The following is a 55,168-nucleotide window of genomic DNA, read 5'->3' as shown; positions in this document are numbered from 1 at the left end:
AGGCCTCATGGGTGACTTGGAGCCCGGAGTGATTCTCGCGATGGCGGCGGGAGCACCCGACGGTCTGGTGATCGTCGATCGTGAGGGGCTGATCCGGTACTGGAACCGGGGAGCGGAGCGGATCTTCGGCTTCACCGCGGCCGAGGTCGCCGGTCGCGATCTCGATGTGATCATCCCCGAGAAGCACCGGCAGCGTCACTGGGACGGCTTCGTGGCCGCGATGGCGGCCGGCACCAGTAAGTACGGGGACGACGATCTTCTGGCGGTTCCCGCGCTGAGGGCGGACGGCTCGACCGTCTCCATCGAGTTCAGCGTGGTGCCGCTGACCGACTCCGAGGGCGACGCGAGTCACGTCGGGGCGGTCATCCGGGATGTCACCGCGCGGCGGGCCCAGGAGAAGGAGCTGCGCCGGCGGCTGCTGGAGGCCACGTCGGACCGGACGGCGTCCTGAACGGGCTGCCGACGGGGCGGACGGGCGGCGCCGGGTGGGCGTCGTCCCAGCGGTACGGTGGGGTCCGTGCGTCACACACAGCCATCCGCCAGAAAGGTTGCGGCGAAGCGTGAAAGTCGCTAAGCCGATCCTGGCCGCGAGCCGCGAGCCGCGAGCCGCGAGCCGCGAGCCGCGAGCCGCGAGCCGCGAGCCGCGAGCCGCGAGCCGCGAGCCGCGAGCCGCGAGCCGCGCTTATCCTCGCGGCCCCGGAGCCCCGGGTAGCCGCACGTGGTGACCGTGAGCACTAGCGCCGGCCCGCCGCTCCGGGTCCCCGTGGGCCACGACGCGCGGCGGTGGAGCACCTTCCACGGGGAGAAGACGCTCGTCGTGGCCGCCCGTACGGTCACCTCGACCGTCCGCGTGCTGGAGACACTTCCGGCGCTCCTGCGTGACGACAGCCGGGTCACCGTCGTCTTCGCCTACGACCCGACCTCCGCCTTCAACAACGGCGTCCTCGACCTGCTCCACGAGGCCGGGTGCCGGGTCATGCCCTGGGCTCAACTGACCGGCGCCGGCCCGGATCTCATCCTCTCCGCCAGCGAGAACGTCGACGTACCGGACGACAGTTGCCCCGTCCTTGTGCTGCCGCACGGCGTGGGTTTCCAGAAACTCGTCCCGGACTCCCGCACGCCCGCGACCCGCCTCTCCGGCGTGGTACCGGACGCGTTGCTGGAAGCCGGCCGTGCCTGGCTGGCCGTCTCGCATCCGGAGCAGGAGGAGCAGCTGCTCGCCACCCACCCGAAGGCCGCGGGCCGGACCCTGCTCGTGGGAGATCCCGTCTACGACACGTTGAGCGCGAGCCTGCCTCAGGCCGACGTCCACAGACGCGCGTTGGGGGTCGCCGACGGTCAACGCCTGGTCGTGCTCAGCTCCACCTGGGGTCCCACGTCGCTGATCGGCCGGGATCCGGAGCTGCCGGCCCGGCTGCTGGGGGCCCTGCCGTACGACGAGTACCGGGTGGCCGCGATCATGCACCCCAACGTGTGGTCCGGGCACGGCTCCTGGCAGATCCACACAGTGCAGACCGCCGCGCTGCGGGCGGGCCTGCTGCTGATCCCACCGGTTCATGCCTGGCAGCCCACACTCGTGGCAGCGGATGTTGTTATCGGAGACCATGGCTCCGTGACGCTGTACGGCTCCGCGCTGGGCAAGCCGGTGCTGCTCGCCACATACGGGGACGACGCGGTGCCCGGGACGGCGATCGCCCGCCTCGGACGGGCGGCGCCCCGTCTCGACGCCCGGAACGACATGCGCGGGCAGATCGAGGCCGCTGTCCGGGACCACACCCCCGGACGCTACGCCGAGGTCTCCGCCCATGCCTTCGCCGAACCGGGCCAGGCGCTCGCGCGGCTGCGCACCGCCGTATACCGCCTCATGAACCTGCCGGAGCCCGGCACGGACCCGGCGCCCCCACTGGCACTCCCCCGGCCCGTCGCCCCGGCGGCCGACGTCACCTCCTGGGCGGTGGCCACCACCGCCTCCTCGGACGCCGGGCAGTGGACGGTCACCGTACGCCGCCACCCCGCGGCCGTCTCCGACGGCGGCGGCGCGGACCCCGACGCCTTTCTGCATCTCGCGTGCGACGAGGAGGAACGGGACCGGCGGCTGACCGAGAGCGCGTCGGCACTGATCCGTCGTACTCCCGCCCCGACGGCGGTCGCCGCGCTCCGCTGGATCGGCCGCACGCTGGAGCGGCTGCCCGGCAGCCGCCTCGCCGCCACGGCCGTGGGCGCGGGCGGGGGCGGCTGCCTGGTGGGGTTGCGCGACGGAAGGGTCGTGGAGGCGACGGTCACCGGACCCGCCGACGACCCGGGGCTGCCGGCCGCGGTGGTCTATACGTGCCTGCTCGCGGGGGCACCGCTGGACGACGTCATCGTGACGCTCCGGATCGGTGGGGTACGGGAGGAGGACGTCGCCCTCCGGCTGCGGCGACCCCTGCCGGCCCCATCGGTGGCCGGGCCGCCGGCCGAACCGCCCCGCTGACGCGGAGCCCCCCGCCGCCTTCCGTCACGTGCCGCCGCCGTCACCGCCGTCGTCCAACCGGTCAAGACGCTGCCGCAGCATCTCCGTATCCGGGCTACCGCCCGCCTCGCAGATCTCGAAGGCCCTGGTCAGCTGCGCCCGAAGGACGTCCGGGCTGCCGCCCGTCCGTTCGGTGAGGTCGGCGAGCCGTACCAGCGCCCGCGCCTCGTAGTGGCTCGCGCCCTCCGCTCGCAGTGTCCCGGCCGCCTCGCTCAGCACCCGGATCGCCTCGTCGGATTCGCCCAGGTGCTCGTGAACGGCGCCGAGGGCGACCGACGCCCGGGCCGCCATCCGCCGGTCGGCCCCTCCCGGCAGGCCCAGCAGATCCCGACGCGCTCTGCGCAGACTGTTCAGGGCCCTTTCGTGATCGCCCGCCGCGTCCTGGGCGCACCCCAGGAAGTATGTGGCGATCGCCGCCCCACGCGGCTCCCCGGCCTCGATGTTGAGCTCGATCGACAACCGGTACGCCGCTACCGCACGCGAAGGATCGAAGCGGTCCCAGTACCGTCCGGAGAACTCCTGGACCGACGCGCGCACCACGGTGTGCCCCGAGACCTCGGCGCACGCCACGGCCGTTTCCAGCTCCGTGCGCGCCCGGTCGTATTCACCGAGGTCCATCAGCGGACGCGACAGCAGGCTCCGCAGCCGTGCCTCGGCCGCGGGCACCACCGTCGCCGCGGCCGAGGCCGCTCCCAGTTCGAGGGACTCCTTCCAGTCGCTCAGATACCTGTGGTGCAGGAAGAGCACCGTGAACGACTCGGAAAGCGGCCAGACCAGGTGATGGAGACCGAGCCGGGCGGCTTCGCGCAGGACGGCGAGGATGGTGGCGCGCTCGGCGTCCAGCCAGTCCAGCGGAGCGGGGCCGCCCCCGGCCGCGAACGGGTCCGGCGCGTCCCGTCCGAGCCCGGCCAGGTCCTCGGCCAGGCCGGAGATCCTGAGCCGGTCCTCTCTGACGGCCCGGTCGGCGAAGGCGGTGAGGACGAGGTAGTGCGTGATCACCCGCTCCACCAGCGCCCGTCGCGCGTTCTCGGGCTCCTCCGCGGCCGCGCGTTCCCGGGCGTGCAGCCGTACGAGATCGTGGAACTGGAAGCGGCCGTCCGTCGTACGGTCGAGGAGACTCGCCTCTTCGAGCTCGTCCAGCGACGACTCGGCCGTCGTCGTGTCGACGCCCGCGGCGGCCGCGGCGGTGGCCACGTCGAACGCGCGCCCCGGGAACCAGCCCAGGAGCCGGTACAGCCGGGCCGCGTCGTCCGGAAGGTCCCGGTAGGCGAGCCCCAGTACAGCGGACATCGAATGGTCTCCCCGTCCCCGTAAAGACATCCCCGTCAGCCGGCGCGATTCGTCGGCCAGTTCGTCGGCCAGCCGGCTCATGGTGAGCCGCCCTCGGCTCGTCACCAGGCGAGCGGCCACCAGATGCAGCGCCTTCGGCAGACCCCCGCACATCTCGACGAGCCGCGCGGCGGCGCCGGGTTCCGCCTCGACGGCACCCGGGGCGCAGCGATCGGCCAGCAGCTCCAGACCGGCGGCCCTGTCCAGCGGAGCCAGGGAGATCAGACGTGCGCCGTCCATGGCCAGCTCGTCGAGCCTGCCGTTGCCGGTGACGAGCAGAGCGCTGCCCGGCCCCTTGGGCACCAGCGAACTGACCTGCGCGGGCTGGTTCACGTCCTCAAGAACGATCAGGATGCGCCGCTCGGCGGAGTACGACCGGAAGAGCTCGACCCGTTCCCCGAACGAGGCCGGGATATGCGTGTCGAGCATCCCGAGCGATCTCAGACAGTGCCGCAGCGCCGCCGACACGTCACCGCCCATCAGGTCCCGCTGATCCCGCAGGGTCGCGAAGTCGACATGGAGCAGTCCGTCGGGGAATCTGCGCCGGTTCCGCGCGGCCCAGCTGCGGGCCAGGGCCCTCTTGCCGACACCGGGCATCCCGGTGAGCCCCGCGTATCCGATCCGGGACCCGCCCGCGCCGCCCTCGCCCAAGTACCCGTCGAGCAGGGCGAGATCCGCTTCGTGATTGATGTACGTGACCGTCAGGGGCGGCACTTGATCGGGCGTGGTGCCGGGTCCCGACGGTGGGGCCTCCCGGACGTTGAACGTGATGCCGCCGTGGAACTGTCCGGCCAGGACGGTCTGCCCGTGCAGCACACCGCCGGTGACGCCGGCGTTCAGGGTGGCGGCCGGGGGGCCGTCCGCTCCCGGGGTCAGCTCCCGCAACAGGAGCCGCAGTTCCGCCGCCGCCGCGGGATCGTCCTGGAGGATCCGGAGCAGCCGGCTGAGCAACTCCGCCGCGACGCCGGTCTCGGTGTCCCCGTCGTCCGCCCGGCGGGCCGCCGTCAGTTCCTCCCGGGAGGTTTCGAGTTCCTCATCGGCGGAGCTCTCGTCGCCACCGCGGGCGAAGAATCGGGCGAGCCGTCCCTTCGCCTGGGTCCACGCGTCGGAGACCATGAGACCGACCAGCGCCGTCGCACCCGACCCCGCCAGCGCCGCCAACTCGCTTTCCACAGAACCCCCTGACGCGCTTACGCGCGATGTCGTCGACCCGCTGAGGCCACCGTAGAGAGATCACAGACGCTTGGGTAGCCCGACCCGCGGGAGTGTCGCGGGAGCCGCAGCCGGCCCGGGGCGCTCCCCGGTCGCTCCGGCGAGGACGCCGGACACCGGCGCGCGTCGGACGGTCTGCCCATGACGGGAAGTCAGCGCACGCGGGGCGGCGAGGGTTTGCCGCCGGCCAGGAGGGGCGAGCGGGCCAGCTCCACACAGCCCGCCGCGATCACGGCGACCCCGATGAGTTCGGGCAGCAGCCACCAGCCGGAGCGCAGGCTCTCGCCGAAGAGCGTCACCCCGTACGTGATGCTGATCAGCGCGTCGCCGAGGGTGAGCATCGGCTGGGACGCGACCAGCGCGCCCGCCTGGAGCGCGTTCTGGAGCAGGAACAGTGCCCCCACCCCGGCGACCGCCGTGCCGTAGAGCTGCCACGCGGTCACCAGCGCGAGGACGCCTCCGCCGCCGTCAAGCCGGGACACGGCGTCCTTCATCAGCGCGGCGGTCAGCGCGTATCCGCAGGCGGCGGCGAGGCCGAGAGCCGCGGCGCGCGCGTTCCCGCGCAGCCGCCGTGACCAGATGATCAGTACGGCCTCGAAGACCCCGGTGACGATCAGGGCGGGGACCCAGGCGTACCCGGGGACGCTCTCGCTGCCACCGCCGGGCGCGGCGGCGGCCATGCCCAGGGCGAGACCGCCGGTCACCGCCGCCACCCCCAGCCAGGCCGGCCGGGTCAGCCGGACGCGGAAGACGCGGCTCGCGATCAGCAGGGTGACGGGCAGTTCGATGACGAAGATCGGCTGGACCACCGCGATGGGTCCTGTGGCGAGCGCCACCGCCTGGCACACGGCGGCCACCAGCACCAGCCCGATCCCCGCCAGCCATACCTTCTTCCGCAGCAGGTGCTTGATCAGCGAGAGACGCATCGCCTCGGCGTCGGGCACGGTGGACGCGGCGCGGCGCTGGAGCACCGAGGCGGAGCCGTTGCTGATCGCGGTCAGTACGGCGAACAGGACACTGATCACCGGTCCATCATGCGGCTGACGGGTTCCGGAACGGCTCTCATCAGGGCGCGCGCGGTCCGGGGCGGGGCCGAACGGGGGACGCCGGTGCCGGCCGCCCTCGATAGAATCGTGGCGCTGACGCTCCGTGCGCCGGAGGCGACCTGGAGACGGCGCCGAGACCACACCGAGGAAGACACGGAGACCCGTGGCACGCAGACACCGCCCCCCTCCCCCCTCGCCCCTCCCTCAGCGGGACGGGATCGATCCGGTGCGGCTCCGGCTGCCCGTGGACGAGGAGAGCGCGTGGGCGACCGTGCGGGATCATCTGGTGGCGCGGTTCGGTGACGCCATCGGGGCCGGGCGGGTCGACGCGATGGTGCGGGAGGGGCGGTTCGTCGGGGTGGACGGGCCGGTGGCGGCGGCGGAGCCGTATGCCGCCGGGCGGTATCTCTGGTTCCACCGGGACTTCGCCGCCGAGGAGCCGGTGCCGTTCGGGATCGGGATCGTGTACCGCGACGAGCGGATCGTCGTCGCCGACAAGCCGCACTTCCTGGCCACCACCCCGCGCGGACGGCATGTCACCGACACCGCGCTGGCCAGGCTCCGCCGGGATCTCGGGCTGCCCGCGTTGCAGCCCGCGCACCGGCTGGACCGGCTCACGGCCGGGCTCACGCTCTTCGTCGTACGGGCCGGGGACCGGGGCGCGTACCAGACGCTGTTCCGGGACCGGCTGGTGCGCAAGGAGTACGAGGCGGTCGCGCCGTACGATCCCGCCGTGGCGCTGCCGGTCACGGTGCGCGGCCGGATCGAGAAGGAGCGCGGGGTGCTGGCGGCGCGGGAGGTCCCCGGCGAGCCGAATGCCGAGAGCCGGATCGAGAGGGTGGAGCGGCGGGGCGGGCTCGGCCGGTACCGGCTGTCGCCGGCCACCGGCCGGACCCATCAGCTGCGGGTCCATATGAACCGTCTGGGGCTGCCGATCCTGAACGACCCGGTGTATCCGGTGGTCCGGGCCGAGGAACCCGACGACTACGGGTCGCCGCTGCAACTCCTCGCGAAGGTGCTGGAGTTCACCGATCCGGTGACGGGCGAGCCGCACCGGTTCGAGAGCCGGCTCGCCCTGTCCATGTGGCCGCGGTCTCAGTGACCGCGCTGAATCCACTCCGCCAGCATCGGCGCCTCCGCGCCGATGGTGGTCGTATCGCCGTGCCCCGTACGGACCACCGTCTCCGGCGGCAGACCGAGCAGCCGGTCCCGGATCGAGTCGATGATCGTCGGGAAGTGCGAGAAGGACCGGCCGGTGGCGCCTGGGCCGCCCTGGAAGAGGGTGTCGCCGGTGAAGACCGAGGACAGCTCGGGGGCGTACAGGCAGACCGCGCCCGGGGCGTGCCCGGGGGTGTGGAGCACGGTCAGGGTGGTGCCCGCGACGGTGAGTGCGGCGCCGTCGGTCAGTTCGCCGTCCGGGAGCCGCTCGGGGTGCGTCTGCTTCCAGAGGGGCAGATCGTCGGGGTGCAGCAGTACGGGCGCGCCGGTGGCGGCGGCGAGGGCCGGTGCCGCGTCGATGTGGTCGTTGTGCGCGTGGGTGCAGACGATGGCGCGCAGCGTACGGCCGCCGAGCGCGTTCTCGATGGCGGCGGCGTCATGGGCGGCGTCGATGACGATCGCCTCGGAGTCGTCGCCGACGATCCAGACGTTGTTGTCGACGTCCCAGGTACCGCCGTCGAGCGAGAAGGTGCCCGAGGTGACGAGATGGTCGATGCGGACGGTCATCAGAACACCACCACGGAACGCAGGACGTCGCCTTCGTGCATCCGGGCGAAGGCCTTCTCGACATCGCCGAGTCCGATGGTCTCGGTGACGAACGCGCCGAGGTCGATGCGGCCCTGCTGGTGCAGGTCGACGAGCATGGGGAAGTCGCGGGACGGCAGACAGTCGCCGTACCAGGAGGACTTGAGGGAGCCGCCGCGGCCGAAGACGTCGAGGAGGGGCAGTTCGAGCGTCATCTCGGGCGTGGGGACGCCGACCAGGACGACCGTCCCGGCCAGATCGCGGGCGTAGAAGGCCTGCTTGTACGTCTCCGGGCGGCCGACCGCCTCGATGACGACATCCGCGCCGAACCCGCCGGTCAGCTCGCGGATCGCCGCGACGGGGTCGGTGGAGCGGGAGTTGACGGTGTGGGTGGCGCCCATCGCCTTCGCCGTCTCCAGCTTGCGGTCGTCGATGTCGACGGCGATGATCCGGGCCGCGCCCGCGAGGCGCGCGCCGACGACCGCCGCGTCACCGACTCCGCCGCAGCCGATGACCGCGACCGAGTCGCCCCGGCCGACCTGGCCGGTGTTGATGGCGGCGCCGATGCCCGCCATCACGCCGCAGCCGAGGAGTCCGGCGACGGCGGGTGAGACGCTCGGGTCGACCTTGGTGCACTGGCCGGACGCGACCAGCGTCTTCTCGGCGAAGGCGCCGATGCCGAGCGCCGGGGAGAGTTCCGTGCCGTCCGTCAGCGTCATTTTCCGGGCCGCGTTGTGGGTGTCGAAGCAGTACTGCGGCCGTCCGCGCAGACAGGCCCGGCAGTTGCCGCACACCGCACGCCAGTTGAGGATCACGAAGTCGCCGGGCGCGACATCGGTGACGCCCTCGCCGACCGACTCGACCACGCCCGCGGCCTCATGGCCGAGGAGGAAGGGGAAGTCGTCGTTGATGCCGCCCTGCTTGTAGTGCAGATCCGTATGGCAGACGCCGCACGCCCGCACCTTCACCACGGCCTCACCAGGACCGGGGTCCGGTACGACGATCGTCTCGACCCGCACCGGCTCGTTCCTGCCGGGGGCGACGACCCCCTGCACCTGCTGCGCCATTGCCAGGACCTGCCTTTCCTCACACCGTCACACGCTCGGACGCTCACACACCGAGCGTTCGTCATCCCCCACTATCCCGTGCCGAATCGCCCTACCGTACCCAAGCGCGCGCGGGGGAGGGCACGCGCCGTCAAGGAGCCAGTACGTCCAGCTCCTCCAGGGCGCCGACGGCGATTTCCCTGGTGAGTTCCTCGGCGCGCACGGCGTCGCCCTCCCGTACCGCTTCGGCGACCTGGACATGGAGGGTCACGGCGGCCGGGTCGGGGTCGTCGAACATCACCTGGTGGCGCGTACGGCCGGTGAGGATCTCGGCGACCACATCGCCGAGCCGGGCGAACATCTCGTTGCCCGACGCGTTCAGCACCACCCGGTGGAAGGCGATGTCATGGACGAGGTACTCCCCCAGCCGCCGCCCCCGGGAGGTGGCGACCATGCCGAGGGCCTGCTCGGTGAGAGCGGCGCACTGCTCGGGCGTGGCGTGCCGGGCGGCGAGGCCCGCGGCGACCGGTTCGACCGCGGAGCGCAGCACGGTCAGCGAGCGCAGCTGACGGGGCCGGTCGGAGCCGGCGAGGCGCCAGCGGATGACGCGCGGATCGTAGACGTTCCACTCCTCGGTGGGGCGTACGGTCACGCCCACCCGGCGCCGGGACTCCACCAGACGCATGGATTCGAGGACGCGGACCACCTCGCGGACGACGGTGCGCGAGACGTCGAAGCGCTGGGCCACCTCGTCCGTGCGCACCACGCTGCCCTGGGGGTACTCGCCCGCGGTGATGGCGAGGCCGAGAGTGTCCAGCACATGGGTATGCAAGCCCCGGCCTTCACCTTCAGTGGTCATGGGACAACCCTACGGGCCGGGCCCCTCGAAGATTAAGTACGACGTTTACATCACAGCCTCTTGAATAAGTCGTACCTAATAGGTTTCAGTAGCGCGACGGCCCGATGCCAGGGACGGACTGAAGGCGATGTCGAGGAAGACAGCGAGGCATGCGATGAGCACCCCCCACGTCGTCGTGGTGATGGGCGTGGCAGGAACCGGCAAGACCACGGTCGGCCCCCTGCTCGCCGCCGCACTGGGCGTCCCGTACGCCGAGGGCGACGACTTCCATCCGCCCGGGAACATCGCGAAGATGTCCGCCGGCACCCCGCTCGACGACGCGGACCGCCTGCCCTGGCTCGACGCCATCGGGGCCTGGGCGCACGGCAGGGCCGGGCTCGGCGGTGTGGTGAGCAGTTCCGCTCTCAAGCGCGCCTACCGGGACCGGCTGCGGTCGGCCGCGCCGGACGCCGTCTTCCTCCACCTCACCGGCGACCGGCCGTTGATCGAAACCCGGATGTCGGAGCGCAAGGGGCACTTCATGCCCACCGCGCTGCTGGACTCGCAGTTCGCGGCCCTGGAGAACCTGGGAGCGGACGAAGCGGGCGTGGCCGTCGACGTGTCCGGCACCCCCGAAGAAATCACCGACCGGGCCGTCGCCGCGCTGCGCCGGCTCGAAAGCTGAAGGAAGTTTCCGTGACTCCCGTGACCGGTCTCAGTGTCGAGACGCTGGCAGCGGACGCAGCCGAACCGATCACCTCGGCGGGCAACGCGCAGCTGGGCATAGCGGTTCTCGCCGGTATCGCCGTCATCGTCCTGCTCATCACCGTCTTCAAGCTCCATGCCTTTCTGGCCCTGACCCTCGGCTCGCTGGCGCTCGGCGCCTTCGCGGGTGCCCCGCTGGACAAGGTCATCACCAGCTTCACCGCCGGACTCGGCTCCACGGTCGCGGGGGTGGGCGTACTGATCGCGCTCGGCGCGATACTCGGCAAGCTGCTCGCCGACTCGGGCGGCGCCGACCAGATCGTCGACACCATCCTCGCCAGGGCGAGCGGGCGCGCCATGCCGTGGGCGATGGTCCTGATCGCCTCGGTGATCGGCCTGCCGCTCTTCTTCGAGGTCGGCATCGTGCTGCTGATCCCGGTCGTCCTGCTGGTCGCCAAGCGCGGCAACTACTCCCTGATGCGGATCGGCGTCCCGGCGCTGGCCGGGCTCTCCGTGATGCACGGTCTGATCCCGCCGCACCCCGGGCCGCTGGTCGCGATCGACGCGATCGGCGCCAACCTCGGTGTGACGCTGGCGCTCGGTGTGGTCGTCGCGATCCCGACCGTGATCATCGCGGGCCCGCTGTTCTCCCGGTACGCGGCGCGCTGGGTGGACATCCCGGCCCCCGACAAGATGGTGCCGCAGCGCACCTCGGACGAGCTGGAGACCCGGCCGAGCTTCGCCGCGACCGTCTCCACCGTGCTGCTGCCGGTCGTGCTGATGCTGGGCAAGGCGCTGGTGGACATCGTCGTGGACGATCCCGGGAACAGCGTCCAGCGTGTGGCGGATGTCGTCGGCTCCCCGCTGATCGCACTGCTCGCCGCCGTACTCGTCGGCATCTTCACGCTGGGCCGCGCGGCCGGGTTCACCAAGGACCGGATCTCCTCGACCGTCGAGAAGTCACTCGCCCCGATCGCGGGCGTGCTGATGATCGTCGGCGCGGGCGGTGGCTTCAAGCAGACGCTGATCGACTCGGGCGTGGGCCAGATGGTCCTGGACATCTCCAAGGACTGGTCGATCCCCGCGCTGCTGCTGGCCTGGCTGATCGCGGTGGCGATCAGGCTGGCGACCGGCTCGGCGACCGTGGCGACGATCTCGGCGGCCGGACTGGTGGCGCCGCTCGCGGCGGACATGTCGACGACGCACGCGGCGCTGCTGGTGCTGGCGATCGGCGCGGGCTCGCTCTTCTTCAGCCATGTCAACGACGCCGGGTTCTGGCTGGTGAAGGAGTACTTCGGGATGAGCGTCGGCCAGACGCTGAAGACCTGGTCGGTGATGGAGACCATCATCTCCGTGGTCGGGCTCGGCTTCGTCCTGCTGCTCTCGCTGGTGTTGTAGCGGCGTCACCGCCGAGGTGTCCTCATCGCCTCGGCCCCCGCGTCCGGGCGGGGCGGGTCACTCCCCTTTCCACCGGGGGTGCTCCCGCTCCGCCCACGCGCGGTCCACCGACCCGGTGCGCATCCCGCGCCGCGCCTGCGGATCGCCGTACGCCATCCCGATGTGCCCGGCGAGCACGACACCGATGGCCAGGGCGAGCCAGTCGTGGACGAACGTGGCGCTGGTACGCCACAGGACCGGCGTGAGACCGGTGAACCACATGAGCAGGCCTGTGCCGAGCATCACCGGCACGGCGCCCGCGATCCACCCCGCGTAGAGCTTCTGCCCCGCGTTGAACTTGCCCGCCGGCCGCGCCCCGGGACGGGCGTCGCGCCGCCGTACCGCGCGCAGCCACTCCCGGTCGTACGGCAGGAACCGGTTGAGCCGGCGCAGATCGGCGCGCAGCGCCCGGGAGGCGAGGCCGAGCAGGACGGGTACGGGAAGCAGCAGCCCCGACCACTCGTGGAGCGTGACGACGAGAGCGCGGCGGCCGACGAGTTCGGCGAGCTGGGGTACGTAGAGACAGGCCGCGGTCGCCACGCACAGCAGCATCAGCGCGCCCGTGACGCGGTGCACCCAGCGCTCCGCGCGGCTGAAGCGCCGTATCCGCCCGGCCGCGCCGGGAGCCGGGGGCCCGGACGGCGGGCGCTCAGACGGTGGGGGTGTCGCCCCGGCCGTTGGACCGGCCGACCCAGGCGTCGACGTCATAGCCGCGCTCCTCCCAGTAGCCGGGCCTGACGTCGGAGGTGACGGAGATCCCGGAGAGCCACTTCGCCGACTTGTAGAAGTACATCGGCGCCACATAGAGCCGGACCGGGCCGCCGTGGGCGTGCTCGATCGGGGCGTCCCGCATCCTCAGCGCCACCATCACATCGGCGCGGCGGGCCTGCTGGAGGGTGAGGCTCTCGCTGTACGCGCCGTCGAAGCAGGTGAAGCGGACCGCTTTCGCATCGGGCCGTACCCCGGCCGCGTCGAGGAGCTGTGAGAGCCGTACGCCCTCGAAGGCGGTGTGCGGGACGCGCCAGCCGGTCACGCACTGCACATCGTGGACGACCCGGGTCTGCGGCAGCGCGCGCAGCGCGTCGAGGGTGTAGGTGGCGGGCCGGTCGACCAGGCCACCGACCGTGAGCCGGTAGGTGTCCGGGCCCTTGCGGGGTACGGAGCCGGTGACCGAGTAGTAGCGGAAGCCGCCGCCGTTGGGCAGCAGTCCGGTCAGACCGGTCGGGTCCTTGTCCGCGGCCGAGCCGAGGAAGGCTTCGAGACCGCGCTGGAGATACGGCGCCGTGACGAGTCCCGCGGCGCCGAGGCCGAGCATGGAGAGCACCAGGCGCCGTCCTACCGGCGTGCCCTCGGGCTCTCGTGGTTGAGGGGTCACGCATCGAGGAGAACACCCGCGGCCCCGTGAAGCCAGGGACCGCGGGTATTCGTCATACTTTCGTCAGGAGCGCGCTCAAGCGCCTGAACGGGCGGGTGCGGGAGCGTGCCGGGGTCCGTCGCGCGGCGGGGCTGTCACACCGCGGCCTTCGTCTCCGACTCGGCCGCCTTCTCCAGCTGGAACGCCTCGTTGCCGAGCCCGATACGCGCGTGCACCTCCGGCTTGACGGAGCGCAGCACCAGCCCGTACACCAGCCCGCCGGTCAGCGCGAGGGCGATGATCCCCGGCAGCACCCAGCTGAGCGCGGAGCCGGGCCCGGACCCGACGAGGATGCCGAAGTCCTTGACGGTGTAGACGGCGATGGTCAGCAGCGCGATGCCCGCGAGCCCCGAGGCCACCAGCCGCGGTGCCTGATGGCGCGCCGCTCCCCGCCGTACGAAGAAGACGATGACGGCGAGGGAGGCCGTGGCCATCAGCACGATGACCCCGAGCGCGCCGATGTTGCCCATCCAGGTGAAGAGATGGAGCACCGGGGCCGTCGGGTCGCCGGCCGGCTGGTCGTCGGTGAGGGCGAAGGCCAGGATGACGGCGATCGAGACCGCGGACTGCAGCACGGAGCCCGAGGCGGGCGCGCCGCTGGACTTGTTGGTGCGGCCGAAGGCGGCGGGCAGCAGGCCCTCGCGGCCCATCGCGAAGGCGTAGCGCGCGACGACATTGTGGAAGCTGAGCAGCGCGGCGAACATCCCGGTCACGAACAGGACGTGCAGGACATCGGTGAAGGTGGCACCGAGCCGGCTCTCGGTGAGCCCGAAGAGCAGCCCCGGCCCCTGCTCCCCCGCGGCTTCGACGACCGAGCCGGGCCCCGCCGCGACGGTCACCGCCCAGGCGCTGAAGGCCAGGAACAGCGCGGCGTAGCCGACGGCCAGGAACATGACACGGGAGACGACGACATGCGGCCGGCTCGTCTCCTCGGCGTAGACGGGGGCCTGTTCGAAGCCGACGAAGGCGGCGATGCAGAAGCAGAGCGCGGTCCCCAGCCCCGCGCCGGTGAGGGTGCCGGGGTCGAAGGCGGCCAGGGACACGCCCTCCGCGCCCGGCTCGGCGAGGGAGGCGATGTCGAAGATGACGACCAGTGCGCATTCGATGATCAGCAGGACGCCGAGCACCTTGGCGTTGAGGTCGATCTTCAGCCAGCCGAGCAGACCGACGATCGCGGCGGCGGCGAGCGCCGGGATCCACCAGGCCACGGTCAGGTCGAGATAGGTGGCGAAGAGCCCGGAGACCTCGAAGCCGAGGATCCCGTAGATGCCGACCTGCATGGCGCTGTACGCGACGAGGGCGACGAGCGAGGCACCGGCGCCGGCGGTCGGGCCGAGACCGCGTGCGATGTACGCGTAGAACGCCCCGGCGTTCTGCACGTGCCGGCTCATCTCCGCGTACCCGAAGCTGAACAGCACCAGGACCACGCCGAGAATCACGTAGAGAAGGGGCTGGCCGACGATGCCCATGACACCGAAGACCGTGGGCATGACGCCGGCGACGACGAGCATCGGCGCGCTCGCGGCGAGCACGGAGAGCAGCAGGCCCACCGTGCCGAGCCGGCCGGCGCGCAGCGCCCGTTCCTGTCCCTTGTACGTGTTGATCTCGTTGCGTTCGCTGGTGCTCGGTCTGCCCGTCGACATGACAGGGGTGGTCCTTTCGGGATTCGGTGGTGCTTCAGGCGGAGCCGAGCGCGGCGGCGCGCGCGGCGAGGAAGGCTTTGCGGGGGTCGCGGTCCGGGTAGGACCAGGGAGCCGCGGTGTTGTGCGGGCCGATCCGCTGGAACAGCGCGGCGGCCTCGGCGAACCGCCCGTCGTGGAACTGCGCGTGGGCGAGGAAGTTGAGGTCGACCCGGGAGCGCGGATGCTCCTCGGCCTCCCACTCCAGCCACCAGTCGAAGGCGACTCTCAGCACCTGCCGGGCACGGCGTCCGGTCCAGTGGCCGGAGGCCGCGGGGTCGCCCGGCTCGTGTCCGGCCGCGGCGAGGACGCGGTAGCGCTCGGCGTGGGCGACCACGGGCAGGATCGCGAGCGGCGAGTCGGCGGGGGCCTGTTCAGCGGCCCAGGCCGCGAAGTCGTACACCTCGTGCAGCGGGTCCTGGCCGGCGTCCGGGTGGCGTTCCGCGAGCCGGGCGGCCATCAGATGATGCGCGTGGTGGTGGTCCGGGTGCCGGGTCCTGACCTCGTCGAAGAGCCGTGAGGTCTCTTCCTCGGTGCCGAGCGTGCGGGCCAGCAGCAGGAGTCCGAGCCAGGGGGTGGGATCGGCCGGGGCCCGTCGGACGGCGTCGCGGCAGGCGTCCCGCGCGCGCTGTTCCGGCGCTTTGCCGCGTAGTGCGCCGACGACGGTGGCGCAGGCGAGCAGGGTGGCCGCGTCGGCGCTGTCCGGTTCGGCGAGCAGCCAGTCCCGGGTCCAGGCGGCGGCTCCGGAGGCCCGTGCGAGGACGACGACGCGGTGGCCTCGCCTGTCCCAGTCGTCGCCGGTCTCGGCGAGCAGGGTACGCGCCTCGGACCAGCGGCCCTGGGCCAGTTGGTCGCGTACGGCGCCGAGTCGGGCGTCGTCAAGGGCCGGATCGAAGAACTGGCCGGAGCGGGAGCTCCGTCTTCGCGAGCGGCCCAGGGGTGGTGGCGGAGGCGGGGACATCCGCGGGAATCCTCCAGGGCACATGAACGAGCGATGATCGCGGACAGCCAACCGGTAGGTAACGCTTTCCGTCAAGGGGTGTCTTGATGCGAAGTGCGCCAACTGTCCTGCCGTCGCGCACCGTTGATCCCTCTTTGCGACCCCGCGCCGTCGTCCCGCGCCGTGCCCGCCGCCCGCCCGGCGCCGTTACCGGACCGCTTTCGCCGCCGCCCGGCCCGCCGTACGGCCCGAGAAGACACAGCCGCCGAGGAACGTGCCTTCCAGCGAGCGGTAGCCGTGGACACCGCCGCCGCCGAAGCCGGCCGCCTCGCCCGCCGCGTAGACGCCGGGCAGCGGTGCGCCCGTCGCGGTCAGGACGCGGGACGACAGATCGGTCTCCAGGCCGCCGAGCGACTTGCGGGTCAGGATGTTCAGCCGTACGGCGATCAGCGGGCCCGCGGCGGGGTCGAGCAGGCGGTGCGGGGCTGCCGTACGGATCAGCTTGTCGCCCAGATACCTCCGGGCGCCCCTGACCGCCATGACCTGGAGGTCCTTGGTGAAAGGGTTGGCGATCTCGCGGTCGCGCGCGGTGATCTCGCGGCGCAGCCCGTCCTCGTCGATCAGCCCGTCCCCGGTGAGGGCGTTCATCCCGCGCACGAGCGCCCCCAGGTCCTTCTCCACGACGAAGTCGGCGCCGTTGTCCATGAACGCCCTGACCGGTCCCGGGACGTCGGCGCGCGCCCGCCCGATCACCCCGCGGACCGATTTCCCCGTCAGATCGGGGTTCTGCTCGGATCCGGAGAGCGCGAACTCCTTGCCGATGATGCGCTGGTCGAGGACGAACCAGGTGTACTCGTATCCGGAGCGCATGATGTGCTCCAGCGTGCCGAGCGTGTCGAAGCCGGGGAAGAGCGGTACGGGCAGCCGCCTGCCGCGCGCGTCCAGCCAGAGCGAGGACGGGCCGGGCAGGATGCGGATGCCGTGCCCGGCCCAGATCGGGTTCCAGTTCTCGATGCCCTCGGTGTAGTGCCACATCCGGTCGCGGTTGATGTGCCGGGCGCCCACCGCCTCCGTGATGCCGAGCATCAGTCCGTCGACATGGGCGGGGACGCCGGAGAGCATCGTGCGCGGCGGGGTGCCGAGCCGCTCGGGCCACTGGGCGCGTACCAGCTCGTGATTGCCGCCTATGCCGCCCGAAGTGACGATCACCGCCTGCGCCTTGAACGCGAAGGAGCCGGTGACCGTACGGCTGCTCGCGGTGCCGCGCGCGGCCTCGCTCTGCTCCAGGATCTCGCCGCTGACGGTGTCCACCACGCCCGCGGTGGTGGCGAGTCCGGTGACGCGGTGGCGGAAACGGAACGTCACGAGCCCCTTCGCCACCCCCGCACGGACCCGCCGTTCGAACGGTTCGACCACGCCGGGCCCGGTGCCCCAGGTGATGTGGAAGCGCGGCACGGAATTGCCGTGTCCGGTCGCGTCGTACCCGCCGCGCTCCGCCCAGCCCACCACCGGGAAGAACCGCATGCCCTGCCCGTGCAGCCAGGCACGCTTCTCGCCCGCCGCGAAGTCGACGTACGCCTCGGCCCACTTGCGCGGCCAGTGGTCGTCCTCGGGGCGGTCGAACCCCGCCGTACCGAGCCAGTCCTGCAGCGCCAGGTCCCGGCTGTCCTTGATCCGCATCCGGCGCTGCTCGGGCGAGTCCACGAAGAACAGACCGCCAAAGGACCAGTGCGCCTGTCCGCCGATGGACCGCTCGGGCTCCTGGTCGAGGACGATGACGGAGCGGCCCGCGTCCACCAGCTCGGCGGCGGCCACCAGGCCCGCGAGCCCCGCCCCGATCACGATCACATCAGCGTCGTACGCCATGACTGCCATCCTTCGGGAGCGGGATCGGTGAGGCCCTGGTGGTCCGATCTTCCGTACGCGCGAGTAACGCGTCAACTGGTTGGATGGTGTCCATGAGCGCTGCTGACGAGATCCTGGACGTCGTCGACGAGGACGACAACGTCGTCGGGCGGGCGCCACGCGGTGAGGTGTACGCGCGGGGCCTGCGCCATCGCGCCGTCTTCGTGCTCGCGCGGGACGCGGAGGACCGGGTCTTCGTCCATCGCAGAACCGCCGCGAAACTGATCTTCCCCTCGCTGTACGACATGTTCGTGGGCGGTGTCGTCGGCGCGGGCGAGAGCTATGACGCGGCGGCGCTGCGGGAGGCCGAGGAGGAGCTGGGGGTGTCGGGGCTGCCCCGGCCCGTGCCGCTGTTCACGTTCCTGTACGAGTCCGCCGACGGGACCGGGGCCGGGGCGGGGAGCTGGTGGTCATGGGTGTACGAGGTGCGCTGCACGCTGCCGGTGCGGCCCCAGGCGGAGGAGGTCGCCTGGTACGACTTCCTCCCGGAGCCCGAGCTGGAGCGCCGGGTGGGGCGGGGTCGGGGCGGCTGGGAGTGGGTACCGGACGGGCTCGCGGCGTACGAACGGCTCCGCGCGCACCGCGCGTAGGGTGCGGCACGTGAACGACTTTCTGCGTGGCCTGCGGCTGTGGTTCACGCCCCGGCGTGTCGCCGAGGAGGGCGAAACCCCCGACTACCGCTTCTCGCTCGCCAACGAGCGCACCTTCCTGGCCTGGATCCGTACGGCGCTCGCGCTGGTGGGCGGCGGGTTCGCGGTCGACCAGTTCCTGCCGGACCTGCGCTGGGGCGTGCGGGTCGGGCTCGCGGTGGCGCTGCTCGCGGCGGGCGCGCTGTGCGCGCTGCGCGCGGTCAGTCACTGGGTGCGGTGCGAGCGGGCGATGCGGCGCAAGGAGGATCTGCCCGTGTCCGCCTTTCCGACCCTGCTGAGCCTTGCGGTGGGGCTGGTCGCCGTCGCGATGCTGGTCATCGTGGTGCTGGGGTGGGCCGGCTGATGACCACGCCGGCCGGGGGCGGGGACAGGAGAGACGGGGGCGGCGCCGCGGACGGCGCCCCGGTCAGGGACCCGGGGCTCCAGCCCGAGCGGACCCGGCTGGCCTGGCGGCGTACGACGCTCTCCTGCACGGTGGTCGCCGTGCTCGCCGCCCGGCAGGCGATCCACGGCGGGGCCACGGCGGCCGGACTGGCCGGCGCCGCGCTCAGCGCGCTGGTCTGGCTGGCCTTCCTGGTGGTGGCACACCGCCGCACGCTGGCGCTGGACACCGCCGCGCCGGGGCCGCTTCCGTCGCGCGCGGCGATCGCCGCGGCGGGCTGCACGGTCCTGCTGGCCCTGTTCGCGGTGGGGGTGCTGGCCTGACGGCGGTGCCGGGAGGCCCCGAAGGGGCACGACGCCACGGCGGCGTCCCCGGGGATGTCGTCAACTGACAGGATCGGCCCGTCCGTTCATTTGTGAACCAAGGGGTCCGATGCCTGCCACCGATCCGTATCTCGTCCGACTGGCACCCGACGCGCATGCCTACGTCCAGCCGGACGGCGGCTGGTGCCTCAACAACGCCGGTTTCGTCAGCGACGGGGAGACGACGCTTCTCATCGACACCGCCGCCACCGAGCACCGCGCGCTGCTGCTGCGCGAAGCGATCCGGACGACCGGCGCCCCGCTTCCCCGGATCCTCGTCAACACGCACTTCCACGGCGATCACACCTACGGCAACGCTCAGTTCGTGCCCGAGGCCACCGTCGTCGGCCATGACACCTGTCGCGACGAGCAGTCGGCCGCCGGCCATGAACTCCGGCTGATCTGGCCCGAGACGGACTTCGGTGACATCCCGATCACTCTCCCGGCCGTGACGTACCACGACCGGCTGACCCTCCACGTGGGCGGGACCGAGGCGCGGGTGATCCACCCGGGCGTGGCGCACACCCGGGGCGACTCGATCGTGCATCTGCCGGAGCGCGGCATCGTCTTCACCGGCGATCTGGTCTTCCATGGCGGTACGCCGTTCATCCTGGCGGGCTCGCTGAGCGGATCCCTGCGGGCGCTGGATCTGCTGCGCTCACTCGACGCGAGCGTCGTCGTACCGGGGCACGGCCCGGTCACCGACCCGTCGGTGTTCGACGCGACGGAGGAGTATCTGCGGTACCTGTCCGAGCTGGCTCTGGAGGGCCACGCCAAGGGCCTCACCCCGCTGGAGACGGCGCGCACGGCCGATCTCGGGAAGTTCGCCGCGCTGCGGGAGAGCGAGCGGCTGGTGGTCAATCTGCACCGGGCGTACGCCGAGCTGGACGGGCTGCCCGAGGGTTCGCCGCTGGCCCTGATCGCCGTGGCCACCGATCTGGCCGCGATGAACGGCGGCGCGATCCCGGCCTGCCACGCCTGACCGGCCGCGCCTGCCACCCGGCCGGTCCGGCCTGTCACGCCGGCCTGTCACGCCGGCCTGCCGGGACCCCGGTACCGGCTCATCCAGGGCCCGGGTACCGGCCGGTCCAGGGCCCTCGTACCGGCCGGTCCAGGATCCCGGTACCGGCTCATCCAGGGCCCCGGTACCGGCCGGTCCAGGGCCCCGCACTGGACGACATACCGACTGGTCGGCATCATGAGTCATCAGTGTCGGTCACGACTGTCCACGGAGGTACGCACGATGAGCCCAGTCCCCCCGCCAGGCCTCGATCCCGAGCGGCTGCGCGGCCATCTCGACCGCGCGCTTCCCGGCCTGGTGAGCGGACCGCTCGACGCGCGGCTGATCGAGGGCGGCCGGTCTAATCTGACGTACACCGTCACCGACTCCGCCGATCCCGCCCACCGCTGGGTGGTCCGCAGGCCCCCGCTCGGCCATGTGCTGGCCACCGCGCACGACATGCGGCGCGAGTACCGCGTGATCGAGGCGCTGCATCCGACGGCCGTGCCGGTGCCAGGACCGCTGCTGCTCTGCGAGGACGAGTCCGTGCTCGGCGCCCCCTTCTACGTGATGGAGTACGTGGCGGGCACGCCGTACCGTACGGCCGAACAACTCGCCCCGCTCGGCCCCGAGCGCACCCGCGCCGCCGTCCTGGCGCTGGTCGACACGCTCGTCGAACTGCACGCCGTCGATCCGGCTGCGGTCGGGCTCGGCGACTTCGGCCGCCCCGACGGCTTCCTCGGACGGCAGCTGCGCCGCTGGGGCAAGCAGCTCGACGCCTCCCGCGCCCGCGAGCTGGCCGGTATCGACGAACTGCACGCGGCCCTCGGCCGGTCGCTGCCCGGCTCCCCCGCGCCCACCGTGATCCACGGCGACTACCGGCTCGACAATGTCCTGCTCGGTGAGGACGACCGGATCAAGGCCGTACTGGACTGGGAGATGTCCACGCTCGGCGATCCGCTCACCGACCTGGGGCTGCTGGTGATGTACAGCGCGCGGCTGGAGCTGACGGGGTCCCCGGTCAGTACGACGGCCGGGGCCGCGGGCCATCCCGCGCCCGCCGAGCTGATCGAGCGGTACGCCGCGGGCTCGGGCCGGGACACCTCGGCGATCTCCTGGTACACGGCGTTCGCCTGGTTCAAGCTCGCCGTGATCCTGGAGGGCATCCACTACCGCTACACCCTGGGCCAGACCGTGGGACCCGGCTTCGACCGGATCGGCGCTCTCGTACCCGTCTTCATCCAGCACGGCCTCACCACCCTCCAGGAAGGCTGAGTACTCCCCATGGACTTCGCATTCGACGCTCGCACCGAAGAGCTGCGGGCCAGGCTGCTCGCCTTCATGGACGCCCATGTCCTGCCCGCCGAGGCGGTGGCGCAGGAGCAGCGGTCCCTGCTGGCCGATCCCTGGGCCACCCCGGCGGTCGTCGAGGACCTCAAGGCGGAGGCGCGCGCCCAGGGCCTGTGGAATCTCTTCTTCGTGGACGAGCACGGCGCGCCGGGCACGGAGTACGGCGCCGGGCTGACCAATCTCCAGTACGCGCCGCTCGCCGAGATCACCGGACGCTCCCCGCAGCTGGCCCCCACCGCGCTGAACTGCGCCGCGCCCGACACCGGGAACATGGAGGTGCTCGCCCAGTTCGGCACCCCCGAGCAGAAGAAGCGGTGGCTGGAGCCGCTGCTCGCGGGCGAGATCCGGTCGGCGTTCGCCATGACAGAACCCGACGTGGCCTCGTCGGACGCGACGAACATCCAGACGCTGATCCGGCGGGACGGCGACGACTACGTCATCAACGGCCGCAAGTGGTACATCTCCGGGGCGATGAACCCGGACTGCGCGATCTTCATCGTGATGGGCAAGACCGACCCGGACGGCGAGGACATCCGCCGCCAGCAGTCGATGATCCTGGTCCCGCGCGACACCCCGGGGCTCGAAGTCCGCCGCGCCATGCGGGTGTACGGCTACGAGGACCACTACCACGGCGGCCATGCCGAGGTGGTGTTCGACCACGTGCGGGTGCCCGCCTCGCATCTCGTCGGCGAGGAGGGCGGCGGGTTCGCGATCGCGCAGGCCCGGCTCGGCCCCGGCCGGATCCACCACTGCATGCGGCTGATCGGGATGGCCGAGCGGGCGATCGAGCTGATGTGCCGCAGGGCCGTGTCCCGTACGGCGTTCGGAAAGCCGATCGCCCAGCAGGGCGTCGTCCAGAACTGGATCGCGGACGCGCGGGTGACGGTCGAACAGCTGCGGTTGCTCGTGCTCAAGACGGCCTGGCTGATGGACACGGTCGGCAACCGGGGCGCGCACACCGAGATCCAGGCCATCAAGATCGCCACTCCGCGCGCGGTCGTCGACATCATCGACTCCGCCGTCCAGCTGCATGGCGCGGGCGGGGTCAGCCAGGACTTCCCGCTGGCCGAACTGTGGGCGGCGGCGCGGACCCTGCGGCTGGCGGACGGTCCCGACGAGGTGCATCAGCGGTCGCTGGCGCGGCGGGAGCTGAAGAAGTACCTCTGAGTCCGCCGGGCGCCCCGGACAGGACCCGGACGAGCGCGTCCGGCGCCGGCCCGGGGTCTCAGGACTCTCAGGGGTCGGGCGACGGCGGTGGGAGCAGACCGAGGGACTGGGCCCGCATGACCGCGGAGAGCCGGTCGCAGGTGCCCAGCCTGCGGTAGATGCCCTCGATGTGTTTGTGGACGGTACGCGGGGAGATGTGCAGCCGGCGGGCGATCGCCGTGGCGGGCATGGCCTGCGCGAGCAGCGTGAGGACCGTGAGCTGACGCGGTGTGAGCCCCGCCTCCGCCGCCCGCTCGACCGGGTCCGTGACGGATGCGACACGGGACGGGGCGCGACAGGAGGGGGCGGCGCGGGTGGCGGCGGCGCGCCAGCGCGCGAGGGCGCTGAAGTGGCAGTCGATGCTGACCAGCAGGGGCTGGACGCGGCGGGCGTACGCCAGCTCGTCGGGCGTGAAGTCGTCCTGCGGGTGGTGCAGTACGAAGCCCCTCGCGACCCCGGCCGGGGCGGGCAGCGGAATCCCGAGCATATGGGCGCCGAGAGTCTGCCGGGCCAGGCGGTGGCTCCTGCTGCGCAGCCAGGAGCGCTCCCCCATGATCTGGCTCGCGGACAGCGGGGTGTGGTCGCGGGCCGAGGTGTAGTGGGCCACGAGGGGGTTGTCCGCGCGGAGCTGGCGGGTGGTCAGTCCGTCCAGATAGTCCTGCGAGAGCGCGTGCGCGGACTTCCACGCCACCACACGGCCGGTCCGCTTCGCGTAGCTGGCCTGGCAGAGCGAGACGGCCGACGCGTGTATGCCCCGGGCCAGTTCGGCGAGGACCGAGGACCAGGCGGGCTCCGGGTCCGGGTGCTCCAGAACCGCGACAGCCAGACCGAGCATATGGGCGTAGTCACGCCACAGGACAGACCCCATCGACACCCCCGCACCCCCGACGGCCACCGATGGCCGTACGCATCGACACCGATACTCTCCGTGTTCATACTGCCGTATCCGTCGCCCGGTGGGTAGTCCGGCCGAGGGTGGATCGGCGTCACCACAAGGGGCTCCCGGGGACTCGCGCACAGCCGCCGCCCCGGGAGCCCTGGGCCGAGGGGGGTGCCCGCCGGCGGAGATGCCGCGGCCACGGCAACTCCACCGGCGCCCTCCGGCCCGTCACGCCTTCGGGCCGTCGCTCCGTCCGGCCTTCACGCCACGGGAGCCCACGGCCGTCAGGCCGTCAGCAGGGCACGACGTAGAAGACCCCTGTCCACGTGGCCGTGCCGGTCTGGGGCGCCCTGGAGGTCCAGCGGATGCCGCGGTCGGAGTTCAGGAACCTCGCGGTGGTGCCGCGCGTCTGGTTGTTGTTGAACGTGCCGTCCCCGACCCAGGGCAGGCTGTACGTCCCGCACCGGTAGTAGTCGCGTGAGTCGCCGGGCCGGTAGAGACAGAGGTGTCCGGACGCGCAGGCGGCGGGCGCCCGGCCGCTCGCTCCCGGCCCGGCCAGGTCGCGGGCGTACCGCTGGCCGGGAGCGGCGAGGACGAGGTCGCCGCCCTCGGTCGCGATCCGGTTGGCGGAGACCTGCCTGCTGCCCGGCTCCTCGGCGAGATGGCCGTCGACGCGGTCCTGCAGCTCGCCCGCCTGGGCGGGTGTCAGTCCGGCCCGTCGCGTCTGCGCGGCGAACGGCGTCGTCCGCTCGGCGATCGCCTGGCGGCCGCCGTCCAGAGGAGCCTGCGCCCCGGCGGCCGGGGCCGTCATCAGTCCGGCCGCGAGCGTGCCGGCGGCGAAGACGCCGACCGTGGCCCTCAGCATGAACGCGCGGATCTTGCTCATGGATCCCCCTAGTCAGGTACGAGTGGTCCGGCGCACGCAACGCTTCACGTTCCGTAGACCGAACAACACTCATAGTGACCATGGCGTGGATCACCCGCAATGCGTACAACTACGTAGAGCGGGGCAACCACCGGCGGTGCCAGGAGCGTTGGGCCGGTGCGTCAGGGGCGCAGCGCCCGCAGCAGCAGATCCGCGAGGTGGTCCGCGACCTGCTGGGGGGCGAGCGGGCCGTCCGGGCGGTACCAGGTCGAGAGATGGTGGACCGAGCCGAAGTGGTAGTCCACCACCAGGTCGGCCGGGGTCGCGGCGGAGAAGACCCCGCTCCGCTGGCCCTCCTCGATCAGCGCGCGGAACCGCTCGTGATAGCGGCGGCGCTCCGCCCGTACCTGCTTGTTCTTCTCCGGGCTCAGATGGTGCATGGAGCGGAAGAAGATCGCGGCGTCGTCCAGGTTGTCGATCGTCGTCACGACCACGTCGGCGGCGGCGGCCCGCAGTCGCCGCTCCACCGGCTCGTCCGCGTCCGCGTAGGCGTCGAGACGTTCCTGCTGGAGGCGGAGGACGCGGGCGTAGACCTCCTGGAGCAGGTCTTCCTTGGAGCCGAAGTAGTGGTAGAGCGCGCCCTTGGTGACACCCGCCGCCTCGACGATCTCCTGGACCGAGGTGCGGTCGTAGCCGCGCTCGGCGAAGAGCCGGGTGGCGGCGGCCAGCAGTCGCTGGGGAACGGGGGTACCGTCCCCGTCCGTCGTTCTGGCCATCTGCCGTCGCCTGCCTTTCGCTCCGTGCCGTCCCCGTGCCGCCCCCGGTCGGCGACGCCCACGGTGACGCTCACGACGGGGAACGCGGTTCCCGCCCGAGGATCTTCCCATCCGCCGTCCCGGGCGGCTCGGGCAGGATCGCGGCGCCGCGATCCTGCCCGCGTACGCGCGGATCCGCCCGGTCACTCCCCGGCGGCCTCGCCCGTTCCGGTCGCTTCCCACTTCTGCTGGACGCGGTTCATCGTGGCGAGCCAGCGGTCGGGGTCACCGGCGCGCGCCTGGTAGAAGCCCGCCACCTCGGGATGCGGCAGGACGAGGAACCGGTCCTCCGCCATCGCAGTGAACAGCGCGTCGGCCACGGCGGGCGGCTCGATGGCGGTGGGGGCGAGCACGAGGTCGCCGGCGGTCCCGGTCGCGGCGAGCATGTCCGTCCGCACACCCTGCGGACAGATGGCGTGCACCGCGAGGCCGCGGTGACGGTATGTCAGCGAGAGCCACTCCGCGTAGGCCAGCGCGCCGTGCTTGGTGACGCTGTACGGGGCCGCGCCGATCATGGTGAGCAGTCCGGCGGCGGAGACGGTCGAGACGAACCTGCCGCTGCCGCGCTCCAGCCACTCCGGCAGCAGGGCCCTGCTGGCCCGTACGTGCGCCATGACGTTGACGTCCCAGGCGGCCGACCAGACGTCCTCGCCGGAGAGCGCGTCACCGGCGGAGCCGAGTCCGGCGTTGGCGCAGTAGATGTCGACGGTGCCGCCGAGCGCCTCGCGGGCGTCGTCCACGATCAGGGAGGCGTCGCCGGGAACCGCGACGGCGCCGATCTCCGCGGCGACGGACTCGGCCTTCTCCGCGTCGAGGTCGTTGACCACCACCCGGGCGCCTTCGGCGGCGAACCGGCGGGCCAGCGCGGCGCCGATGCCACCACCGGCTCCTGTGACCACAACCCCCGCACCGTGCACCGAACTCATCGGGACCTGCCTTTCCGGCGTTCCGGTTGCTCGCCGACGGCCTCGTCGACGCGCTGGACGACCTCGTCGCCCCCGACAGACTAACCGGTCGGTATGTGGCGGCGGAAGGGGAGGAGCGGCGCGGGGCGGCGCGACGTCCGGTCGGACTCGTTCCGTGCGGCTACAGGGAGCGCTAGCGTGCGTGGCCATGGCAGACAACCGGGTCCGAGTGCGCGGAGGTAGCGGAATGAGCCTGTCCAGACGGGGATTGCTGGCCGCCGGCGGCGCGATGGGCGCCATGGGTGCGGCGGGCACGGCGAGCGCGCGGGCCGCGGCGCCCGCGCCGGCCCCGCGCCCGGGAGACGCGACCGGCGCCGGACACCCCGGCGGCGGCACGCGGGTCCGCACCGGCTTCGACCGGCTGGCCGCCGACGGCTACCGGCTCCTGGCCGGGGAGAAGGTCGGCGTGGTCACCAACCCGACCGGCGTCACCTCCGACGTACACCACATCGTGGACGTCATGCACGCCGACGCACGGGTGAGGCTGGTCGCCGTCTTCGGCCCGGAGCACGGCTTCCGCGGCACGGCGCAGGCCGGCGGCTCCGAGGGCCGCTACGACGATCCGGCCACCGGGCTGCCCGTGTACGACACGTATCTGAAGAGCGGTCAGCCCCTCGCGGATATCTTCATCGCGTCGGGGGTCGACACCGTCGTCTTCGACATCCAGGACGCGGGCGCCCGCTTCTACACATACATCTGGACGCTGTACGACTGCATGGAGGCGGCGGCGCTCGCGGGCAAGCGGTTCGTGGTGCTCGACCGGCCCAATCCCGTGACCGGACGGGCGGCCCTGGGGCCGGTCCTCCAGCGGGAGTTCGCGACCTTCGTGGGGCGTCAGCCGATCTCGCAGGCGCACGGCATGACCGTCACCGAGCTGGCACGGCTGTTCAACGGCGAGTTCCTCACGTCGAAACCGGCCGCGCTGGACGTCGTCACGATGGCGGGCTGGCGGCGCGGTGACTTCTTCGACGCGACGGGCCTGCCGTGGGTGCCGCCGAGTCCCAACATGCCCACGCCCGAGACCGCGTTGGTGTACGCGGGGACGTGTCTCTTCGAGGGGACGAACCTGTCCGAGGGGCGGGGCACGACACGGCCGTTCGAGCTGCTGGGCGCGGAGGGCGTCGGCCCCGAGTGGGCCGCGGCGGCCAACGCGCTGGAACTGCCGGGGGTGCGCTTCCGTGAGGCGTACTTCGCGCCGACCTTCTCCAAGTTCCAGGGCCGGACGATCGGCGGGGTGCAACTCCACGTGCACGACCGGGAGTCCTTCGATCCGGTACGCACCGGTGTCGCGCTGCTGGTGACGGCGAAGCGGTCGTGGAGCGGGTTCGCCTGGCGCGCCGACCACTGGATCGACAAGCTGACCGGGTCGGCGAAGGTCCGCACACTGATCGACGCGGGCGCGGACACGGACGAGGTGACCGGCGCGTGGCGGAGCGAACTGGCCGCGTTCCGCGCCGTACGTAAGGAGTATCTGCTCTACCGGTGACCGCGCGGCTCCGCAGGTGGTCGCACGGCTCCGCCGGACGCCGTCGCGCGGCTCCGCCGGACGCCGAACGGTCGTGCGGTGCGCCGCTCGGCCGATAACAGCCGGTAGTGCTTCGAATCCAGAGAGTGCCCGACAGGCGTCGTTGACCGTGCCGTTCACCGGCCGTGAAAGTGCCTGTCGTGATCGACGAAACTCTGTCCCCCACTCCCACGGCGCCCGCCGCGGACACCCCGGAACGCCGGGAGAGTCCGCGCCGGGTGGCCGTGGCGAGCTTCATCGGCAACACCATCGAGCTCTACGACTTCTTCATCTACGGCATGGCGGCGGCGCTGGTCCTCGACGACGTCTTCTTTCCCAACCTCTCCCCGCTCAACGCCACGCTCGCGTCGTTCTCCACGTACGCGGTGGCCTTTCTGGCTCGCCCGATCGGCTCAATCGTCTTCGGCCATTTCGGTGACCGCGTCGGCCGCAAATCCGTTCTGGTCACCTCACTGCTGCTGATGGGTCTGTCCACGGCGCTGGTGGGGCTGCTGCCCGGCTACGCCACCCTGGGCAGCTGGGCGCCCCTGCTGCTCGTCTCGCTCCGCTTCCTCCAGGGCATCGGGATCGGCGGCGAGTGGGGCGGTGCGGTGCTCCTGGCCGTGGAGCACGCGCCGCGCGGGCGGCGCGGGCTGTACGCGGCGTTCCCCCAACTCGGCCCGCCCGTCGGTTTCTCCGCCGCCACCGGCGTCTTCTGGCTGGTGTCCGCGTCGCTCGACGAGGCGGCCTTCGCCGGCTGGGGCTGGCGCATTCCGTTCCTGCTGTCCTTCCTGCTGGTCGCCGTCGGACTGGTCGTACGGCTGAAGATCAGCGAGACCCCGGTCTTCGCGCGGTCCGTGGCGGAACGGGCCGCGAGCAGGGCACCGCTGATGGAGCTGCTGCGGTGTCACCCGCGCGAACTGCTGCTCGGCGCGGGCTCGATGGCCGTCGTGTACGCCCTCTTCTACACCTCGATGACCTATGGACTCTCGTACACCACGACCACCCTGGGTGTGCCGCGCGAGACGATGCTGGCGCTGTCCCTGGTCGCCTGTCTCTTCCTCGCGGCCGGTATCTGGTTCTCCGCCACCCGCTCCGACACGGACGGCCGGCGGAGACTGGTCCTGTCGGGGTGCGGACTGGCCGCGATCTGGAGCCTGTTGCTGTTCCCGCTGCTCGACACCGGGCGGCCGGTGCTGATGGCGCTGGCCCTCGGCGGCGCGCTGTTCTGTCTGGGAGTGACATCCGGCCCGATGGGCGCCTATCTGCCGGAGCTGTTCCCCGCGCGCGTCCGCTACTCGGGCGCCTCCCTCGCGTACAACCTGGGCGGCGTCCTGGGCGGCGCGGTGTCCCCCCTGGTCGTGCCGCGCCTCCAGTCCGGCTTCGGCTCGGCGTCGGTGGGCTGGTATGTCTGCGGGATGGCCCTGATCTCCCTGCTGTGCGTGCGGGCGCTGCCGGAGACAAAGGAACGCGAACTGGGCTGACGCGGGACACCGCGGCCGGTCCCGGGCGGCAGCACCGCCCGGGACCGGCCGCGGCGTCCGCGTCCACCGGCGCACGCGCCGTGCGGACCCGGAGGTGCCGGGTTCACCCCGCGTGCCAGAACCCGGCTTCTACCGGTGGCTCGGGAACTCCACCACCTGCTGGTACGTCGGCCTGTTCTGCCAGTTGACCTTCGGGTGGCTGATGCCGCCCAGCGCCCGGTGGATGATCGAGTCCGTGCACCACTGGTCGCCGGCCGAGCAGTTGTCGTCGCCCGGGTAGACCGCGTTGGCGGGCGCCGCCGCCGCTGCCTTCAGGGTGGTGAGCAGCGCGTCACGGCAGGCGCTCAGCGAGCCGCCCCCGCAGTACGTGTCCGGTGTCGGGGCCTGGACCGGGTCGCCCAGGACCTGGCGGAGGTCCTTGTCGACATATCCCCACCAGCCGTACTGGAACGCGGAGCCGCTGTGCGCGCCCGTCGGGCCATGGCTGGAGGCCGGGGATTCGTCGGTCGGGAGCGAGGCGGTGAGCGCCTGGTAGAGGCCGTCGCCGAGAGCCGGTTTGAACGCGGCCTCGACCAGCCTCGGCCACCACGCGTCCATGATCCGTACGGCGTCGGCGTTCCCGTACGTGTGCGAGCCCTGCGCGGTCTCCTTGCGCGGGGAGCCCGCCGCGCGCCAGGCCTCCAGCTGCTGTACGGCGGTGCTGAGCTGGGGGTCGGTGACGGGCGCCGAGCGCAGCACCTTCAGCAGTTCGGGCAGCACCTGCTCACCGCGCAGATCGGTCACGGCCGCCTCGGCCATCGCGCGGGTGAGGGAGGCGCGGGTGACCCCGCCGTCCGCGACCAGCTTCCTGACGCGGTCGTCCAGGAGATCGCCCCGGTGCACGGCGCCGAAACCGAAGCCCGCCGTGTCGTACTCCTTCGCCTGCCGGTTGTTCCAGGAGATGTAGTAGTCCTGTCCGACCGACCGCGGATGCTGGGCGAACGGCGTGTACGCGGCGGTGTTCGGCACCGGGTCGAAGCCCTGCCACTCGTACGCCTGCTCGGCCTTGACCGGCAGCGCCGGATCGACGCCCGCCGCGCGCACCGGGTTCGAGCCGCTGTTGAAGAAGGCGGCCGTGCGCGAGTCCGCGTAGAACCAGTTGAAGGCATAGCCGATGCGGTGCGCGGCCTGCTGGAAGGAGGCCGCGTCCTTGGTGTACGCGGGGTCGTTGAGCATCTGGAAGCCGATGATGGAGTCGGCCTCGTGCCGGTAGGTGCTCCGCAGTGAGGTGTACGCGACGGGCTTGCCGCCGAGGGTCGCGCGGTGGGTGACCATGCCGTACTTGGTACGCCAGACCTGGAGCCGGTAGGAGCCCGCGGCGGTGGAGTCGGCGACCGTCGGCTTCCAGGAGTTGCTGCGCTCCATCTTCTCCATCGGGGTGCAGACGGAGCGGTAGAGATAGTGCGTGGACGCCTTGGTGGCGGGCGAGCCGTTCGGTTCGCACAGCTCGACGGCGTAGGTGTCGGTGATGTCCTGGGCCGCCGAGGTGGCGCTCCAGGCGTAGTCCTGGCCGCGGCCCATCTGGACGTACATGCCGACTCCGGCGAAGGCGACGCCGCGGGCGCTGATGCCGGGGCCCTGGAGTTCCTGGAGCATCATGAGCTGTGGCGCGAAATAGCCGGTCTGCGGGCCGAAGACGGCCACCGGATTTCCGCTCGCGGTGTGCTGCCCCGACACGAGCAGCGCGTTGGACATGCCGCGCTTGGCGGAGAGCGAGCCGGGCGGGACGACGCCGTCGTCGAAGAGGCCCTGGAGCGGCTTGAGTTTCTCCGGGGCGGCGACCGGGGCCTTGGCCTTCGTCACGGCCGAGCCGGTCCTGTCGTACACCAGCTGTTCCGCCTGGACGGAGCCGGCGTCGGGCAGGGCCGTGCCGCGCGGCTGGGCGGGCTTGCGCGCGTACGGGAACGCGGTGCCGTCGTGGACGGTGAGCACGGCCTCGGGGTCGTCGCGCTGACGGAACGACTCCCAGACCTCGGTGCCCTTGACGACGCCGTACTTCTGCTGGGCGGCGAGGAGCGAGAGCGCCGCCTGCACCTCACCGCCGCCCCCGCCGCCGAACTGGCCGCCGACGACGGACGCTATGGAGATCAGGTCGGTGAGCTTGAAGGGCTGGATCTCGCCGACGTTGGTGATCGAGTCGATCTTGCCGGTCAGTACGTACTCGCCGGGGAAGTAGCGGCCGTCCTTGGACTTCTGGCGGTAGGCGTTGATGCCGTCGACATACGCCTGCGCGTCCGCCATGGCCAGCTCGCCACGCTCGCCCTCGGTGGTCCTGATCCGCTCGATCTGGGCCTCGTACTCCGCTTCGGTGTACGGGGCCGAGGGCCAGAACTGCTGCTCAAGGCCCTGGTTGGCGAGCGCGCCGCCCGCGAAGGAGGTCAGCTCACCGCGGCCGATATGGCGGAACAGGTCCATCATCCACAGCCGGTCCTGCGCCGCCGCGTAGCCGGCGCCGAACTCGGTGCCGTAGCGGGTGGTGCCCTTGATGTGCGGGACGCCGGTCTTCTTGTCGCGGGTGATCGTGACGTCGTCGCGCGGGGAGGTGACGGACTCGACCTGGTTCGCGGGGACCCCGAAGGAGGCGTCGTTGAAGAAGTCGGTGAGTTTGGCGTCGGTCAGTCCGCCGTGACCGGCCACCAGCGCGTCGTACCGGCCGAGTTGGTCGGAGGCGTGGGCGGGGAAGGTGCCGAACAGACGGTTGCCGAGGATGTCGGCGAGGGTGGCGTTGCCGTTCTGGCCGGGCGGCAGGATATCGGCGCACTGCCCCTGGCAGTGATCGGTGACGGGGTCGGCCGCCGCGCCGCGGGCGTCCGCCGCGGGGGCGGGCGCCCGCGCGGGTTCGGCGGCGGCCTGTGGCAGCGGGGTCAGCAGAGCCGCGCCCAGCGCGAACACCGCCGCGGCGGTGGCGCTGGCGAGTCTTCCGGTGCGTCGTCGCATGGGTGCTCCTCGGGGAGGACGGTGCGCCGGAGGTTACCGACGGTATGACCGCCCGGTAAGGTGAACATCAGTCACCTTTTCCGAACCGTCATATGCCGGTTCCTGTGAATCGATATCGAATTCAGCTCGATAACAACCGGAATGTCGGAATCCATGGGTGCCATCTGTTTTTTGATGGAGCCGAATGGGGCAGGCGTACGTCCATTCCTCAACGCCGATGAAGCGACGGAGGTGGCATGCGATGGCCGGATTCCGGAGTCTTGCGAGACAGGTGCGCGACCCGCGATGCGATCTGGCCTTGCGACGGTACTCACTGCGCAAGTGCTTGGAGCGGTTTGCCCCTTATGGGCACCGGGCGACCTGGGATCATCTGTGCGCGAGGCACAGTATCGAGCCCGAGGACAGGGCGCCCGATCCGGTGCGGCTGATGGCCGCGCTGGACGAGGTGGAGGAGGCGCGGGCCGTATGGCTCGCGTACGAGAGGGAGTTCGCCGAACGGCGCAGGCGCGAGAAGCACGACGGGCTGCGGCGCCCCAAGAGCTTCGACGACTGGCACCGGCGGACCTGGGGCGGTAACGGCGTCGCGAGGTGCGACGACCCGGCCGCCCATCCGTCCGAGTCGCTGGCCGAGGTGCTGCGCCGGCTGATCTCCGGACTGGAGACGGGCCCGGGGGCGAGCTGCCCGGTCTGTGCGGACCACGACATCATCTGGCGCCCCGACCTCGCGGGCGAACCCTGGTCGGGGCCGGTCTGTACGGGCTGCGGCATCGTCGTACCGCTGCCCGTCCTCACGTCCGACGCGCTGGCACGGGCGAAGCGGGCGCGGCTCAAGGATCTGGCGTCGGTGGCCTGAGGTCTGCGGGGGCGGACTCCGGAGACGGCGCGCCCCCGCGGTATCGGTGACCGGCGCGAGGACGACCCGCGCGACGGTGATCCGCACGACGGTGATCCGCACGACGGTGTGACCTGCCGTGTGCCGTGACGGCCGCGCGGGTGTCAGGAGCGCTCGGGGTCTTTCGGAACCCGGCGCTCCGGGAGCAGGCGCGAGCCCGTCATGCGCTCACCGAAGATGTCGTCAGGGTTGGACAGCACACAGGTCTCCAGGGACAGACAGCCGCAGCCGATGCAGTCGGTCAAGTGGTCACGGAGCCGCCCGAGTTGTGTGATGCGCTCGTCCAGCTCCGCGCGCCACGCCTCGGAGAGCCGGGCCCAGTCGTCCCGGTTGGGGGTGCGCCCCTCGGGGAGTCCGGCCAGGGCGTCCCTGATCGTCGCGAGCGGGATGCCCACGCGCTGGGCGGCGCGGACGAACGCCACGCGGCGCAGTGCGTCGCGCCCGTAGCGGCGTTGGTTGCCGCTGGTCCTGCGGCTGCTGATGAGCCCCTTGGACTCGTAGAAGTGCAGGGCGGACACGGCGGCGCCGCTGCGCGCCGACAGCTGACCGACGGTCAGCTCGTGGATCTTCCCGGGAATCTGTGGCACTCCGCCAAGCCTAGGTCCTGTCGTGCGTCCGCCCTGGACGATCCCTGTGTCCGCGTTGACAGGAGCGCACCCGCCCAACATGCTGAGCAAGCGCTTGGACAGGGGCGCTTGACGGGCTTCAGGGGCTTGAGAGGCAGGGAACAGGGACATGGCCGAGCCGAGGATCTTCACCTCCGCCGAGGAGCTGCGCGCCGGGATCGGCGAGCGGCTGGGGCACAGCGAGTGGCTGGAGATCGACCAGAAGCGAATCGACCTCTTCGCCGAGGCCACCGGTGACCATCAGTGGATCCATGTGGACCCGGAGCGGGCCGCGGCGGGGCCGTTCGGTACGACGATCGCGCACGGCTATCTGACGCTGTCGCTGCTGCCCGTGTTCGTACCGCAGATCCTGCGGGTCGAGAACGCGCGGATGGGCATCAACTACGGGACGAACAAGGTCCGTTTCCCCTCCCCCGTGCCGGTCGGCTCGCGGCTGCGCGCCTCGGCGGTCCTGACGGACGTGGCGGAGGCGGGCGGCGGAGTGCAGCTCACCACGCTTGTCACGGTCGAGCGCGAGGGCGGCGAGAAGCCGGCCTGTGTGGCGGAGTCCGTGTCCCGCTTCTACTTCTGAGATCTCTGAGCGTGCCGCTTCCGGGCGGGCGCTACTTCTGGGGGGCGGCGACCATGCGCAGGACGAGGTCGGCGTAGAGCGCGCCGACCTCGTCGGGGGTCCTGGCCCCCGCCGCGTTGAACCAGCGCGCCACATCGATGCAGAGCGACAGCACCGCGAGGGTGGTGCCCCGCACATCGGGGACGTCGAACTCCCCGTCCCGTACTCCGTCGACCAGGATGCGCCGCACCGCCGCCGAACTGCGCCGCCGCAGTTCGACGATCTCGGCGCGGTGCTCGGGGCCGAGCGCGTCCAGCTCGTACTGCACGACCCGCGCCGTGGTGTGCCCCTCGGCGTGCCAGCGTACGAAGTTGTGGACGGCCTCGGCGAGCCGCTGCGCCGCCGTGCCCTCACCGTCGGCCGCGGCCGTCAGCAGCGCCAGGGCCTTGTCATGGCCGATCCGGCTGATCCGGTGGAGCAGCTCTTCCTTTGTCTTGTAGTGGATGTAGAGCGCCGCCGGACTCATCCCCGCGCGGCCCGCGATATCGCGGGTGGTGGTGGCGTGGTACCCACGCTCGGCGAACGCCTCGACCGCGGCGACCAGCAGTTTCCTGGCCGCCTCCGGGGTGACCTCACCCCACGGCGCGTTCTCGCCGTCCGCCGTACGCTCCGCCGCGCGCATCGCTCACCTCGTCCCGTTCCATCCGGCTCACCCGTCCCGCCCGGCCCATCGGGCGGGACGAACACCATACCCCGAGGGTGAGCAAGCGCTTAGTGCGGTTTCCGAACCGACGGCTTCAGTGACGTGAGGCGGCATGACGCCGTGGACGGTACGGGTCAGGATGCCGTCCCGTGCGGGGCTCCGCGCGGTCACGGTGAGCAGGCGCCGGCCGATCCCGTCGACGGCTGGACGCGCCCACCGGTGCGGTGTGTCAGCACGCGCAGGTGATGGCGCCGGGCGGCGCGGTCAGCGGGTCGGCCGGCCGCTGCTCGACCCCGTCCGGAGTCCGCACGGGGAACCCTTCGCGGATCCAGTACTCGATGCCGCCGATCATCTCCTTGACGCGGTAGCCGAGCCGGGCCAGGGCGAGGGCCGAGCGGGTGGCGCCGTCGCATCCCGGCCCCCAGCAGTAGGTGATCACCGGGAGGGCGGGGTCCAGCAGAGCGGCGGCCCTGGCGGGGATGCCGGCGGTGGGCAGGTGCAGGGCCCCGGGAATGTGCGCCTGCCGCCAGCCCGCGACGCCACGGGAGTCGATCAGGGCGAACCCCGCGTGCCCGGACAGCAGGGAGGCACGCACGTCGGAGACGTCGGCCTGGAAGGAGAGCCGTCCTTCGAAGAAGGCGACGGCGGCGTCGGGGTGCGCGGGCGGCACCGTCAGTGCCGCACTCGTTGCGTTGTTTTCCATGCCCGCAACGCTATGACCGACCAGCACACGCCGGAACCAACGATCACCGGCGATCGACTTGATTCACCGGTGATTCCCTGGCAGCTTCGCCGCATGAGCACGTATTCGCCGGACAGTACCGACCTGCGCATCCTGGATGCCCTGCAGAGTGACGGCAGGGCCAGTTACGCGGAACTCGCCCGGACGGTGTCCATGTCCCCCAGCGCCGTCACCGAACGCGTCCGCCGCCTGGAGGAGACCGGCATCATCACCGGCTACTCCGCCGTCGCCGACCCCGAACGACTGGGACTCGACATCCTGGCCTTCGTCCGCCTCCGCTACCCCACCAGCAACTACAAGCCCTTCCATGACCTCATCGCCACGACCCCCCAGATCATCGAGGCCCATCACGTCACCGGCGACGACTGCTTCATCCTCAAGGTCGTCGCCCGCTCCATGCGCCACCTCGAACAGACCACCGGCCGTATCGCCGGCCTCGGCTCCGTCACCACCACCGTCGTCTACTCCAGCCCCTTGAAGGGCCGCGCCATCACCGGCACCGCCCTCGACGACTGAACGACGGCCACCGGCCACCACGCCCGGCTCGGCCCTGGCCCGGCCTGCCCTGCCCTGGCCTGCCCTGTCAGAGCTTCTGGAAGGGGTCGTGTTCGGCGAGGATCTTCTCCAGTCTCGCCTGGTCGACCCGGCTGACGATCTGCCCGGCCTCCTGCCGGTCCCTGACCACCTTGGCCAGCGTGAACGCCGAGGTCGTCAGGTAGAGGACGGCGATACCGAGAAAGCCACGCACCCACGCGCTGGCTTCGAGCTTGATGATGCCGACGGTCACGGCCGCCAGCGCGAGGCCGAAGGAGAGGACGGCCTGACCGTAGAAGGCCGCGGTGTTCTGCTGCTTGACGGGAGTCTCAGTCATACGGGCCAGCATCGGGGCCTGTGGCGGGCGCCACATCCGTATGCGTACTCAGCCGGTACTCAGAAGGCCGACACGCCCGTCAGCGCCCGGCCGATGATCAGTTTCTGGATCTGGCTGGTGCCCTCGTAGAGCGTCATCACCCGGGCGTCGCGCAGAAGTTTGCCGACCGGGTACTCGTCGATGTAGCCGTATCCGCCGAAGACCTGGAGGGCGTTGTTGGCGGCGCGCACGGCGGCCTCGGAGGCGAAGAGCTTGGCCTTGGAGGCGGCGGTGGCGAACTCCTCGCCCCGGTCGATCAGATCGGCGACCCGCCAGGTCAGCAGCCGGGCCGCGTCCACATCGACCGCGATGTCGCTGATCAGCTCCTGGACCAGCTGGTAGTGGGCGATGGACCTGCCGAACTGCTCGCGCTCCCCCGCGTACCCGACCGCCGCCTCAAGCGCGGCCCGCGCGATCCCGACGCAGCCGGCGGCGACGGACATCCGGCCCTTGGCGAGCGCGGACATGGCGAGCGAGAAGCCCTTGCCCTCGGGGCCGAGGAGCGCGGTGGCCGGTACCCGCACATCCTCCAGGGTCAGTTCGGCGGTGGCCTGGCCGCGCAGTCCGAGCTTGCCGTGCAGCTCGCGCCGGGTGAGCCCGGGGCTGTCGGCCGGTACGAGGAAGGCGGAGACGCCCCGGTGTCCCGGGGTGTCGTTGGTGCGGGCGAACAGCAGGACGACATCGGCCCAGGTGCCGTTGGTGATGAACATCTTGGAGCCGTTGACGACCCAGTCTCCGCCGTCGCGCACGGCCCGGGTCGCGAGACTGCCCGCGTCGGAGCCCGTGCCGGACTCGGTCAGCCCGAAACAGCCGAGCGTGCGGCCCGAGGTGAGCCCCGGCAGCCACGCGCGCTTCTGCTCCTCGTCGCCCCAGGCCGCGATGGACTTGGCGACGAGACCGAGCGATACGGAGACGATGCCGCGCACCGACGAGTCGCCCCGGCCCAGCTCCTCCGTGACCAGGCAGTACGTGAAGTGATCGCCGCCCGAGCCGCCGTACTCCTCGGGCACGGTCAGGCCGAGGAAGCCCAGCGCGCCGAGCTTCGCGACGATCCCCCGGTCGACGCTCTCGCGCCGGTCCCAGTCGGCGGCGTACGGGGTGATGTCGCGGCCGACGAAGTCCGCGGCGAGCCGGCGCACCGCCTCGTGCTCCTCGCTCAGCTCCAGATCCACCTGCGCACCCCCCAGTTGATTAGCACTGCTAGTTTCTGATCGGCAGGCCCTACTATGTGCGCCATGGCCAGACCGCGCAAGCCCCTGCTCAGCAGAGAACGCATCGTGGCGACGGCGGGCGCGCTCGTGGACGCCGAGGGTCTCGAAGCGGTCTCCACCCGGCGGCTCGCCGCCGAGCTGGGGGTGAGCGGGCCCTCCCTCTACAACCACTTCCGGACCAAGGACGAGATCCTCGAAGCCGTCGCCGACGCGGTCAGCGCACGGGTCGATCTGTCGATGTTCGGGGAGGGCGACGACCGCGACTGGCGCACCGCGCTGCACGACTGGGCCGTCTCCTACCGCGCGGCCCTCGCCGACCACCCGCATCTCGTCCCGTTGCTCGCCGTCGGCCCCGGCCGCCGGCCGGCCGGGCTCCGGGTCGCCGACGCCGTCTTCGGCGCGATGGTCCGAGCCGGCTGGCCGCCCGCGCAGGCCACCCATATCGGCGCGCTGATGCGGTACTTCATCACCGGCTCGGCGCTCGGCTCGTTCGCGCGCGGCTTCGTCGACGACGCCACGGCGTACGACCCGGCCGACTATCCGCACCTCGGCCAGGCCCATCTGCTCGCCGAACGGCGGCGGCAGGTCGACGAGGGCGCCTTCGAGACCGGGCTGCGGGCGCTGCTCGACGGTCTCTCGCTCCAGTACGAGCGGTACGCGTCGCCGTAGCCGGGCACACCACACTTCGGCCCCTGCCGAAGCGTCCCTGCCGCATCCTGGAGAGATGGCACGCACCGAGCACCCCGGCCACGCCGGACACCCCGCCCGCACCGGCCCCTCCGGGCGGTCCGGGCCCCGGCTCGCCGCCCTGGCCGCGCTGCTCGCCGACGACACCCGCGCCGTGTTCTGTCTCGCCCTGCTGGACGGCCGGGCGTGGACGGCGGGCGAGCTGGCGCGGTACGCCGGGGTCGCTCCGTCGACCGCCAGCGAGCATCTGGGAAAGCTGATCGCGGGCGGACTGCTCGCACAGGAGCGGCAGGGCCGGCACCGCTATGTACGGTTCGCCGACCCGCGCGCCGCCCATCTGGTGGAGGATCTGGCCGCGCACACCACACCCCCGGAGGAGCCGCCCCGCACACTGCGCGCGGCCGGGGCCACCAACGCCATGGCCCGGGGACGCACCTGCTACGACCATCTCGCCGGGCGCCTCGGACTGGCGATCACGGACGCCCTGACCGTACGCGGCCTGCTCCGCCAGGACACCGGTTTCGCCCTCACCGACCGGGGCGTGGCCTGGTTCGGGGAGCAGGGCATCGGGCTGGAGCGCACCGGCCGCCGGCCGCTCGTACGGTCGTGTCTCGACTGGACGGAGCGCAAGCCGCATCTGGCCGGGGTCGCGGGCGCGGCGCTGTGCCGCCACGCGCTGGACACCGGATGGTGCGTACGGATCGGCTCGGAGCGCGCGGTGAAGGTGACCGAGTGCGGGGAGCGGGAGCTGTACGAGAGGCTGGGGATCGAGCCCGGGATATTGCGGTGAGGGCCGCAGCGTTGTCCGCGTACCTTCACCGTATGACGCACTCGACGACCTCCGCCCGTCCCTCCCGCGCGACCTGGCTGCCCGTGGCCGCGGCGGGTGTGACGGTCGTGCTCTGGGCCTCGGCCTTCGTATCGATCCGCAGCGCCGGCGCCGCCTACTCGCCGGGGGCGCTGGCTCTCGGCCGGCTGCTCGCCGGCGCGGTCGTCCTCGGCGCGGTCTGGCTCGTACGGCGGGAGGGGCCCCCGCCGCGGGCCGCCTGGCCCGGGATCGCGGTGTCGGGTCTGCTCTGGTTCGGCGTGTACATGGTGGTGCTCAACTGGGGCGAGCAGGAGGTCGACGCGGGCACGGCCGCGATGGTCGTGAACATAGGCCCGATCCTCATCGCCCTGCTCGGGGCCCGGCTGCTGGGCGAGACGCTGCCGCCCCGGCTGGTGGCGGGCATGGCGGTGTCGTTCGCGGGCGCGGTCGCCGTGGGGCTGTCGATGTCCGGCGAGGGCCATGCCTCGGTGCTCGGGGTGCTGCTGTGTCTGCTGGCGGCGGTGGCCTACGCGGGCGGCGTGGTGGCGCAGAAGCCGGCGCTGGCGAAGGCGAGCGCGCTCCAGGTGACCACCTTCGGCTGTCTGGTCGGCGCGGTCGCCTGTCTGCCGTTCGCCGGGCAACTGCTCCACGAGGCCGCGAGCGCCCCGCTGTCGGCCACGCTCAACATGGTCTATCTGGGCGTGTTCCCGACGGCGCTGGCGTTCACGACCTGGGCCTACGCGCTGGCCCGTACGACGGCGGGCCGGATGGGCGCGACGACGTACGCCGTCCCGGCGCTGGTCGTCCTGATGTCCTGGCTGTTCCTGGACGAGATCCCGGGCCTGTTCACCCTGGCGGGCGGTGCGCTGTGCCTGGCCGGGGTGGCGGTGTCACGCTCGCGTCCGCGCCGGGGCGCCGTGGTCGCGCGGCACGACGGCGACGCCGGCGAACCGGCCCCCGCGCCGACGGCCCCTCGCGATGAACGCCAGGGCACCCCCCGCCACGAACCCCAGGACCCGTCCCTGCGCTGAGAGGTTCCCTCCCGGCGCTAGAAGACGACCAGGGCCCGGCCTCCCCGGCCCGCGAGCATGTTCTCGAACGCCGCCGGGATGCCGTCCAGCCCGATCCGTTCGGTGACGAGCGCGCTCAGATCGAACCGGCCCGCGCGGATGTGCTCCGCGAGCACCGGCAGGTCCTTCGACGGGTCGCTGTTGCCGTAGACGCAGCCGGAGAGCGTACGGCCCCAGTGGAACAGTTCCAGCGCGTTGAACGTGACCCGCTGGTCCTTGCCGCCGATGCCGACGACCGTCGTACGGCCGCCGCGCCGGGTGGAGTCCCAGGCGGTACGGATGGTCGTGGCGCGGCCGACGCACTCGACGGCCACGTCCGCTCCCCGGCCGCCGGTGAGCCGGCGGATGTCCTTGGCGGTGGTGTCGGAGGCGACGACGTACTCGGTGGCTCCGGCCGCGCGCGCCAGCGCCTCCTTCTCCGGGGAGACGTCGACGGCGACGACCGGCCCCGCCCCGGCGATCCGGGCGGACTGGAGGACGGCGAGACCGACCCCGCCGACGCCGAAGACCACCACGGACTCGCCCGCGCGGACGCGCGCCGCGTGGTGGACCGCGCCGTAGCCGGTGAGGACGGCGCAGCCCAGGAGGGCGGCGTCGGTGAGCGGTACCCCGGCCGGGAGCGGCAGGACACAGTTGGCGGCCACGACGGTCTCCTCGGCGAACGCCCCGACGTTCAGGCCGGGGTGGAGGTCCGTGCCGTCGGCGGTACGGGCGTGGACGCCCGCCGCGCCCGCGAGCGCGCTGTCGCAGAGCCAGACCTCGCCGAGGGCGCAGGCCGGGCATGTCCCGCAGGACGGGGCCCAGTTGAGGACGACACCGTCGCCCGGCGCGACACGCGTGACGCCCTCGCCGACGGAGACGACCGTACCGGCGCCCTCGTGGCCGAGGACCGCGGGGAGCGGGATGCGCATCGTGCCGTTGGACAGGGAGAGATCGGAGTGACAGACACCGGCGGCGGCGAGACGGACCCGTACCCTGCCGGGACCGGGTTCGGGCAGCTCGATCCCCGCGATCTCCAGCGGGGCTCCGACGGCGGACAGGATGGCGGCGCGGACCACGAGGGTTCTCTCCCGGTTCAGAGGCGATGTGAGGGTGACGGCATCGGGCACCGCGGGCGTCCGGGCGTCACATGTCCACCAGGCCCGGCATGTCCCGCGGCGCCGGGCAGATCCGGCGGCCGTAGTCGTCGAAGACGTAGAGGTGCGCGAGGTCGACGAGGAGCGGCACCTGCGCGCCCGTCCGCAGCCGCATGTCGGGGCCGGTACGGACGACCAGATCGCTGGCGGAGATGGCGGCACGCTCCGGACTGTACGTGGCCGGGCGCGGCGGTTCCGGGTCGTCGAGCGCCACGACGGGACCGCTGATCCGGCCGATGGTGCGCTCCCTGAGCCGCTCCAGCATTCCGGGGCCGCTCCTGCCGCGACGCCGGACGGGCGACCTGGGCCGGGGGGATTCGAGATCGGCGACCACCGCGGGCCGGGAGCCGATGTCGAGATGCACCAGCGCCTCATGACCCTGGTACTCCATGTGCTCGACGATGCCGCTGAGCGCCACCTCACCGGAGCGTGCCTGGCTCGGCGGAGCGATCCGGGCCGCCTCGGAGCGCAGCCCGACGATGATCTGCCTGCCCTGCTGGATACGGAGCAACTGGTGGTCGGAGCTGAGGGGTTCGGGCAGCGGGAGGCGCTGCTTGCCGAGGTCGATGGACATCCGTCCGTCCAGTGGTGCGAACACCACGGCCTGGAGCAGATTGATCCGGGGGGTGCCGATGAACGCGGCCACGAACACGTTCTCCGGCAGCGCGTACACCTCGCGCGGCGCGCTCACCTGCTGGAGCACTCCGCCGCGCATCACCGCGACCCGGTCGCCGAGCGACATCGCCTCGCCCTGATCGTGTGTCACATAGACGGTGGTGACGCCCAGTTCGGCGGTGAGCTGGGCTATCTCGGCGCGCAGATGGCTGCGCAGCTTCGAGTCGAGATTGGAGAGCGGCTCGTCCATCAGAAAGGTGGAGGGCCGCCGGGAGATGGCCCGGCCCATCGCGACCCGCTGGCGTTCGCCGCCGGAGAGCTGGCTCGGATAGCGGTCGAGCACGCTCTCGATGCCGAGCATCCGGGCGGTGGCGTCCACGCGTTGGGTGCGGTCCTCGCGCGGATTCTCCAGCATGAGGGGGAAGCCGATGTTGTCGCGGTTGGTCATGTTCGGGTAGAGCGCGAAGTTCTGGAACACCATCGCCATGTCACGTTCGCGCGGCGGGGCGTCGTTGGACAGCTCACCGTCCAGGAGGAGTTCGCCGTCGGTGATGTGCTCAAGCCCGGCGATCATGCGCAGCACGGTCGATTTACCGCATCCCGAGGGGCCGAGCAGCACCACGAACTCGCCTGGTGCGATATCGATCGAGAAGCGGTCGACGGCGCGCGTGGAGCGTCCGTACACCTTGCTGACGCTGTGCAGTGAGATGGCGCGAGTCATGAATGGTTCCGCCCGGGAGGAAGAAAGGTGGAGCGGGTGCGACGCCTGAAGTTAGCCGACTACGCGCTGTCAGGGAATGACCTGCGAGAAGGTTGAGTGACCTTGAGGCGCTCGGGGGCTCGCTCCCGGACCGGGCCCTGCCTCAGGGGGTGTCGCGGGCCGGGGCCGGGCGGCGGCCGGGCTCGGTGGCGGTGCCACGCGGTGCGTCGGGGGGCGTCACGGCGGGCGGCGGCGGGTCCGTCGGGGTCACGGCGGGCGGCGGGTCGGCGGGCGCCCCGGCGGAGGGTGAGTCCGCGGGCTTCACGGCGGACGGCGGGTCCGTGGGCTGCGCGGCCGGTGGGTCCGCGGGCGTCCCGCCCGACCTGCGCAGGCCGAGTCCGGCCGCGCCCACCAGCAGCACGCCGAGCATCAGGAACGGCGCGGCCGTACCCGCGACCCCCGCGACCAGACCGGCGGAGGCCGGGGCGGCGACCTGTCCGAGCCGGTTGCCGGTGAGCCGGAGCGCGAGGGCGGTGGAGCGGGCTCCGTCGGGGGCGGCCCGTACGACGGTCGTCATCGACAGCGGCTGGCCGACGCCCAGACAGAACCCGAGCGCCGCGAGCATCACGGCCAGCCCCCACACCGGCACGGGCAGGGCGATGCCCGCGCACAGCAGGCCGCCGAGCAGACAGGTGACGGTGAGCAGGACCGTACGGCCGAGCCACCGGATCATCGGGGTCATCACGAGCCGGCAGGCGATGGTGGCCGCGGCGCGCAGGCTGAGCAGCAGTCCGATCACGGTGGGCGTGATCCCCCGCTCCTCGCCGATGACCGGAAGGTAGGCGGTGAGGATGTCGGTCGCGGAGAGCACGGCCAGGCTGATGAAGATGCCCGCCGGTACGCCCCTGGTGCGCAGGATGCGGCGGACGGGGACCTTGGCGGCGCGGCGGGCGGTGGTGGCGCCGCGCGCCGTACGCGCCTCCAGCCGCCACAGCGAGGTGAAGGAGACCGCCGCGGCGGCGCCCGAGACGAGCAGCGCGAGGGCGCTCGTACGGGCCATCTCGGCGCCCTGGCCGGAGACCAGCAGCCCGGCGGCGACCGGTCCTGTCAGCTGCCCGAGGGAGGCGCCGATGGTGAAGTGGCCGAAGTTGCGGTCCTGTTCGTCCGGGGCGCTGCGGCGGGCGACGATCGACTGGGCGCCGATGACGAAGCAGAGATGGCCGAGGCCCATCACCCCGCTCCAGGCGGCCAGTTCGGGCAGGGAGCCCGACGTACCGCTGAGCGCGCAGCCGGCGGCGATGAGGACCACACCGCCCACCAGCAGCGGGACGCACCGGCCGTGGTCGGTCCTGCGGCCGAGCGGTACGGCCGCGAAGAGCGGCAGCAGCGCGTAGGCCGCCGTGATCACACCGATCGCGCGCTCGTCCGCGCCCACGGACAGCGCCCGGTAGGAGACCGCCGGCCTCGCCATCGACACCGCGCCCTGCGTGAAGCTGAAGGCGATGACCAGACGGAGGAGCCAGCCTCGCCCACCGGGCGCCCCGGCCAGAGTCTGCGCGGAGACCATCAGATGATGCCGAAGAGGAGTCCGGCGCCGAGCACCACCAGCGAGGTGAGCGCGGCCCACTTGACCGTGAACTTGGTGTGGTCGCCAAACTCGACCTTGGCCATGCCGACGAGGACGTAGACGGCGGGCACGAGCGGGCTCGACATGTGCAGCGGCTGGCCGACGAGGGAGGCGCGGGCTATCTCCAGCGGGGAGACGCCATGGGCGGCGCCGGCCTCTGCGAGCACGGGCAGGACTCCGAAGTAGAAACCGTCGTTGGACATGAAGTACGTGAGCGGCAGGCTCAGCACGCCGGTGACGAGGGCCATGTGCGGGCCCATGCCGTCCGGAATGGCGCCGACGAGCCAGTCGGCCATGTGCTGGACCATGCCGGTGCCGGTCAGGACACCGGTGAAGACGGCGGCGGCGAAGACCATACCGGAGACGTTCAGGACGTTGTCGGCGTGGGCCGCGATCCGGGCCTTCTGCTCGGCCATCTTGGGGTAGTTGACGGTGAGGGCGAGGGCCGCGCCGAGGAGGAAGAGAACCGGAATCGGCATCAGCGCCATGATCATCGCGGTGAGCAGGGCGGCCGTCAGCGCGGCGTTGAACCAGTAGAGCCGGGGGCGCAGGGTCGCGCGGTGGGGGTCGAGCCCCTGGAAGCCGTCGCCGTCGGACGACCCGTCGTCGTCGGCGGCGTCGCTGCCGCCGGTGCCGGTGCCGCCGGTGGTCCTGCCCGCGGCACTACCGCCCTTGCCGGTGCCGGTGCCCGTGCCCGTGCCGTCGGCCGTCGCGCTCGTACCACTGCCGGCCTTGACCAGTACGGTCTCGCTCGTGGTCTCGCTCTCCAGCGCCTCGTCAAGGGTGAGGACACCCAGCCGCTTGCGCTCCCGGAGGCCCAGCACATAGGCGAGGAAGAACACGGCGAGCAGTCCGACCCCGAGCGCCGGGATCATCGGGACGAACACCTCGCCGGCGTCGACCTTGAGCGCGGTCGCCGCACGGGAAGTCGGGCCGCCCCAGGGCAGGGTGTTCATCACGCCGTTCGCGGTGGCGGCGACGCCGGTCATCACGACCCGGCTCATCCCGAGGCGCTTGTAGAGCGGGTACATCGCGGAGACGGTGATCATGAAGGTGGTGGAGCCGTCGCCGTCCAGCGAGACGACCGCGGCGAGCACGGCCGTACCGACGACGACCCGCATCGGGTCCGCCTTGCAGAAGCGCAGGATGCCCCGGACGATCGGATCGAAGAGCCCTACGTCGATCATCACGCCGAAGTAGACGATGGCGAACATCAGCATGACGGCGGTGGGCGCGAGTTCGCCGACGCCCTTGATGACGTAGTCACCCAGCTGGCCGCCCTGCCCCACAAGGACGCAGAAGAGTGCTGGGATGAGTGCCAGCGCCGCGATCGGCGACATCTTCTTCGTCATGATCAGCACCAGGAAGGTGGCGATCATGACGAAGCCGAGGATGGTCAGCATTAAGAGGCCCCTCACGTTCACCCTTGAACTACCGCCGGGGGCGGCGGTTCGGATGACGTTAGGTCTGGCCACCAGCCGTTAACAAGATGTTGACACGCGAGCAATACGAGCAAAAGCCCAGGTCACGGCCGGGATGGTAAGAGGGAGCTAAAGAGTCGGGGCGGCCGGCGACAGCTCGACGGGGAATCCGTTGAGCACCGCCGTGCCCGAGAGCGGGTCGAGCCGGGAGCCGTCGAGCAGCTGGTTGACATTGACTCCCGGCCGGGCGCTCGCCACCGAGGTACGGGTGCCCGGACGGTCATGGCCCCAGCCGTGCGGCAGGCTCACCACCCCTGTCCGTACCGTGTCGGTGATCTCCACCGGCGCCTCCAGCGCTCCCCCGTCGGCGGTGATACGGACCGCCTCGCCGTCCTTGAGACCGAGCCGGGCCGCGTCGTCCGGATGGATCTGGAGGGTGCAGCGGTTCGAACCGCCGTTCAGCGCCGGGAGGTTGTGCATCCAGCTGTTGTTGGAGCGCAGATGGCGGCGGCCGACGAGCACCAGTGCGGCGGGCCGCTCGGCGAGGGCGGCACGCAGCCGGGGCAGATCGGCGGCGAGGGGGGCGGGCAGCAGCTCGATCCGCCCGCTGCGGGTCTTCAGCGGCTCGGGGAGGCGGGGGCGCAGGGGGCCCAGGTCGATGCCGTGGGGGTGCTCAAGCAGCCGTTCGAGCCGGAGCCCCGGGACGCCGGAGCCCTCCGGGACGCCGGAGCCCTCCGGGACGCCAACGGCTTCCGGGACACCGGCGGCTTCCAGGACACCGCCCGCCCCGGCGGCGAAGCCGTCGCCGTACGGGCCGAGCCGGAGCTTCAGATCGAGCTGCCGCTCGGGTCCGCTCGCGCCGGTGAGCAGCGCGGACAGCTCTTCGGGGTCGCGGCCGTGCACGGGCGAGTGCGGGTCGGTCACGGCCCTGGCGAGCGTACGGTCGATGGCCATCTGGTCCACGGCCGAGGGGGATACGCCGGCCATGCCGCCGACCGCGAGGACCAGCCGGGCCAGGATCTCGCTCTCGTCGAGCCGGCCCTCCTCCAGCGGGACGGCGGCACGGGTGTAGCGGACCTGGTTCCGCACGGCGAAACCGTTGAAGGCGAAGTCGAAGTGGGCGCTCTGCGCGGGCGGCGGTGGCGGCAGGACGACATCCGCGTGGCGTGAGGTCTCGTTGAGGTACGGATCGACGCTGACCATGAAGTCGAGGCCGGCCAGCGCCCGGTCGAGCCGGTCGCCGTCGGGCGCGGACAGCACGGGGTTGGCGGCGAGGGCGATCACCGCGCGGATCCGGCCCTCCCCCGGCGTCTCGATCTCCTCGGCGAGCGCGGCGAGGGGCAGTTCGCCCTTGGCCTCCGGATGCCCGCCCACCCTGCTCGTCCAGCGGCCGAGCCTGAATCCCTTGCCGGGGGCGGGAATCCTGGGCGGCCTGTCGGTGGCGGAGAGCGGGAAGAGCGCGCCGCCGGGCCGGTCCAGATTGCCGGTGAGGATGTTCAGCACGTCGACGAGCCAGCTGGCGAGCGTGCCGTGTTCAACGGTGCAGCTGCCGACGCGGCCGTAGACGGCGGCGGTGGGCGCGGCGGCCAGCTCGCGGGCGACCGTACGGATCTCCCCGGCGGCCATGTCACAGGCCGGGGCGACCGCCTCGGGGGTGAAGTCCCGTATCGCGTCGCGCAGTTCGTCCATGCCTTCGACCTGGCCCGCGAGCGCCCCGAGGTCGGTGAGCCGCTCCTCGAAGAGGACATGGGCGAGGGCGGCGAGCAGCAGGGCGTCCGTACCGGGCCTGATGGGGATGTGCCGGTCGGCGAGCCGCGCCGTGCGGGTACGGCGCGGGTCGACGACGGTGAGCGTGCCGCCGCGCCGGCGCAGCGCCCTCAGCTTGCCGGGGAAGTCGGGCGCGGTGCAGAGACTGCCGTTGGAATCCAGTGGGTTGGCGCCCAGGAGCAGCAGATGGTCCGTACGGTCCAGATCGGGTACGGGGATGGCGAACGCGTCCCCGAAGAGCAGCCCGCTGGAGACGTGCTTGGGCATCTGGTCGAGCGTGCTGGCCGTGAAGAGATTGCGGGTGCCGAGCGCGCCCAGGAGAAGCTGCGGGTAGAGGGCCCCGGCCATCGTGTGGACATTGGGGTTGCCGAGGACGACGCCGACGGACTGCGGCCCGTACTCCTCGACGAGCGGCCGTATCCGGGCGGCTGTCAGCGCGAACGCCTCCTGCCAGCTCGCCTCGCGCGGTGCCCCGCCCTCGCGCACGAGCGGGACGCGCAGCCGGTCGGGGTCGGCGTCCAGCTCGCCGAAGGACGCTCCCTTGGGGCAGATGAAACCCCGGCTGAAGACATCGTCGCGGTCGCCCCTGGCACCGGTGACCCTGGTCCCCTCGATGGTGAGGGTCAGTCCGCAGGTGGCTTCGCAGAGGGGGCAGATGCGCGGGGCGGTACGGGTCCGCCCCGCCTCCGGGGTGCGTGGTGCGTCTTCGGGATGCATGGGCCCTCCGGGCGGCGGCAGCGGTGACGCGCGAGCACCCCGAGCATACCGACCGGTACGGACAGCAACAGGGGGTACGGGCAACAACAGAGGAAAGGGGCAAAGAGAAAGAGGGCCCGGGAAGGCCCGGCCGGACACCCGTGTCAGTCGGATGTCCTCGTCAGTCGAAGGTCCTCGCGAGATACGCGCGCAGCAGCTTCCTGGTCTCCCCCACGATCCAGGGATCACCGGCCGGATCCGTCCGGAACGCCAGCTGGAGCAGCGCGTCGGCGGCCTCGACTGCGACCAGGACCGTGCGCTGCAGCGCCGGGTCGGGGGCCCGGCCGAGATGGCTGGAAAGCAGTCCGGCGAGGCGTCTGGCGACCCGGTGGTTGGGGTCGGTCGCCGGGTCGACGGGGATGCGGTCGAGGGGCCCCGGCCGGGTGCCCAGCGGGAGCTGGGAACCGAAGTCCACGAGCGAGAAGCCGGGCACGGTGCGCTTCATGGAGAGGTACTCGTCGAGTACGGCGTCGATGGCGCCCCGCCAGTCATTCGGGTCGAGCATCGCGAGCCGGTCCGCGATGCCCTCGGTATAGCTGTCGAGATTGCGCCTTCCGAGTGCGTCCGCCATGGCCCGTTTGTTGACGAAGAAGCGGTAGACCGAGCCGATGGGAACGCCCGCGCGGGCGGCGACGGCCCGGGTGGACAGCTGCTCGTACCCGGCCTCGTCGAGAAGCGCCCCGCAGGCGTCGAGGATCCGGGCCAGCCGCTCCGTGCTGCGCTGCTGCACAGGCACTTTGCGGAGCCCTCCGACCTCGGATTCTTCGTCCGCCTCCGTGTCCGCCCCGAGATCCGCGTCGGGGACGGAGCCGGGCTCGGCTTCGGGTTCGGCGCCCACGTGGGGCTCGCCATCGGGCTTGGTATGCGTACGGTCGCGTGACACGAGATCCATGATGCCGCTCGGCCCCGTTGACGAAGCGCACCACTAATCCTACGGTTGTCCATAGGATTAGCCTTCCGGGATTCCTTGATCGAGGAGCGGACGCGGATGACGAACGACATCGAGCAGGCGCGGAAGACGGCCGGGGCGCTGGACCACTCCTCCGGCTTCGGCAACGAGCACACCTCCGAGGCCGTGCCGGGGGCGCTGCCGGTCGGCCGCAACACACCCCAGCGCGCACCGCTCGGTCTCTACGCGGAGCAGCTGAGCGGCAGCGCGTTCACCGAGCCCCGCGCGCACAACCGGCGGACCTGGCTGTACCGGATCCGGCCGTCGGCCGCGCATCCGCCGTTCGCCCGTATCGACAACGGCTCGCTGCGCGGGGCCCCGTTCACCGAAACCGTCCCCGACCCCAACCGGCTGCGCTGGGACCCGCTGCCCGAGCCCGCCCCCGGCACCGACTTCCTGGCCGGCCTGTGGACGCTGGGCGGCAACGGCGACGCGACCCGGCGCACCGGAATGGCGATTCATCTCTACTACGCCAACTCCCCCATGACGGACCGGGTGTTCAGCGACGCGGACGGCGAACTGCTGATCGTCCCCGAACACGGCGGCCTGCTGATCCGTACGGAACTGGGCCTGCTCGCCGCCCGTCCGGGCGAGGTGGCGCTGATCCCCCGTGGTCTGCGCTTCCGGGTGGAGCTGCTGGACGAGACGGCGCGCGGCTATGTCTGCGAGAACCACGGCCGGCCCTTCGTCCTGCCCGACCTCGGGCCGATCGGCGCCAACGGCCTCGCCAACGCGCGCGACTTCCGCGCGCCGGTCGCCGCGTACGAGGACGTCGAGCGGCCGACCCAGGTGGTCAACAAGTTCTGCGGCAATCTCTGGGCCGCGACCTACGACCACTCCCCGCTCGATGTGGTGGCCTGGCACGGCAATCATGTGCCGTACGTCTACGATCTGCGCCGCTTCAATGTCATCGGGACCATCAGCTACGACCACCCCGACCCGTCGATCTTCACGGTGCTGACATCGCCGTCCGGGACCCCGGGCCTCGCCGGAGTCGACTTCGTCGTCTTCGCCCCCCGCTGGCTGGTCGGCGAGGACACCTTCCGGCCGCCGTACTTCCACCGCAATGTGATGAGCGAGTACATGGGCCTGATCGAGGGCGCGTACGACGCGAAGACGGCCGGCAAGGGGGGCTTCGTCCCCGGTGGCGGCTCACTGCACAACATGATGTCGGCGCACGGCCCCGACCGGCAGACCTTCGACCGGGCGAGCGCCGCCGAGCTGAAGCCGCAGAAGATCGACGACGGCCTGGCCTTCATGTTCGAGACCCGCTGGCCGGTGACGGCGACCGCGCAGGCGGCCGGTGCCACCCATCTCCAGCGCGGTTACGACAACGTATGGCAAGGTCTGGAGCGCCACTTCAGGCCATGAACCGGAGTTTCGGACACACAGTCGTGGAGGTGCCACCGTTTTGGAGTCGCCACAGTCGGGGAGTCGCCGGTGACCTCCTTCGCCCCTGACTCACTGATCCTGAACCGCAAGCTTCCGCTCTGGTATCAGGTCTCCCAGTCGCTGCGCGCCTCGATACTGGGCCGCCGGCCGCACGATCCGCTGCGGCTGCCGACCGAGGAGCAGCTCGCCACGCACTACGGCGTCAGCGTGCTGACGATGCGTCAGGCGCTCAAGGAGCTGGAGGAGGAAGGCCTGATCAGCCGGCACCGGCGGCGCGGCACGTTCATCGAGCCGGGCGCCCGGCGCGGTGCGCCGCGCCGGCTGCTCGGCTCGATCGACGCGATCGTGGCCCAGCAGTCCGGTGAGCTGACCACGCTCCTCGGCCATGGCCCGGCCCCGGTGCCCGGCGCGCTCGCGGAGTACTTCCCGGGGGCGGACGAGGTGATCACCTACCGCCGGCTGCGCTGCGACGGCGAGAGCGGCGAGCCCGTCAACTGGGCGGAGAACGCGGTCCGTCCGGATGTCGCGGCCGGCATCGACGTGACGGATCTGGAGCGCTGGCCGATGACGAAGGTACTGCGCGACCTGGTCGGGGTCCGGATCAGCCGGATCACCGACACGGTGGAGGCCCGGCTCGCGGACCCGGTCACGGCCGAGCTGCTGCGGGTGCCGCTGCTGAGCCCGATCCTGCACTACACGGGGGTGACGTACGACGAGAGCGGCCGGGTCGCGGACGTGGCGCGGATCCACTACCGGGGGGACCGGTTCTCCTTCTCGGTCACGGTGGAGCCGGACCTCATGGCCTAGGGCGTGTTGATCACGAGCGTTGTTGACACCGGCCGGGCTTGATCATGGCGAAGACCTCACGCCGAGGGCGAGCCGGTCGAGTGGTACGGGCCGGTCGAGTGGTCATGGTGAACGACGGGCAAACAGCTCATGCAGACCCGAAATCACACTCCGGCGGCGGTGACGAAGGCGAATATCTTTCCCGTCATGATGACGCGTGGTGGGGGACGTTTACTGGCCACCGTGCTCCTGGTGACCGCAACCGCAGCCTGTGGTGGCGCCGTGCGCCCGACAATCCCGGAGGTCCCGCCCACCTACGCGAGTGCTCGCCCCGACACCGCCGGGCCATCGATTTCCGCGGAAGGCAAGCGCGCCTCGCGGTCGGCCAGTCCAGCCGTCCCGAGCGGGCAAGCGACGCCGGGCGTGAAAACGGCACCCCGCCGAGAGACGGCGCCCACGAACCCGCCGGCCCGCACGACGGCGCCCGCCCAGGCCCCCGCCCCCGCCCCCGCATGCGCGGCCGACGATCTGACGACATCGGCGGGACGCAGCGGCCCGCCGTCGAGTCAGCCGGGCTGGTTCGCCACCCCGATCCTGCTGCGCAACACGTCCGCCACCACATGCCGGCTCAGAGGCTGGCCCGGCATCACGTTCTTCGGTGACGCCACCATCCAGGGCTGCGCCGCAGGCGATCCCTCGCCCGCCTGTGGCAAGCCGCAGAGCACGTCGAGGCCCCGCTCCTTCTCGATCACCCGGTCCTCCGTGGACGCCCTTCCGGACGTCCTCCTCGCCCCGGGCGACGCGACATCGTTCACGCTGGTCTGGGAAGGGGGCGGCATGCACAGCTGCGTCGGCACTCCCTTCGAATGGTCTCCCTACGGTGCGGACATCCGGGTGCCGGGCGACTCCCGGGCACTGACCCTGGCCCCCCTCCCGAACCTCTACCCGTGTGAGGGAAAGATCGAGATCACCCCCTTCGGAGTCGCCGGCTGACCGGTCGGGCTTCCCTCGCCAGGTTCAGCTCGGGCGCACCCCGGCAGGCCGGCACCGCACCAGAAGTTCCCTCAAGGCCGGATGGTGGGGCATCCGCCGTCTCGGGCAATGGCGCGGCAGTGCCCCGAAGCCTTCCTCGGCGGCCCTCGCGCGGTGGCCGATAGCATGCGGCCGAGGGCCCTGTCCGACAGGGCCCAGGGCGCACAGACCGACGGGAGGGGCGGTCCGTATGACGGCGACGCGGTCCGGGGCGACGGACGAGAGCCCGCTGCTGAGCGATCTCATGCCGTGGTCGACGCCCCCGCTGCGGCTCGGCAGGGAGTGGATCCTCGCCCCCGACCGGCCCTCCCTCACCGCACGCTGGGACCGGCTCGTACGGGCCGAGGGCGCCGAGCGCGAGGCGCTGTTCGGGCCGACCCGGGCGCGTACGCCGAACAGCGCGGTCGCCGCGCTGCCCGGCCGGGCCACCGGCACCGGCCGGTTCGCGCGGGAGTCGGGGCGCTGCCCCGAGCCGGTGCGGGTGCTCCACGGGCCGTTCGACGAGCAGTGGCTGATCCCGGACCACCGGCTGATCGACGCGGCCCGCCCCGAGCTGTGGCGGGTCGCCGACGGCCACCAGGTCTTCGCCGTGGAGCAGGGTTTCGTACCGGCGGCCGCCGGGCCCGCGCTGCTGGTCGGCGCGGCGCTGCCGGACGGCCGCTCCCCGGCCGGGCGGCCGGGCAGGATCCGGCCGCTCTACCGTCGGCCCGGCGGCGTGGAACCCAATCTGGCCCCGGGGCTGACCGCCCTGCTGGCCGCGCGGTACGGCCACGAGGTCACCGCCGGGGAACTGCTCGCCTGGGCCGTGGCGGTCTCCGTGGGGACCCCGGCCGGCTGCGCGGTGCCGCTGACCGCCGATCCCGCCGTCTGGGCCTCCGGGGTCGAGCTGGGGCGGCGGATGGTCCGGATCCAGCTGCGCGGGGCACACGGCGGCGAGCGGCCCAGGCTGCCCGGTGGCCGACGTCCCTATGTCCGGGCCGCCGTTCCCGCCCGGCCCGAGGCCATCGACTACGACCCGGGAGAGGAGGTGCTCCGGCTCGGCTCGGGCCGTATCTCGCCCGTACCTGCCGGGGCATGGGACTTCACGGTGGGCGGCGTACGGACGCTGGAGCTGTGGTTCGAGCGCCGTTCCGCCCGTCCCGAGCCGGGCACGCTGGCGGCGATCGGCCCGTCGGAGTGGCCGCGGGAGTGGACCTCCGAGCTGCTTGAGCTGATCACGGTCCTGGCGCTCCTGGCGGAACTGCGGCCGCTTCAGGCGGAGTTGCCCGGGGCCGGTCCGGCGATCGGTACGGCGGAGCTGCGTGCCGCGGGCGTCCTGCCGGTCCCGGCGGCGGCGCGGCGGCCGGCCTCCGTACTGGACCACCACGAGGAGGGTCCGGAAGGCCAGTTCGCGCTGATCTGACCTTCGGCGGCCCGCTTCGGAAGTGTCCGACGACCGGCTTCAGACGGTGTCCGACGGCCTGGACGTCTCCGGACGCCGAGCGCTCTCCGGACGCCGAGCGCTCTCCGGACTCCGGGTGTCGAACGCGTCCAGGACCCGTGCGAGCGCCCGGTCGAAGACGGCCTCCATGTCGATCGGCCCCGAGTCCTCCGCGAACGCCGCCGCCATCCGCGGATAGCGCCCCGACGCGATCTCCCGGCCCAGGTAGGCCATGCGTATGGCGTGCTCCCGCTCCGCGGACCACGGCAGGGACTTGGTGCGCTCGGCCGTCTGGAGCTCGTTGGCGACATACGTGGTCACGACACCGTTGACCATCGCCACCAGCTCCATCTTCTCGCCGTAGGGCGCGTCGATGGCGTCCAGGCAGGTCAGGCTGTATTCGAGGTACCGCATCGTGTTCGGGCTGAATCCGTAGACCGCCGACATCAGCCGCGCCATCCAGGGATGCGCGTGCATGATCGCGCGGGCGCGGTGCGCGAGCGCGGTCAGATCGGCCCGCCAGTCACCGGACGGCTTCTCGGGCAGGTCGTACTCGCCGGCGACCCGGTCGACCATCAGCTCGTACAGATCCTCCTTGCGCGGCACGTAGTTGTAGAGCGACATCGTGCCGCAGCCCAGCTCGGCGGCGACGTGGCGCATGGTGACGGCGTCGAGGCCGCCCGCGTCGGCGACACGGCAGGCCGCCGCCGCGATATCGGCGCGGCTGAAGGCCGGTCTGGGGCCGCGGCCCGACCGCTCGGGACGCGCCCAGATCACTTCGGGTTCAGCAGGTCGCCCCGCCATCGGTCATCACCTCGTCCACCATCTTAGTTACGTACAACGTACGTAGTGCGCTACGGTAGGCCGCATGACAACTACGTACGCTGTACTTAGTGAAGGTCTGGAGAAGCGCTACGGGGCCGATGTGTACGCCCTGCGCGGCCTGGACCTGGCCGTCGCGGAGGGCACGGTCTGCGGAGTGCTCGGGCCGAACGGCGCGGGCAAGACCACCGCCGTACGGATCCTGACCACCCTCACCGCCCCCGACGCGGGCACCGCCCTGGTCGCGGGGCACGACGTCCTCGCCGATCCGCGCGCGGTACGCCGGTCGATCGGGGTCGCC

The 55,168-nt window shown here is 72.0% G+C and carries 51 protein-coding genes and 1 pseudogene (1 of these 52 running past the window's edge); 24 read left to right on the top strand and 28 right to left on the bottom strand.

The window, feature by feature from the left end; genetic code table 11:
• Positions 1 to 7: 7 nt before the first annotated feature.
• On the top strand, positions 8 to 451 hold the full coding sequence (locus ACZ7LS_RS19375) for a PAS domain-containing protein (RefSeq protein WP_385135996.1): 444 nt from the start codon (positions 8 to 10) through the stop codon (positions 449 to 451).
• Positions 452 to 727: 276 nt separating this feature from the next.
• Positions 728 to 2,473, top strand: a complete 1,746-nt coding sequence (locus tag ACZ7LS_RS19370; protein WP_385135999.1) for a hypothetical protein — start codon at positions 728 to 730, stop codon at positions 2,471 to 2,473.
• Between the two features lie 24 nt (positions 2,474 to 2,497).
• Here ACZ7LS_RS19370 and ACZ7LS_RS19365 read toward each other — a convergent pair whose 3' ends face one another.
• The gene (locus ACZ7LS_RS19365; protein WP_385136002.1) at positions 2,498 to 5,014 is read right to left on the bottom strand and encodes an NB-ARC domain-containing protein; all 2,517 of its coding nucleotides are present in this window, start codon (positions 5,012 to 5,014) and stop codon (positions 2,498 to 2,500) included.
• A 191-nt stretch (positions 5,015 to 5,205) separates the two neighbouring features.
• The gene (locus ACZ7LS_RS19360; RefSeq protein WP_382520115.1) at positions 5,206 to 6,078 is read right to left on the bottom strand and encodes a DMT family transporter; all 873 of its coding nucleotides are present in this window, start codon (positions 6,076 to 6,078) and stop codon (positions 5,206 to 5,208) included.
• Between the two features lie 184 nt (positions 6,079 to 6,262).
• Here ACZ7LS_RS19360 and ACZ7LS_RS19355 point away from each other — a divergent pair, with 184 nt between their 5' ends.
• Positions 6,263 to 7,201 (top strand): RluA family pseudouridine synthase, encoded by a 939-nt coding sequence (locus ACZ7LS_RS19355; protein WP_385136005.1) that lies wholly within the window; start codon positions 6,263 to 6,265, stop codon positions 7,199 to 7,201.
• Here ACZ7LS_RS19355 and ACZ7LS_RS19350 read toward each other — a convergent pair.
• The 3 genes from ACZ7LS_RS19350 to ACZ7LS_RS19340 form a co-directional block, all read right to left on the bottom strand.
• Entirely contained in the window at positions 7,195 to 7,824 is a 630-nt protein-coding gene (locus ACZ7LS_RS19350) for an MBL fold metallo-hydrolase (RefSeq protein ID WP_382520119.1), read from the bottom strand. The two genes, ACZ7LS_RS19355 and ACZ7LS_RS19350, sit on opposite strands and share 7 nt — an antisense overlap.
• On the bottom strand, positions 7,824 to 8,909 hold the full coding sequence (locus ACZ7LS_RS19345; protein ID WP_382520121.1) for an S-(hydroxymethyl)mycothiol dehydrogenase: 1,086 nt from the start codon (positions 8,907 to 8,909) through the stop codon (positions 7,824 to 7,826). The genes ACZ7LS_RS19350 and ACZ7LS_RS19345 overlap by 1 nt, the downstream gene beginning before the upstream one ends.
• Before the next feature lie 130 nt (positions 8,910 to 9,039).
• Positions 9,040 to 9,747 (bottom strand): FadR/GntR family transcriptional regulator, encoded by a 708-nt coding sequence (locus ACZ7LS_RS19340; protein WP_382520122.1) that lies wholly within the window; start codon positions 9,745 to 9,747, stop codon positions 9,040 to 9,042.
• 154 nt (positions 9,748 to 9,901) lie between these two features.
• Between ACZ7LS_RS19340 and ACZ7LS_RS19335 the strand changes: the two genes are divergently transcribed.
• Together ACZ7LS_RS19335 and ACZ7LS_RS19330 are read left to right on the top strand one after the other, a co-directional pair.
• Positions 9,902 to 10,411 (top strand): gluconokinase, encoded by a 510-nt coding sequence (locus ACZ7LS_RS19335; protein WP_382520124.1) that lies wholly within the window; start codon positions 9,902 to 9,904, stop codon positions 10,409 to 10,411.
• A gap of 20 nt (positions 10,412 to 10,431) precedes the next feature.
• Positions 10,432 to 11,829 (top strand): GntT/GntP/DsdX family permease, encoded by a 1,398-nt coding sequence (locus tag ACZ7LS_RS19330; protein WP_385136038.1) that lies wholly within the window; start codon positions 10,432 to 10,434, stop codon positions 11,827 to 11,829.
• Between the two features lie 57 nt (positions 11,830 to 11,886).
• On the opposite strand, the gene ACZ7LS_RS19325 is transcribed toward ACZ7LS_RS19330, so the two are convergent.
• The 5 genes from ACZ7LS_RS19325 to ACZ7LS_RS19305 form a co-directional block, all read right to left on the bottom strand.
• Entirely contained in the window at positions 11,887 to 12,576 is a 690-nt protein-coding gene (locus tag ACZ7LS_RS19325; RefSeq protein WP_385136009.1) for a cytochrome b/b6 domain-containing protein, read from the bottom strand.
• Positions 12,518 to 13,183, bottom strand: a complete 666-nt coding sequence (locus tag ACZ7LS_RS19320) for a molybdopterin-dependent oxidoreductase (RefSeq protein WP_382872707.1) — start codon at positions 13,181 to 13,183, stop codon at positions 12,518 to 12,520. Before ACZ7LS_RS19320 ends, ACZ7LS_RS19325 begins: the two co-directional genes overlap by 59 nt.
• A gap of 194 nt (positions 13,184 to 13,377) precedes the next feature.
• Entirely contained in the window at positions 13,378 to 14,925 is a 1,548-nt protein-coding gene (locus ACZ7LS_RS19315; protein ID WP_385136012.1) for an APC family permease, read from the bottom strand.
• 34 nt (positions 14,926 to 14,959) lie between these two features.
• Complete coding sequence (locus ACZ7LS_RS19310; RefSeq protein ID WP_385136015.1) at positions 14,960 to 15,922, bottom strand: hypothetical protein; 963 nt, start codon at positions 15,920 to 15,922, stop codon at positions 14,960 to 14,962.
• Positions 15,923 to 16,108: 186 nt separating this feature from the next.
• Positions 16,109 to 17,767 (bottom strand): FAD-binding dehydrogenase, encoded by a 1,659-nt coding sequence (locus ACZ7LS_RS19305; RefSeq protein ID WP_382520132.1) that lies wholly within the window; start codon positions 17,765 to 17,767, stop codon positions 16,109 to 16,111.
• Between the two features lie 92 nt (positions 17,768 to 17,859).
• On the opposite strand from ACZ7LS_RS19305, the gene ACZ7LS_RS19300 reads away from it, so the two are divergent.
• From ACZ7LS_RS19300 to ACZ7LS_RS19275, 6 genes are all read left to right on the top strand, one after another.
• Entirely contained in the window at positions 17,860 to 18,396 is a 537-nt protein-coding gene (locus ACZ7LS_RS19300) for an NUDIX domain-containing protein (protein WP_385136018.1), read from the top strand.
• Between the two features lie 10 nt (positions 18,397 to 18,406).
• Positions 18,407 to 18,799: a YidH family protein gene (locus ACZ7LS_RS19295; RefSeq protein WP_382872704.1), complete on the top strand. Its 393-nt coding sequence runs from the start codon at positions 18,407 to 18,409 to the stop codon at positions 18,797 to 18,799.
• On the top strand, positions 18,799 to 19,161 hold the full coding sequence (locus tag ACZ7LS_RS19290; protein WP_382520138.1) for a DUF202 domain-containing protein: 363 nt from the start codon (positions 18,799 to 18,801) through the stop codon (positions 19,159 to 19,161). The genes ACZ7LS_RS19295 and ACZ7LS_RS19290 overlap by 1 nt, the downstream gene beginning before the upstream one ends.
• Before the next feature lie 109 nt (positions 19,162 to 19,270).
• Entirely contained in the window at positions 19,271 to 20,182 is a 912-nt protein-coding gene (locus ACZ7LS_RS19285) for an MBL fold metallo-hydrolase (RefSeq protein WP_385136022.1), read from the top strand.
• Between the two features lie 261 nt (positions 20,183 to 20,443).
• Positions 20,444 to 21,475 (top strand): phosphotransferase family protein, encoded by a 1,032-nt coding sequence (locus ACZ7LS_RS19280; protein WP_385136025.1) that lies wholly within the window; start codon positions 20,444 to 20,446, stop codon positions 21,473 to 21,475.
• Between the two features lie 9 nt (positions 21,476 to 21,484).
• On the top strand, positions 21,485 to 22,717 hold the full coding sequence (locus tag ACZ7LS_RS19275; RefSeq protein WP_385136027.1) for an acyl-CoA dehydrogenase family protein: 1,233 nt from the start codon (positions 21,485 to 21,487) through the stop codon (positions 22,715 to 22,717).
• 67 nt (positions 22,718 to 22,784) lie between these two features.
• On the opposite strand, the gene ACZ7LS_RS19270 is transcribed toward ACZ7LS_RS19275, so the two are convergent.
• The 4 genes from ACZ7LS_RS19270 to ACZ7LS_RS19255 all read right to left on the bottom strand — a co-directional run bounded on the left by ACZ7LS_RS19270 (position 22,785) and on the right by ACZ7LS_RS19255 (position 26,242).
• Positions 22,785 to 23,624: a response regulator transcription factor gene (locus tag ACZ7LS_RS19270; protein ID WP_382520146.1), complete on the bottom strand. Its 840-nt coding sequence runs from the start codon at positions 23,622 to 23,624 to the stop codon at positions 22,785 to 22,787.
• Between the two features lie 304 nt (positions 23,625 to 23,928).
• Entirely contained in the window at positions 23,929 to 24,522 is a 594-nt protein-coding gene (locus tag ACZ7LS_RS19265; RefSeq protein WP_385136030.1) for a hypothetical protein, read from the bottom strand.
• 161 nt (positions 24,523 to 24,683) lie between these two features.
• Positions 24,684 to 25,277, bottom strand: a complete 594-nt coding sequence (locus ACZ7LS_RS19260; protein ID WP_382875539.1) for a TetR/AcrR family transcriptional regulator — start codon at positions 25,275 to 25,277, stop codon at positions 24,684 to 24,686.
• A gap of 182 nt (positions 25,278 to 25,459) precedes the next feature.
• A complete protein-coding gene (locus tag ACZ7LS_RS19255) occupies positions 25,460 to 26,242 on the bottom strand; it encodes an SDR family oxidoreductase (RefSeq protein WP_382875537.1) in 783 nt (260 codons plus the stop codon).
• A gap of 226 nt (positions 26,243 to 26,468) precedes the next feature.
• Here ACZ7LS_RS19255 and ACZ7LS_RS19250 point away from each other — a divergent pair, with 226 nt between their 5' ends.
• Together ACZ7LS_RS19250 and ACZ7LS_RS19245 are read left to right on the top strand one after the other, a co-directional pair.
• Complete coding sequence (locus ACZ7LS_RS19250; RefSeq protein ID WP_385136034.1) at positions 26,469 to 27,767, top strand: exo-beta-N-acetylmuramidase NamZ family protein; 1,299 nt, start codon at positions 26,469 to 26,471, stop codon at positions 27,765 to 27,767.
• A gap of 182 nt (positions 27,768 to 27,949) precedes the next feature.
• A complete protein-coding gene (locus ACZ7LS_RS19245; RefSeq protein ID WP_382520294.1) occupies positions 27,950 to 29,269 on the top strand; it encodes an MFS transporter in 1,320 nt (439 codons plus the stop codon).
• Positions 29,270 to 29,398: 129 nt separating this feature from the next.
• Here ACZ7LS_RS19245 and ACZ7LS_RS19240 read toward each other — a convergent pair whose 3' ends face one another.
• On the bottom strand, positions 29,399 to 32,245 hold the full coding sequence (locus ACZ7LS_RS19240; RefSeq protein ID WP_385135239.1) for a penicillin acylase family protein: 2,847 nt from the start codon (positions 32,243 to 32,245) through the stop codon (positions 29,399 to 29,401).
• Between the two features lie 241 nt (positions 32,246 to 32,486).
• On the opposite strand from ACZ7LS_RS19240, the gene ACZ7LS_RS19235 reads away from it, so the two are divergent.
• Positions 32,487 to 33,098: a hypothetical protein gene (locus ACZ7LS_RS19235; RefSeq protein ID WP_382520158.1), complete on the top strand. Its 612-nt coding sequence runs from the start codon at positions 32,487 to 32,489 to the stop codon at positions 33,096 to 33,098.
• A 143-nt stretch (positions 33,099 to 33,241) separates the two neighbouring features.
• Here ACZ7LS_RS19235 and soxR read toward each other — a convergent pair whose 3' ends face one another.
• Complete coding sequence (soxR, locus tag ACZ7LS_RS19230) at positions 33,242 to 33,724, bottom strand: redox-sensitive transcriptional activator SoxR (RefSeq protein ID WP_382520160.1); 483 nt, start codon at positions 33,722 to 33,724, stop codon at positions 33,242 to 33,244.
• A 148-nt stretch (positions 33,725 to 33,872) separates the two neighbouring features.
• On the opposite strand from soxR, the gene ACZ7LS_RS19225 reads away from it, so the two are divergent.
• The gene (locus ACZ7LS_RS19225; protein ID WP_382520162.1) at positions 33,873 to 34,334 is read left to right on the top strand and encodes a MaoC family dehydratase; all 462 of its coding nucleotides are present in this window, start codon (positions 33,873 to 33,875) and stop codon (positions 34,332 to 34,334) included.
• A gap of 31 nt (positions 34,335 to 34,365) precedes the next feature.
• Here ACZ7LS_RS19225 and ACZ7LS_RS19220 read toward each other — a convergent pair whose 3' ends face one another.
• From ACZ7LS_RS19220 to ACZ7LS_RS19210, 3 genes and pseudogenes are all read right to left on the bottom strand, one after another.
• Positions 34,366 to 34,995 carry a TetR/AcrR family transcriptional regulator gene (locus tag ACZ7LS_RS19220; RefSeq protein ID WP_382671043.1) on the bottom strand — a complete coding sequence of 210 codons (630 nt, stop codon included), beginning with the start codon at positions 34,993 to 34,995 and terminating at the stop codon, positions 34,366 to 34,368.
• A 117-nt stretch (positions 34,996 to 35,112) separates the two neighbouring features.
• Positions 35,113 to 35,220, bottom strand: a pseudogene (locus tag ACZ7LS_RS19215) (winged helix-turn-helix transcriptional regulator); the annotation flags it as partial.
• A 25-nt stretch (positions 35,221 to 35,245) separates the two neighbouring features.
• Positions 35,246 to 35,719: a rhodanese-like domain-containing protein gene (locus tag ACZ7LS_RS19210; protein ID WP_382520165.1), complete on the bottom strand. Its 474-nt coding sequence runs from the start codon at positions 35,717 to 35,719 to the stop codon at positions 35,246 to 35,248.
• Positions 35,720 to 35,812: 93 nt separating this feature from the next.
• Between ACZ7LS_RS19210 and ACZ7LS_RS19205 the strand changes: the two genes are divergently transcribed.
• The gene (locus tag ACZ7LS_RS19205; protein WP_385135236.1) at positions 35,813 to 36,274 is read left to right on the top strand and encodes an Lrp/AsnC family transcriptional regulator; all 462 of its coding nucleotides are present in this window, start codon (positions 35,813 to 35,815) and stop codon (positions 36,272 to 36,274) included.
• A gap of 67 nt (positions 36,275 to 36,341) precedes the next feature.
• On the opposite strand, the gene ACZ7LS_RS19200 is transcribed toward ACZ7LS_RS19205, so the two are convergent.
• Entirely contained in the window at positions 36,342 to 36,629 is a 288-nt protein-coding gene (locus ACZ7LS_RS19200; protein WP_275670244.1) for a YiaA/YiaB family inner membrane protein, read from the bottom strand.
• 59 nt (positions 36,630 to 36,688) lie between these two features.
• Positions 36,689 to 37,840 (bottom strand): acyl-CoA dehydrogenase family protein, encoded by a 1,152-nt coding sequence (locus ACZ7LS_RS19195; protein ID WP_385135234.1) that lies wholly within the window; start codon positions 37,838 to 37,840, stop codon positions 36,689 to 36,691.
• A 63-nt stretch (positions 37,841 to 37,903) separates the two neighbouring features.
• Between ACZ7LS_RS19195 and ACZ7LS_RS19190 the strand changes: the two genes are divergently transcribed.
• From ACZ7LS_RS19190 to ACZ7LS_RS19180, 3 genes are read left to right on the top strand one after another with little or no spacing between them, the layout of a single operon-like run.
• Entirely contained in the window at positions 37,904 to 38,548 is a 645-nt protein-coding gene (locus tag ACZ7LS_RS19190) for a TetR/AcrR family transcriptional regulator (RefSeq protein ID WP_382520171.1), read from the top strand.
• Positions 38,549 to 38,603: 55 nt separating this feature from the next.
• The gene (locus ACZ7LS_RS19185) at positions 38,604 to 39,356 is read left to right on the top strand and encodes an ArsR/SmtB family transcription factor (RefSeq protein ID WP_382520173.1); all 753 of its coding nucleotides are present in this window, start codon (positions 38,604 to 38,606) and stop codon (positions 39,354 to 39,356) included.
• A 32-nt stretch (positions 39,357 to 39,388) separates the two neighbouring features.
• Complete coding sequence (locus tag ACZ7LS_RS19180; RefSeq protein ID WP_382520174.1) at positions 39,389 to 40,405, top strand: DMT family transporter; 1,017 nt, start codon at positions 39,389 to 39,391, stop codon at positions 40,403 to 40,405.
• Between the two features lie 17 nt (positions 40,406 to 40,422).
• Here the strand turns inward: ACZ7LS_RS19180 and ACZ7LS_RS19175 are convergent, their stop codons facing one another.
• From ACZ7LS_RS19175 to ACZ7LS_RS19150, 6 genes are all read right to left on the bottom strand, one after another.
• On the bottom strand, positions 40,423 to 41,502 hold the full coding sequence (locus ACZ7LS_RS19175) for a Zn-dependent alcohol dehydrogenase (protein WP_385135231.1): 1,080 nt from the start codon (positions 41,500 to 41,502) through the stop codon (positions 40,423 to 40,425).
• Between the two features lie 67 nt (positions 41,503 to 41,569).
• Positions 41,570 to 42,916, bottom strand: a complete 1,347-nt coding sequence (locus tag ACZ7LS_RS19170; protein ID WP_382520177.1) for an ABC transporter ATP-binding protein — start codon at positions 42,914 to 42,916, stop codon at positions 41,570 to 41,572.
• Positions 42,917 to 43,058: 142 nt separating this feature from the next.
• A complete protein-coding gene (locus tag ACZ7LS_RS19165) occupies positions 43,059 to 44,462 on the bottom strand; it encodes an MFS transporter (protein ID WP_385135229.1) in 1,404 nt (467 codons plus the stop codon).
• Positions 44,462 to 45,925, bottom strand: a complete 1,464-nt coding sequence (locus ACZ7LS_RS19160) for a CitMHS family transporter (protein ID WP_385135227.1) — start codon at positions 45,923 to 45,925, stop codon at positions 44,462 to 44,464. Before ACZ7LS_RS19160 ends, ACZ7LS_RS19165 begins: the two co-directional genes overlap by 1 nt.
• Positions 45,926 to 46,072: 147 nt before the next feature.
• Positions 46,073 to 48,427 (bottom strand): molybdopterin oxidoreductase family protein, encoded by a 2,355-nt coding sequence (locus tag ACZ7LS_RS19155; protein ID WP_385135226.1) that lies wholly within the window; start codon positions 48,425 to 48,427, stop codon positions 46,073 to 46,075.
• Positions 48,428 to 48,587: 160 nt separating this feature from the next.
• Positions 48,588 to 49,202: a TetR/AcrR family transcriptional regulator gene (locus tag ACZ7LS_RS19150; protein WP_382671141.1), complete on the bottom strand. Its 615-nt coding sequence runs from the start codon at positions 49,200 to 49,202 to the stop codon at positions 48,588 to 48,590.
• A gap of 252 nt (positions 49,203 to 49,454) precedes the next feature.
• Between ACZ7LS_RS19150 and hmgA the strand changes: the two genes are divergently transcribed.
• The 4 genes from hmgA to ACZ7LS_RS19130 all read left to right on the top strand — a co-directional run bounded on the left by hmgA (position 49,455) and on the right by ACZ7LS_RS19130 (position 54,027).
• Positions 49,455 to 50,786 (top strand): homogentisate 1,2-dioxygenase, encoded by a 1,332-nt coding sequence (hmgA, locus tag ACZ7LS_RS19145; RefSeq protein ID WP_382671010.1) that lies wholly within the window; start codon positions 49,455 to 49,457, stop codon positions 50,784 to 50,786.
• A 69-nt stretch (positions 50,787 to 50,855) separates the two neighbouring features.
• A complete protein-coding gene (locus ACZ7LS_RS19140) occupies positions 50,856 to 51,614 on the top strand; it encodes a GntR family transcriptional regulator (RefSeq protein ID WP_382520186.1) in 759 nt (252 codons plus the stop codon).
• Between the two features lie 402 nt (positions 51,615 to 52,016).
• Positions 52,017 to 52,586 carry a DUF4232 domain-containing protein gene (locus ACZ7LS_RS19135; protein ID WP_382671006.1) on the top strand — a complete coding sequence of 190 codons (570 nt, stop codon included), beginning with the start codon at positions 52,017 to 52,019 and terminating at the stop codon, positions 52,584 to 52,586.
• A 229-nt stretch (positions 52,587 to 52,815) separates the two neighbouring features.
• Positions 52,816 to 54,027: a type ISP restriction/modification enzyme gene (locus ACZ7LS_RS19130; protein WP_385135224.1), complete on the top strand. Its 1,212-nt coding sequence runs from the start codon at positions 52,816 to 52,818 to the stop codon at positions 54,025 to 54,027.
• A 39-nt stretch (positions 54,028 to 54,066) separates the two neighbouring features.
• Here ACZ7LS_RS19130 and ACZ7LS_RS19125 read toward each other — a convergent pair whose 3' ends face one another.
• Positions 54,067 to 54,849, bottom strand: a complete 783-nt coding sequence (locus ACZ7LS_RS19125) for a TetR/AcrR family transcriptional regulator (RefSeq protein WP_385135222.1) — start codon at positions 54,847 to 54,849, stop codon at positions 54,067 to 54,069.
• Positions 54,850 to 54,913: 64 nt separating this feature from the next.
• On the opposite strand from ACZ7LS_RS19125, the gene ACZ7LS_RS19120 reads away from it, so the two are divergent.
• Positions 54,914 to 55,168, top strand: the 5' end (the start) of a protein-coding gene (locus tag ACZ7LS_RS19120; RefSeq protein ID WP_385135221.1) for an ATP-binding cassette domain-containing protein. 858 nt of this gene lie beyond the right edge of the window; the window shows 255 of its 1,113 coding nt (coding positions 1-255); its start codon is at positions 54,914 to 54,916; the stop codon falls past the right edge of the window.

This window comes from Streptomyces sp. NPDC039430, assembly GCF_055639435.1.
This window is presented reverse-complemented; position numbering and strand designations above follow the sequence as displayed.

Bases quoted from the DNA above. Each gene is read 5' to 3' on its own strand.
- ACZ7LS_RS19225 (WP_382520162.1), top strand. From the start codon at position 33,873: ATGGCCGAGCCGAGGATCTTCACCTCCGCCGAGGAGCTGCGCGCCGGG.
- ACZ7LS_RS19235 (WP_382520158.1), top strand. From the start codon at position 32,487: ATGGCCGGATTCCGGAGTCTTGCGAGACAGGTGCGCGACCCGCGATGC.
- ACZ7LS_RS19315 (WP_385136012.1), bottom strand. From the start codon at position 14,925: ATGTCGACGGGCAGACCGAGCACCAGCGAACGCAACGAGATCAACACG.
- ACZ7LS_RS19250 (WP_385136034.1), top strand. From the start codon at position 26,469: ATGAGCCTGTCCAGACGGGGATTGCTGGCCGCCGGCGGCGCGATGGGC.
- ACZ7LS_RS19125 (WP_385135222.1), bottom strand. From the start codon at position 54,849: ATGGCGGGGCGACCTGCTGAACCCGAAGTGATCTGGGCGCGTCCCGAG.
- ACZ7LS_RS19310 (WP_385136015.1), bottom strand. From the start codon at position 15,922: ATGTCCCCGCCTCCGCCACCACCCCTGGGCCGCTCGCGAAGACGGAGC.
- ACZ7LS_RS19190 (WP_382520171.1), top strand. From the start codon at position 37,904: ATGGCCAGACCGCGCAAGCCCCTGCTCAGCAGAGAACGCATCGTGGCG.
- ACZ7LS_RS19270 (WP_382520146.1), bottom strand. From the start codon at position 23,624: ATGGGGTCTGTCCTGTGGCGTGACTACGCCCATATGCTCGGTCTGGCT.
- ACZ7LS_RS19350 (WP_382520119.1), bottom strand. From the start codon at position 7,824: ATGACCGTCCGCATCGACCATCTCGTCACCTCGGGCACCTTCTCGCTC.
- hmgA (WP_382671010.1), top strand. From the start codon at position 49,455: ATGACGAACGACATCGAGCAGGCGCGGAAGACGGCCGGGGCGCTGGAC.
- ACZ7LS_RS19260 (WP_382875539.1), bottom strand. From the start codon at position 25,277: ATGGCCAGAACGACGGACGGGGACGGTACCCCCGTTCCCCAGCGACTG.
- ACZ7LS_RS19220 (WP_382671043.1), bottom strand. From the start codon at position 34,995: ATGCGCGCGGCGGAGCGTACGGCGGACGGCGAGAACGCGCCGTGGGGT.
- ACZ7LS_RS19305 (WP_382520132.1), bottom strand. From the start codon at position 17,767: ATGGCGTACGACGCTGATGTGATCGTGATCGGGGCGGGGCTCGCGGGC.
- ACZ7LS_RS19160 (WP_385135227.1), bottom strand. From the start codon at position 45,925: ATGCTGACCATCCTCGGCTTCGTCATGATCGCCACCTTCCTGGTGCTG.
- ACZ7LS_RS19320 (WP_382872707.1), bottom strand. From the start codon at position 13,183: ATGCTCGGCCTCGGCGCCGCGGGACTCGTCACGGCGCCGTATCTCCAG.
- ACZ7LS_RS19165 (WP_385135229.1), bottom strand. From the start codon at position 44,462: ATGGTCTCCGCGCAGACTCTGGCCGGGGCGCCCGGTGGGCGAGGCTGG.
- ACZ7LS_RS19375 (WP_385135996.1), top strand. From the start codon at position 8: ATGGGTGACTTGGAGCCCGGAGTGATTCTCGCGATGGCGGCGGGAGCA.
- ACZ7LS_RS19300 (WP_385136018.1), top strand. From the start codon at position 17,860: ATGAGCGCTGCTGACGAGATCCTGGACGTCGTCGACGAGGACGACAAC.
- ACZ7LS_RS19185 (WP_382520173.1), top strand. From the start codon at position 38,604: ATGGCACGCACCGAGCACCCCGGCCACGCCGGACACCCCGCCCGCACC.
- ACZ7LS_RS19200 (WP_275670244.1), bottom strand. From the start codon at position 36,629: ATGACTGAGACTCCCGTCAAGCAGCAGAACACCGCGGCCTTCTACGGT.
- ACZ7LS_RS19255 (WP_382875537.1), bottom strand. From the start codon at position 26,242: ATGAGTTCGGTGCACGGTGCGGGGGTTGTGGTCACAGGAGCCGGTGGT.
- ACZ7LS_RS19340 (WP_382520122.1), bottom strand. From the start codon at position 9,747: ATGACCACTGAAGGTGAAGGCCGGGGCTTGCATACCCATGTGCTGGAC.
- ACZ7LS_RS19170 (WP_382520177.1), bottom strand. From the start codon at position 42,916: ATGACTCGCGCCATCTCACTGCACAGCGTCAGCAAGGTGTACGGACGC.
- ACZ7LS_RS19280 (WP_385136025.1), top strand. From the start codon at position 20,444: ATGAGCCCAGTCCCCCCGCCAGGCCTCGATCCCGAGCGGCTGCGCGGC.
- ACZ7LS_RS19180 (WP_382520174.1), top strand. From the start codon at position 39,389: ATGACGCACTCGACGACCTCCGCCCGTCCCTCCCGCGCGACCTGGCTG.
- ACZ7LS_RS19345 (WP_382520121.1), bottom strand. From the start codon at position 8,909: ATGGCGCAGCAGGTGCAGGGGGTCGTCGCCCCCGGCAGGAACGAGCCG.
- ACZ7LS_RS19290 (WP_382520138.1), top strand. From the start codon at position 18,799: ATGACCACGCCGGCCGGGGGCGGGGACAGGAGAGACGGGGGCGGCGCC.
- ACZ7LS_RS19335 (WP_382520124.1), top strand. From the start codon at position 9,902: ATGAGCACCCCCCACGTCGTCGTGGTGATGGGCGTGGCAGGAACCGGC.
- ACZ7LS_RS19265 (WP_385136030.1), bottom strand. From the start codon at position 24,522: ATGAGCAAGATCCGCGCGTTCATGCTGAGGGCCACGGTCGGCGTCTTC.
- ACZ7LS_RS19130 (WP_385135224.1), top strand. From the start codon at position 52,816: ATGACGGCGACGCGGTCCGGGGCGACGGACGAGAGCCCGCTGCTGAGC.
- ACZ7LS_RS19285 (WP_385136022.1), top strand. From the start codon at position 19,271: ATGCCTGCCACCGATCCGTATCTCGTCCGACTGGCACCCGACGCGCAT.
- ACZ7LS_RS19275 (WP_385136027.1), top strand. From the start codon at position 21,485: ATGGACTTCGCATTCGACGCTCGCACCGAAGAGCTGCGGGCCAGGCTG.
- ACZ7LS_RS19205 (WP_385135236.1), top strand. From the start codon at position 35,813: ATGAGCACGTATTCGCCGGACAGTACCGACCTGCGCATCCTGGATGCC.
- ACZ7LS_RS19155 (WP_385135226.1), bottom strand. From the start codon at position 48,427: ATGCATCCCGAAGACGCACCACGCACCCCGGAGGCGGGGCGGACCCGT.
- ACZ7LS_RS19240 (WP_385135239.1), bottom strand. From the start codon at position 32,245: ATGCGACGACGCACCGGAAGACTCGCCAGCGCCACCGCCGCGGCGGTG.
- ACZ7LS_RS19210 (WP_382520165.1), bottom strand. From the start codon at position 35,719: ATGGAAAACAACGCAACGAGTGCGGCACTGACGGTGCCGCCCGCGCAC.
- ACZ7LS_RS19325 (WP_385136009.1), bottom strand. From the start codon at position 12,576: ATGACGTCGACGCCTGGGTCGGCCGGTCCAACGGCCGGGGCGACACCC.